We start from the raw sequence: 52,178 nt of genomic DNA on the forward strand, positions 1-52,178 counted from the left end.
GTTACAGGCCGTGGCTGAGAAGGGTTTTAGCCCGTCCGGCGTTTGAGGACGAGCGCGAAGCGCGATACGGGGGGCCTGGGGGGCGGAGCCCCCCAGATAGGGGACGGGTAGGGGCGGAAGGGGCGAAAACACCCCCGGCGGCACCCGTTACGCCGCGTTCCCCCCGGCCTCCGCCTGAGCGGCAAACCTGGCCTTGGCCTCGTCGATCTTCCGCCCATAGTGGACGGACGCCCACCACAGGGCGGCGAAGATCGCCCCCATGAAGAACATCGCGGGAAGCACGAACCCGCTCGCGATCAGCGCGATCTGAAACGCCCAGCCGAGCTGGACACCGCCCGGCCGGGTGATCACACCGCAGAGCAGGATGCTCAGGACCATGGCGATACCGCTGACCGTCCAGACCGTGGCCATCGACAGATCGGGATCCTTCATGGCCACGAGCCCGGCGAAGCCAATGACGAAGAACTCGCCGATCAGCGTCGAAGCACAGAGCGTACGCACGAGAGTCAGCGCCTCCCCAGCAGCAGTCGGGCTTCGCCGACGGTGATGACCGACCCGGTGACCAGCACGCCACCGCCCGCGTACTCGCCCTCCTCCTCGGCGAGCGTGATAGCGGCCTCCAGCGCGTCGTCGAGCCGCGGCTCGACCTGCACCCGGTCCTCGCCGAAGACCTCGACGGCGATCCCGGCCAGCTCGTCCGCGTCCATCGCGCGATGGCTGGAGTTCTGCGTGATGACGACCTCGGCGAAGATCGGCTCGAAGGCCTCGAGCACCCCCCGTACGTTCTTGTCACCACTCGCGCCGACCACGCCGATCAAGCGGCTGAAGTCGAACACCTCGCTCACGGCTTCCGCGGTGGCGCGGGCGCCCGCCGGGTTGTGCGCGGCGTCCAGGACGACGGTCGGCGAGCGGCGTACGACCTCCAGGCGGCCCGGCGAGGTGACCGAGGCGAACGCCTTGCGGACGGTGTCGATGTCGAGCCGCTGGGTCTGCGCGGAGCCGACGCCGAAGAACGCCTCGGCCGCGGCGAGCGCGACAGCCGCGTTGTGCGCCTGGTACGCGCCGTGCAGCGGCAGGAAGACCTCCTCGTACTCCCCGCCGAGCCCGCGCAGGGTGAGCAGCTGCCCGCCGACGGCGACCTGCCGCGCGACGATGCCGAACTCCAGCCCCTCCCGGGCCACCGTGGCATCCACCTCCACGGCCTTCTTCAGCAGCACTTGGGCCGCGTCCACCGGCTGCTGGGCCAGGATGACGGTGGCGTCCTGCTTGACGATGCCGGCCTTCTCCACGGCGATCTCACCGTGCGTCTCGCCGAGCCGGTCGGTGTGGTCGAGATCGATGGGCGTGACGACGGCGACGTCCCCGTCGATGACGTTGGTGGCGTCCCAGCTGCCACCCATGCCGACCTCGACGACTGCCACGTCGACGGGCGCGTCCGCGAAGGCGGCGTACGCCATGCCCGTCAGCACCTCGAAGAAGGAGAGCCGGTACTCCTGCTGGGCGTCGACCATCTCGACGTACGGCTTGATGTCCTGATACGTCTCGATGAACCGCTCGGCGGAGATCGGCGCGCCGTCCAGGCTGATCCGCTCGGTGATCGACTGCACATGGGGGCTGGTGTAGCGGCCGGTACGCAGGTCGAAGGCGCCGAGAAGGGCCTCGATCATGCGGGCGGTGGACGTCTTGCCGTTCGTGCCCGTGATGTGGATCGAGGGGTACGCGCGCTGGGGCTCCCCCAGGACGTCGACCAGCGCGGCGATGCGGCTGACGGACGGCTCCAGCTTGGTCTCGCCCCAGCGGGTCGCCAGCTCCGCCTCGACCTCGCGCAGCGCCTTGTCGACCTCGGGGTCGGCCGGGCGGGCGGGGACGTCGGCCTGCCGGTCCGTGCCGCCCTGTGTGCGCAGGGTGCGGCTGCCGGCCTCGATCACCGCGAGGTCGGGGTCGCGGTCGGTCTCGGCCGCGACGATCTCGTCGAAGAGGCCGAGCGGGTCGCGGGGTTCCGGCTCGTCTGACTCGCTGCTGTCGTGCGGGGGGAGGTCACTCACGGGGCCAGTCTACGGAGCCGCCGCGGTGTCTGGACGTGTGGGGCTTTCGCCCCCTCCGCCCCTACCCGTCCCGTACCTGGGGCTCCGCGTTTTTCGGCCCCTCCGGCGTTTGAGGAGCGGGGTTTGGGGGCTGAGCCCCCAAGGACGGGACGAGACGGGTAGGGACGGCGGGGGCGAGAAACGCCCCCGCCGCCGGGCTACGCCTGCGGCAACCGGTCCAGCTGCGCCTGGATACGGGCGATGTCCTCGTCCGCCTTGGCGAGCCGCGTGCGGATCTTCTCCACCACCTGGTCCGGGGCCTTGGCGAGGAACGCCTCGTTGCCGAGCTTGGCGTTCGCCTGCGCCTTCTCCTTCTCGGCGGCGGCGAGGTCCTTGGCCAGGCGCTTGCGCTCCGCGGCGACATCGATCGTCCCGGAGAGGTCGAGGGCGACCTGCGCGCCCGCCACCGGCAGGGTCGCCGTGGCCGCGAAGCCCTCGCCCTCCGGCTGGAGACGCAGCAGCTGGCGGATGGCCGCCTCGTGGGACGCCAGCGCCGTGCCGTCGAGGGTCAGCCGGGCCGGAACCCGCTGCCCCGGCTGCAAACCCTGGTCGGCGCGGAAGCGGCGGACCTCGGTGATGACCGACTGAAGGCTCCCGATCTCCTTCTCGGCGGCGGTGTCCCGGAAGCCACTGTCCGCCGGCCAGTCGGCGATGACGACGGACTCACCGCCGGTCAGCGTGGTCCACAGCGTCTCCGTGACGAAGGGGACGACCGGGTGCAGGAGCCTGAGGGTGACGTCGAGGACCTCGCCGAGGACCCGCTTGCTGACCTCGGCCGGCTCTCCGCCCGCCTGGAACGTCGTCTTGGACAGCTCGACGTACCAGTCGAAGACCTCGTCCCAGGCGAAGTGGAACAGGGCGTCGGACAGCTTCGCGAACTGGAAGTCCTCGTAGAACGCGTCGACTTCGGCGGCGACGGAGTTGAGGCGGGACAGGATCCAGCGGTCCGTCGCCGACATCGCCGACGCGTCCGGCAGCGGACCCTCGACCGTCGCGCCGTTCATCAGCGCGAAGCGCGTGGCGTTCCAGATCTTGTTGGCGAAGTTGCGGGAACCCTGGACCCAGTCCTCGCCGATGGGCACGTCGACGCCGGGGTTGGCGCCGCGGGCGAGGGTGAAGCGCAGGGCGTCGCTGCCGTACTTGTCCATCCAGTCCAGCGGGTTGACCGCGTTGCCGAAGGACTTCGACATCTTCTTGCCGAACTGGTCGCGGACCATGCCGTGCAGGGCGATGGTGTGGAACGGCGGGGTGCCGTCCATCGCGTACAGGCCGAACATCATCATCCGGGCGACCCAGAAGAAGAGGATGTCGTAGCCGGTGACCAGAACGGAGTTCGGGTAGAACTTCGCGAGGCTCTCGGTCTGTTCGGGCCAGCCGAGCGTGGAGAACGGCCAGAGGCCGGAGGAGAACCAGGTGTCGAGGACGTCGGTGTCCTGCTGCCAGCCCTCACCGGTCGGCGGCTCCTCGTCGGGCCCGACGCAGACGATCTCACCCTGCGGGCCGTACCAGACCGGAATCCGGTGTCCCCACCACAACTGCCGTGAAATACACCAGTCGTGGAGGTTGTCGACCCAGTCGAAGTACCGCTTCTCCATCTCCTGCGGGTGGATCTTGACCTTGCCCTCGCGGACGGCGTCTCCCGCCGCCTTCGCCAGCGGGCCGACCTTGACCCACCACTGCAGCGACAGCCGCGGTTCGATGGTGGTCTTGCACCGCGAGCAGTGGCCGACCGAGTGGACGTACGGCCGCTTCTCGGCGACGATCCGGCCCTCGGCACGCAGCGCGGCGACGATGGCGGAGCGTGCCTCCAGCCGGTCCAGGCCCTGGAAGGGGCCGTGGGCGGTGATGACCGCGTGCTCGTCCATGATCGTGATGGCGGGCAGGTCGTGCCGCTGCCCGATCTCGAAGTCGTTCGGGTCGTGGGCCGGGGTGACCTTGACGGCACCCGTGCCGAACTCCGGGTCGACGTGCTCGTCGGCGACGACCGGGATGGAACGGTCGGTGAGCGGCAGCTTGATGAGCTTGCCGACCAGGTGCCTGTACCGCTCGTCCTCGGGGTGAACGGCGACGGCCGTGTCACCGAGCATGGTCTCGGCGCGGGTGGTGGCGACGACGATGGTGTCGTCCCCGTCGCCGTACTTCATCGAGACGAGCTCGCCGTCGTCGTCCTGGTACTCGACCTCGATGTCCGAGATCGCGGTCAGACAGCGCGGACACCAGTTGATGATGCGCTCGGCGCGGTAGATCAGCTCGTCGTCGTAGAGCCGCTTGAAGATGGTCTGGACGGCCTGCGAGAGCCCCTCGTCCATGGTGAAGCGCTCGCGCGACCAGGCGACACCATCGCCGAGGCGGCGCATCTGCCCGGAGATCTGCCCGCCGGACTCGCCCTTCCACTGCCAGACACGCTCGACGAAGGCCTCACGGCCCAGATCATGCCGGGACTTGCCCTCCTTGCCCAGCTCCCGCTCGACGACGTTCTGCGTGGCGATGCCGGCGTGGTCCATGCCGGGCTGCCACAGCGTCTCGTAGCCCTGCATGCGCTTGCGGCGCGTGAGGGCGTCGATGAGGGTGTGCTCGAAGGCATGCCCGAGGTGCAGGCTGCCGGTGACGTTCGGCGGCGGGATGACGACGGTGTACGGCGGCTTGTCGCTCTTCGCGTCCGCCTCGAAGTAACCCCGCTCGACCCAGCGCTCGTACAGCGGCCCCTCTACCTCGGCCGGCGCGTACTGGGTCGGCAGTTCGGGAGTGGATGCTGGCGGCTGCTGCTGAGCGTTGTCGGTCACGGGGTCAGTTTAGAGGTGTCACGGCCCCGTCCCGAAACGGGAATCTTCAGTAACGGTGAGGCCCCCAGTGCCATCCGTCACCTGACCTTGCGCCAGGATGTTCGGAACACATAAGTATCTGGAGGGGAACCCAGTAATGAGCTACAACCAGCCGGGCCCGTATGGCGGGCAGCCCCAGCAGCCCGGACCCTACGGTCAGCCGGGCCCCCACGGCCAGCAGCCGCAGGCCCCCCAGCCCGGTTATGGCTACCCGCAGCAGGCTCCCCCCGCGCAGCCCGGCTACGGCTACCCGCAGCAGCCTCCCCAGGGCGTCCCGCCGCAGAATCCCCCCTACGGCCAGCAGCCTGCCTACGGTCAGCAGCCCCCGTACGGCCAACAGCCCTACGGCGCCGTCCCCCAGCCGCCCGCCCCCGGCGGCGGCAAGAAGAAGACGGGCCTCATCATCGGCGCGGTGGCGGTCGTGGCCGCGATCGCTGTCGCGGCGTACTTCGTCATCGGTAGTGGGAGCGGCGGCGGCAGTTCGGTGGCGGACGACGGTGCCCACAAGCTGACGGCACCGGCGACGGTGCTCGGCGGCGAGTACAAGAAGTCGGACAGCGCCGGATCCCCGGACGAGATGAGCAGCGACGACCTCGCGGACTTCCAGAAGTGGGGCGTGAAGAACCCCAAGGACGTCAGTGCGGGGTACTCGAAGGGCGCGGCCGCGGCCACGCAGACCCTCTCGTTCAGCGGCGTGTACGGCACCATCGACGACCCGGAAGCCGTCGTCGACGCCATGTTCGCCAAGCTGAAGACCGAGTCCGAGAAGGACCAGAGCGGCGACAGCTCCAAGGGCAAGATGGTCGGCAGCCCCAAGGCGGTCACACCGGCCGGCTTCGACGGCGGCATCATGAAGTGCCAGGAAGCCGAGATCACCAACACGTCGAGCACGGGTGGCAGCACGGCCAAGACCGTGACGATGCCCTTCTGCATCTGGGGTGACCACAGCACCGTCGTCGACGTCATCGCGATGAACTACGCCGGCTTCCTCACCGGCAAGGCCGGCACGATCGACGACACGGCGGCCCTGGCCGCCAAGCTCCGCAAGGACGTACGCGTCAAGGCCTGATGCCCCTGCGTTCGCCTCAACCACGAAGGGGCCCCGGTCACTTGACCGGGGCCCCTTCGACGTACACGTACCGGCGGCTACGCCGTCTTCTGCTCCCCCGGGCCCCGTCCCCGCGCATCCCGCGGGATCAGTGTCGGGTTCACGTTCGAGTGGACGACGTCCGCCGTGATGACGACGCGGGCCACGTCCTTGCGGGAGGGGACCTCGTACATCACGGACATGAGTACTTCCTCCATGATGGCGCGCAGGCCCCGGGCGCCGGTCTGGCGGAGGATGGCCTGGTCGGCAATGGCTTCCAGGGCTTCGCGCTCGAAGTCCAGCTCCACGCCGTCGAGTTCGAAGAGGCGCTGGTACTGCTTCACCAGGGCGTTGCGGGGCTCGACGAGGATCTGGAGGAGCGCTTCCCTGTCCAGGTTGTGGACCGAGGTGATCACCGGGAGGCGGCCGATGAACTCCGGGATCATGCCGAACTTGACCAGGTCCTCGGGCATGACGTCCTCGAACTGGTCCTTCGATTCGAGTTCGCGCTTCGAGCGGATCGTGGCGCCGAAGCCGATTCCCTTCGCGCCGGCGCGGGACTCGATGAGCTTCTCCAGGCCCGCGAAGGCGCCGCCCACGATGAACAGGACGTTCGTCGTGTCGATCTGGATGAACTCCTGGTGCGGATGCTTGCGGCCGCCCTGGGGCGGGACCGAGGCCGTCGTGCCTTCCAGGATCTTCAGGAGGGCCTGCTGGACGCCCTCACCCGAGACATCTCGCGTGATCGACGGGTTTTCGCTCTTCCGGGCCACCTTGTCGATCTCGTCGATGTAGATGATGCCCGTCTCGGCCTTCTTGACGTCGTAGTCAGCGGCCTGGATGAGCTTGAGGAGGATGTTCTCCACGTCCTCGCCGACATATCCCGCCTCCGTCAGCGCCGTCGCGTCGGCGATGGCGAACGGGACGTTCAGCATGCGGGCCAGGGTCTGGGCCAGAAGAGTCTTGCCCGAGCCCGTGGGGCCGAGCAGCAGGATGTTGGACTTCGCCAGCTCGATGGCGTCGTCGCGGTTCTGGCCCGCGCTGTTCTCGCCGGCCTGGACCCGCTTGTAGTGGTTGTACACCGCGACCGAGAGGGCCTTCTTGGCCGGCTCCTGGCCGACGACGTACCCCTCGAGGAACTCGTAGATCTCGCGGGGTTTCGGGAGTTCCTCCCAGCGGACCTCGCTCGTTTCCGCGAGCTCTTCCTCGATGATCTCGTTGCAGAGATCGATGCACTCGTCGCAGATGTACACACCAGGGCCTGCGATGAGCTTCTTGACCTGCTTCTGGCTCTTGCCACAGAACGAGCACTTGAGCAGATCGCCGCCGTCACCGATGCGTGCCACGGTGTGCTTCCCCTTCGCCTGGGAGACGCCTAGGTCCAGCGGCTCCTGGTGCTGCCTTATGTCCGACGGTACCTTGCCGAGCCCCCCGTTCGGGCCCCCCTTGGCGCGGTTCACTTTGTCGTGAACCACGCCAAGGAGCGGCAGACGATACAGCGCTACGTCACAGAACCGTCGAGTTGTTCATCTTCCGGGTGGAGATGATCTGGTCGATCAGGCCGTACGACAGCGCGTCCTCAGCGGTGAGGATCTTGTCGCGCTCGATGTCCTCGCGGATCTTCTCGATCGGCGTGGTCGAGTGCTTGGCCAGCATCTCTTCCAGCTGCGCACGCATCCGGAGGATCTCGTTCGCCGCGATTTCGAGGTCCGAGACCTGGCCGCGGCCGGTCTCGCTGTAGGGCTGGTGGATCAGCACACGGGCGTTCGGAAGCGCCATGCGCTTGCCCGGCGTGCCGGCGGCCAGCAGGATCGCGGCGGCCGAGGCGGCCTGGCCCATGCAGACCGTCTGGATGTCCGGCTTCACGAACTGCATCGTGTCGTAAATCGCCGTGAGGGCCGTAAACGAGCCACCGGGGCTATTGATGTAGACCGAGATGTCACGGTCGGGGTCCATCGACTCCAGGCACAGCAGCTGCGCCATGACGTCGTTGGCGGAGGCGTCGTCGATCTGCACGCCGAGGAAGATCACGCGCTCCTCGAACAGCTTCGCGTACGGGTCGTACTCACGCACGCCCTGTGAGGTGCGCTCGACGAAGCGCGGGATGACGTAGCGGGACTCCGCGCGAGGACCGGTGTACTCGGCCTGCGTGCGGGCGAAGAGGCCGCTGCCGGGGAAGTCGTTCACTGTGTCTCCTGAGAAACCTGAAAGGGCTGACGCGGTGGCTGGGGGCGCTGGAGAGGCCTCGCGCCGCCCCCGGGGGAGCGGTGTGTGCCCGCGCCGCCCTGGGGGCGCTGGAGGGGCTTACGCCGCCCCGGTGCCGCCGCCGCCCGGCATACCGGCAGCGGTGGGCATGATGTCGTCGATGAGGCCGTACTCCTTGGCCTCGATCGGGTCGAACCAGCGGTCGCGGTCCGAGTCCCGGGTGACCTGGTCGACCGTCTGGCCGGTGTGGAAGGCGGTCAGCTCCGCCATCCGCTTCTTGGTGTGCAGCAGCCGCTCGGCGTGGATCTTGATGTCCGACGCGGAGCCCGCGAGGCCCGCGGAGGGCTGGTGGATCAGGATCTCGGCGTTCGGCAGGGCGAAGCGCTTGCCGGGGGTACCGGCGCTGAGCAGGAACTGGCCCATCGAGGCCGCCATGCCCATGGCGATCGTCACCACGTCGTTCTTGATGTACTGCATGGTGTCGTAGATCGCCATGCCGGCCGTGATCGATCCGCCGGGGCTGTTGATGTACAGGTAAATGTCCTTGTCCGGGTCGGAGGCAAGGAGCAGCAACTGTGCAGTGATCTTGTTGGCGATGTCGTCGTCGACCGCCTGGCCGAGGAAGATGATCCGCTCGCCGAGCAGCCGGTTGTAGACCTGGTCACCGAGGCCACCACCGATGGAGGGGTCGCCGGCGGCGGAGGGCATCAGATTCGTCACGTATCCACCTGCTCGTCTTACGACGGCGCCGGGCCGTCTCACGTCTTCTGCAGGGGCCTGGGACCCCGGGTTCCGTGCCACCTCCCGGTGGCGTCCGGGGACTCCCCTGCCCTCGTATTCATGGACCCTAACGCGCGGGTCCCTCCGGGGAATCCCGCAGAGGGAACTGTTCGCTGTGAGCGCATGCGCTGCGCTGGCCTGGGCGGGGTTTGCCGGGACCCCGTCAGAGGTGTGGCTCCCGGCAAAACCGGGGGCGTGTCTGCCACGTACGGTGCGTCGGCGGGTGCGGCTTGTGGGGGTCGCTCGCGCAGTTCCCCGCGCCCCTCAAAGCCCGACGGCCCCCGGGGGACATACAAGTCCCCGGGGGCCGTCGCGGCGTACAAGCGGGGCGATCAGGCCTCGGTGGTCTCGCCGGACTCGGTGGTGGGCTCGACGGTCTCGGCCGTCTCGTCCTCCTCGTCGTCCAGGTCGACGATCTCGCCGTTCGTGTCCTTGACCGTGGCGGCCTCGACGACGACCGCGAGGGCCTTGCCGCGGGCGACCTCGCCGACGAGCATCGGGACCTGGCCACCCTCGACGACGGCCTGGGCGAACTGGTCGGGGGACATGCCGGAAGAGGCAGCGCGCCGCATGAGGTGCTCGGTGAGCTCCTCCTGGTTGACGTTCAGCTTCTCCTTGTTGACGAGCTCGTCAAGGACGAACTGCGTCTTGATGCCCTTGACCGCGGCTTCCTTGGTCTCGGCGTCGAACTCTTCCTCGGTCTTGCCCTGGATCTCCAGGTACTTCGCGAGGTCGAGGCCCATCTGGCCGAGCTGGTGGTGCGCGAGGTTGTGCTTACGGGTGTTGATCTCGTCCTCGAGCAGCTTCTCGGGGACGGGCACCTCGACCAGCTCGAGCAGCTTCTCCAGGACGCGCTCCTGGGCCTGCGTGGCCTGGTCGTACTGCTTCATGTTCTCGAGGCGCTTGCGGCTGTCCGCCTTGAGCTCGTCGAGGGTGTCGAACTCGGACGCGAGCTGCGCGAAGTCGTCGTCCAGCTCGGGCAGTTCGCGCGCGGCGACCTGGGTGACCTTGACGGTGACCTCGGCCTCCTTGCCGGTCGCCGAACCGCCCTTGAGCTCGGAGGTGAAGGTGGCCTCGCCACCGGCCTCCACGCCCGTCACGGCCTCGTCGATGCCGTCGAGCAGCTCGCCGGAGCCGATCGTGTAGGAAACGCCGCTGGCGATGCCGTCCTCGAGGACCTCGCCGTCGACCTTGGCCTCGAGGTCGATGGTGACGACGTCGCCGTCCTGGGCGGCGCGCTCGACCGGGGAGGTCGACGCGAAGCGCTCGCGCAGGTCGGTGACGGCCTTCTCGACGTCCTCGTCGCTGACCTCGACGGCGTCGACCTCGACCTCGATGCCGGAGTAGTCCGGGATCTCGATGGTCGGGCGGACGTCGACCTCGGCGGTGAAGTTCAGCGTCTCGCCGTCCTTCAGCTCGGTGATGTCGACCTCGGGCTGGCCGAGGACGTTCAGCTCAGCCTCGTTGACCGCTTCGGTGTAGAACTTCGGGAGCGCGTCATTGACGGCCTCTTCGAGCACGGCGCCGCGACCGAACCGCTGGTCGATGACGCGCGCCGGGATCTTGCCCTTCCGGAACCCCTTCACCGTGACCTGCTGGTTGATCTTCTTGTACGCCGCGTCGAGGCTGTCCTTGAGCTCCTCGAAGGGCACCTCGACAGTGAGCCGAACCCGAGTCGGGTTCAGGGTCTCCACGGCGCTCTTCACGGTTCGGTCTCCTTGTGGCTGACTTCTTTGGGGGTTCTGCTGTGTGCTTCTGCCGAGTCGGGCAGAGCCTTAAGCGGATTCGCGGCCCTTGAGAGACGTAACAGTGCAGACACACGGGCGCGCAGCTTGCATAGTAGCCGCAGGCGGTACACGCCCCAAAAGGCGATCTTGTGAGGCCGGGTCTCCCTGGCGGGTTTCCGGCTGCTGGTCGGGGTGGCGGGATTTGAACCCACGGCCTTCCGCTCCCAAAGCGGACGCGCTACCAAGCTGCGCCACACCCCGTCGGTGCGACACGTAGGGTACATGCCCGCAGGCGGAGCGGCTGCCGCATTTCCCCACCGTCCCCGCGGCGGGGATGCGGGGCGTGCGACGAGGCGGTGCGACCCGCTACGATGCCTTCTGTGCCGCGGTCACTGACCTGCGACGCATCCTGCTGCGGGCGTAGCTCAATGGTAGAGCCCTAGTCTTCCAAACTAGCTACGCGGGTTCGATTCCCGTCGCCCGCTCTCCACGGCTCAGGGCCAGGTCAGAGGTTCGATCCTCTGCCTGGCCCTGATGCGTTTCTGATCTTCGTTGCGGCCTACGTCCCCGCTGCGTGCCCGTTCGACTACGGAACCTGCTTCCGAGCCTGCTCGACGACGGCGCTCACGGCCTGGCCGATCAGCCTCTCTCGCTCAGCCGCACGTGCGGAACGCGGTGGTAGGTCAGGCCGGGCCGCCGGCGTGCTGCGTGGAGGCCGCGAACGCCTCGGGGCCCTGCTCCGCCGCCGCCGGGTCCATCCACATGACCTGCCAGCCGTGGCCGTCGAGGTCGAAGAAGCTGCGTGAGTACATGAAGCCGTAGTCCTCGGCGCCATCCGCCTCGGAGCCGCCCGCCGCGAGCGCAGCGGCGCTGACCGTATCGACCTCATCGCGGGATGACACGCTGAAGCAGTACAGCGCCAGCGTGTGCGTGGTGGGATCGGCCATCGGCAGTTTCGCGAACTCCGCGAACTTCTCACGGCTGAGCAGCATGACGAAGGCGTGCTCGCCGACCAGCATGCAGGCGGCGGTCTCGTCAGTGAACATCGGGTTGAAGCTGAACCCGATCTCAGCGAAGAACGCCTTGCTGCGCTCGAGGTCTGCTACGGGGATGTTCACGAACAGCATGCGGCCGGGGTGTGCGGGGTTGGTCATGGTGGGTCTCCAGTCGGTGGCTCGATGGCGTACGTCCTGGTAGACCGGCCCAGCCGGCGGAACTCATCGGTGGATCTCGGCTAAGTCGCAGTCGCAGCGTCGATCTATCACGGCCGCCGCTCAGAGACCCTGCCCTTCACTTCTTCGGCTACTGAGCGCACCCAGCGGCGCTTGACTCGCCCATTAAGACTCCGCGACCGCGTGGGTCTGTGATGCGGGGGCCGTCGTCGGCGAGCATCACGTTGGCCGGTTTCAGGTCGCGGTGGACCACGCCGGCGGAGGGGGCACCTCCCGCTCGAGCGAAGCCGAGAGTGGGGGCGGATGTCGCGCAGTGACCCGGCGAGTCCGGCGGCCGGCTCGCGCAGCCGCTCTGGCGGCAACGGGCCCCGCTCGCGCGCGTGGGTGCAGAGGTCCTCGCCCGGTATGTAAAGCGGGGTCATTCAGGGGCGCGGCGCGTCGGCGTCCGCGACCGGGGCGGTGAAGGCGCCGTTGGCCTGGCGGGTGGCTGCCACTTCCCGGGTGAAGCGGGCACGGAACCCGTCGTCGTCGGCGTACTGCCCGTGTACGACCTTGATCGCGAGGCGGCGGCCGGAGCGGGGCGGGGCGGGCGAGATAGCCCACGCCATGCCACCCGATCCGAGGCGGTCCTCGATGCCGTAACCGCCGACTTCAGGCGGGGCCGTTTCGCGCAGCGCCATCCCCGTAGGCTCCCCTGCCCCGTTTCGAATCCCCCCGACGCCCGCCGGTGTTCGACGGCGGACGTATCCGTCCCGTGCAAGAGCCTCGGTCAGAAGCTGATCGAGTTGATGGTCTCCGCTATCGAGTTGAGGAACCGGTTGATGGACGGAGCCATGCCGGTCGACGCGAGGAAGAAGCCGAAGAGCACCGCGACGATGGCAGGTCCCGCCTTGATCGATCCTCCTCGGATCAGCACCACGAGGATGATCGCCAACAGCAGCACCACTGACAGCGAAATGGCCACAACTGATCACACCCTACGGTCGGTCCGCTCTCCCGGCCCGGAGATGCAGCCCCGCGCACCCCCGCCAGAACCATCGTGCCACCAACCCGGCGTTCCTATGCGGCGGGTGACGCATCGTTGGCCAAGGACAGACCAAGGTGAGACCTGCGCCCGTGCCCCCGTGCCGCCTCGGGCGACCCAACTGCGGGGCCCCGCACTGCAATTCGATGAAGCACTCTCACGATAAATTCATGGAGACCGTTGCCATGTCCACACAACCTGTTCGCAGGTAATTCGAATTGTTGGCACAGGCACATCGAAGGTGCTGCAGACGGGTCACTAAAGACCAATGAACCGGACATATCACCGGAGTCGCCCGCGAACGTTATGCACCATTTAGTCAGGATGAATGAGGACAGAACCTCCGTATACGGTAAGCAAATCGGTATGCGGAACCCCTTGCGATCCGACAGGCACACATATCCAAATCCTGGGTACCCGCAGCCCATAAGCAGGAATGACGTCGAGAGTTTTACGAAGACGCATAGACAACGCTAGGGTGCCTCAGATGTTCCACGCCGCCACGTCCCCCGCATGTGCAGCGAGGTCCAGGATCGTCTCCCCGAGTTCTTGGTGGGAGGGCCTGTGACGAACTCGCTCCGACCGACCGGCCACCAAAGAGCGCCGCTCCCCCCGGTACGAGAACCGGCGGCCGGAGTGCCCAGTCCGCGCTCGTCCCAGACCCCGAAACAGACCCCGGACGCGGCCGGGAGTGCCGCCGCCCCGGGCGCCAAGCCCGCGAAGCAGCGTGATGCGTTCTTCGACAACGCCAAGTACCTGGCGATCGTGCTGGTGGCCATGGGCCACGCCTGGGAGCCACTGAAGGGCGAGAGCCGCTTCCTCGAAGCCCTCTACACGGTCGTGTACACCTTCCACATGCCGGCCTTCATCATCATCTCCGGCTATTTCTCCCGTAGTTTCGACATGCGCCCCGACCGGCTGAAGCGGCTGGTGACGGGCGTCGCCGTGCCGTACATCCTCTTCGAGACGGCGTACTCCCTCTTCGATCGCTGGGTCGGTGGCGATCCGAACCAGGCGATCAGCCTCCTCGACCCCTGGTACCTCACGTGGTTCCTGGTCGCGCTCTTCGTCTGGCGGCTGACGACTCCGCTGTGGAAGCTGGTGCGCTGGCCGATTCCGCTGGCGCTTCTGTGCGCCCTGCTCGCGTCCGTCTCACCGGAGATCGGCGACGATCTGGACCTCCAGCGGGTGCTGCAGTTCCTGCCGTTCTTCGTCATAGGGCTGTTCATGAAGCCCGCGCACTTCCAGCTGGTGCGCCGCCGTGAGGTGCGGATCCTGTCGGTGCCGATCTTCGTCACGGCGCTGATCGTGGGCTACTGGGCGGTGCCGCGGATGAACACCGCCTGGTTCTACCACCGCGACAGCGCACAGGAGCTGGGCGCGCCCTGGTGGGCCGGCATCGTCATGACGCTCGCGCTGTACGGCTGCTCGCTGGTCCTCACCGCGTGCTTCTTCGCCTGGGTGCCGCGCCGCACGTTCTGGTTCACGGCGCTCGGCGCGGGCACGCTGTACGGCTATCTGCTGCACGGCTTCGTGGTCAAGGGCTCCGAGTACGGGGGCTGGTTCGACCATTCCTGGCTGCACAAGCCGCTCGGCGAGATCGCCGTGACGGTCCTCGCGGGCGCGCTCGTCACCTTGCTGTGCACGCCTCCCGTCCAGCGGGTCTTCCGGTTCGCGATGGAGCCCAGGATGGAGTGGGCGTTCAAGCGGGACGCGGCGGAGCTGGCGCGGGAACGGGCAAGGGCCAACGCCTAGGTTGTCGCCGTCGACCGTCGCTGGTCGAGGTCGTTGTGCGGGTCCGGGATCTCCCGGGCCCGCACTTTCGTGCTCGGGGGATCAGGACGGCGGCAGGCCCAGCAGGGCGCGCATCGTCGCGTACTTCTTGGTCAGGCGGGCGCGGGTGTGTTCGTCGAGGACCGCGAGGCGGGACGGGTCGGCGTTGTGCGCCAGGTCCGACACCTTTACCAGGAGGGCGCCTGGGGTGGTGCGGATGCGGTGCGCGTACGACGAAGGGGGCTCGTCCTCGCGCTTGGTGAGCGCCAGGACGATGTTCTTCGTGCGGTGGGTCAGGGGGGCCGTGCGCAGCCAGTCCTCCGAGAGCACGTTGTCCTCTATGGCGTCGTGCAGCCAGGCCGCCGCCATCTGGTCGTCGTCGCCGCCGCGTTCGCGTACGCCGTCCGCCACCGCCGTGAGGTGTTCGGCGTACGGGCGGCCTGCCTTGTCGGTCTGGGCGGCGTGTGCCTCGCGGGCGAGGGCCTCTACTTCGGGGAGGGTGAGGGGTGTCTGCGTCACTTCTCCAGTGTCGCCCCGCGCGTCGCCTCGGGGGGCGTGAGCGTGGGGGTCCGTCGCGCACAGCGGGATTCGCCCCCTCCGCCCCTACCGTCCCGTATCTGGGGGCTCCGCCCCCAGACCCCCGTAATCGCGCTTCGCGCTCGTCCTCAAACGCCGGACGGGCTGAAGCTTTCCCGGCAGATCAGTAGGAGGGCCCTGTCGTCGTTGACGTCCCTGGCTACCGCCTCGATGAGGTGCCAGGCGGCGCCGTGGAAGCCGCCGGCGACGTAGCGGTCGGCTTCGCCGGTGAGGCGGTCTATGCCCTCGACGATGTCGCGATCGGCGGTTTCGACCAGGCCGTCCGTGAACAGCATCAACACGTCCCCGGGACGCAGTGAGCCCTTCACGGGGTCGAACTGGGCGCCGTCATACACACCCAGCAACGGGCCTTCCGCCGCCTTCTCCTCCCAGCGGCCGCTGCCCGCGCTGAGTTGCAGACCCGGCGGGTGTCCGGCCGAGAAGAGCTCGTAGTCCCCTGAGTCCAGGTCGAGGACCAGGTGGATCGAGGTCGCGAAGCCCTCGTCCCAGTCCTGGCGAAGGAGGTAGCCGTTCGCGGCGGGGAGGAAGGCATGCGGCGGGAGCGAGCCGAGGAGGCCGCCGAAGGCTCCGGAGAGCAGCAGCGCGCGCGAGCCCGCGTCCATGCCCTTGCCCGAGACGTCGGTGAGGACGACTTCCATGGTGCGGCCGCCGTTCGTACGGGCCGCCACCACGAAGTCGCCGGAGAAGGACTGCCCGCCCGCCGGGCGCAGGGCCATCTCGCGGTGCCAGCCCAGCGGCAGCTTCGGCAGCTTGCTCTGTACCCGGATGCGTTCGCGGAGGTCGAAGAGCATGGTGCCGCCGCGCCGCCAGGGCACGCCCACCCGGCTGCGGAACTGCGCGATCAGCAGGCCGAAGAACCCGCAGGCGGCGACCACCAGCACCACGCCCGGAGTCACCCGGGAGGGGCCCTCCGTGTACGGGCCCAGCTTCACGGACTCCACTATGAGCGCGGTGGCGGCGGCCGCGTACAGACCGAGCAGGCTGGCCGGGCGCAGCAGCAGGCCACCGGCCACGATCGGGAGGACCAGGGCGGCGGGTGAGCACCACACCGAGTTCACCAGTGTCGTGGCCGCGATCAAGGGAATCGTCAGGAGCAGCCCGGCCAGCGCGATCCAGTCCGAACCGTCCCCGCGGAAGTAGTCGACGGCGGATCTGCGCAGCCCTGTACGGGCCCGGTGCCACTGCTTCTTCACACGGGCCGTGAACGTATCGGCTTCCGCGCGCCGCCCTCGTCCTGCTGCCATTAGTTCGGGACCCTATCCATCGGAGCAGGTGCTTGGCACGGGAGGTCCCACTTGTCCCCCGTCCGAGCGCTCAACTTCACAGAGAACCGCACAGCCGGCGACCTCGGCGGCGGGGCGAAATTCCCTCGCTCGTACCGCATTGCCCTGGTAGGCATGGGCTATGACGACTGACGTGCGGGTGCTGCGGGAAGCCGACTGGAACACGTGGTACGACAATCTGGTCCGCGCGTTCGGAGGCGTGCCGGAGTCGTCGGAGGAGCGCGGGCTGTACAACGCGCTCACAGAGTACGACCGTTCCCTGGGCGTCTGGGACGGCGACCAGGTGGTGGGCACGGCGAGCGCCTTCAGCTTCCGGATCACGGTGCCGGGCGGCGCGTCCCTTCCCGCCGCGGGCATCACCATGGTGAGTGTCGCGGCCACCCACCGGCGGCGCGGGGTGCTGACCGCGATGATGCGGCGCCAGCTGGACGACATCCGCTCGGGGGGCGAGGCGCTGGCCGTGCTGACCGCGTCGGAGCCGGTGATCTACGGCCGGTTCGGCTACGGCATCGCCACACATCACCTCAACGTCGAGATCGACACCACCCGGGTACGCCTGTCCGTGCCGCCCGGCACCGACGACGTACGTCTGCGGTACGCCGCGCCCGCCGAGGTGCTCGACGCGTGCGAGACGGTGTACGCCCGGCTGGTGCCGGGGCGGCCGGGCATGCTGGCCCGGCAGCCCGGCTGGGAGCGGCAAGGGCTGCTCGATCCGGAGAGCGACCGCAATGGGGCCTCACCCCTGCAGTGCGTGGTCGCCGAGCGGGACGAGGAGGTCATCGGCTTCGCCCGGTACCGGATCAAACCGGACTGGGACAATGCGGGGCCTAGGAGCACGGTCGTGCTCGAGGACCTGCACGCGCTCGACCCGGCGGCGCACGCGGCGCTGTGGCGCTTCCTGTTCGACATCGACCTGACGTCGGCGCTCACCGCGGGCGGACGGCCCGTCGACGAGGCGTGGCAGTACATGGTGTCCGACGTCCGCCGCTGCAACCTGCGGATGAAGGACAGCCTGCATGTGCGGCTCGTCGACGTCGGCGCCGCGCTGGAGGCACGGACGTATCAGACGCCGGTGGACGTGGTGTTCGCAGTCGAGGACGCGTTCTGCCCCTGGAACGAGGGGCGTTGGCGGCTCACCGGGGACGCGAAGGGCGCGTCGTGCGTACGGACCGACGAGTCCGCCGATCTCGCCCTGTACGTACGGGAGTTGGGGGCCGCCTATCTCGGTGGCGTGTCCCTGGCCGCGCTCGCGGCGGCGGGGCGGGTGCGGGAGCTGCGCCAGGGCGCGCTGACGGAGGCATCCGTGGCCTTCTCGTCCGTGATCGCGCCCTGGCTGCCGCACGGGTTCTGACCGCTACCGGCGCTGGCAGGCCGGGCACCAGAAGAGGTTGCGGGCGGCGAGATCGGCGGTGCGGATCTCGCCGCCACAGATGTGGCAGGGCAGATGCGCCCGGCGGTACACGTATACCTCGCCGCCGTGGTCGTCCACGCGCGGGGCGCGGCCCATCGCCTCGGGGGTGTGGTCCGGGCGGACCGTGTCGATGCGGTTGTTGCGTACGCCCTCGCGCATCAGGTCCACGAGGTCGGTCCAGATCGCGTCCCACTCCGCGGGGCTGAGGTCCTTGCCCGTGCGGTACGGGTCGATGCCGTGCCGGAAGAGGACCTCCGCGCGGTAGACGTTGCCGACGCCCGCGATGATCTTCTGGTCCATGAGGAGGGCGGCGATCGTCGTGCGGCTGCGGGAGATGCGGCGGTACGCGGCTGACGGGTCGGCGTCCGGGCGGAGGGGGTCCGGGCCGAGGCGGTCGTGTATCGCCTGCTTCTCCGTGTCGGTGATCAGGGCGCAGGTGGTGGGGCCGCGGAGGTCCACGTATGCGGTGGGGCCCGCGAGGCGGAGGCGGACGGTGTCCGTGGGGGGCGGTGCCGGGGCCGCGCCGAAGGTGACCTTGCCGAAGAGGCCCAGGTGGATGTGGATCCAGTCCGCGGCGCGGAAGCCGAGGAAGAGGTGTTTGCCGTGGGCGTCGGCCGTCTCGAGGACGGCGCCGTCGAGGAGGGCGGCGGCGTCGGTGAACTTGCCCTGCGGGCTGGTCACGCGGGTGTTCTCGCCCTCGAACCTGGCCGCGTAGTCCTTGGCCAGCCGGTGAATGGTGTGCCCTTCGGGCACGGGGTCCTCCTGCGGGTGTGTCGGCGTGCGGGCCAGGCGGATTTCGCCCCCTCCGCCCCTACCCTCCCCCACTCTCGGCTTCGCTCGAGCGGGGGGACCCCCATCGTCCCTGGGGGCTGCGCCCCCAGACCCCCCTGTCGCGCTTCGCGCTCGTCCTCAAACGCCGGACGGGCTGGATGCCTGCGGCGTTTGAGGAGCGCGGGGGGGCGAGAAAAATCGGGCCGCCTCGGGGCTACGGCTGCTGTGGGTGGTGGGCCGGGATCGGCGGGAGGTCGCCCGTCGTCTCGTAGGCCGACAGCATGTCGATGCGGCGGATGTGGCGGGCGTCACCGGAGAAGGGGGTGCTGAGGAAGGTCTCGACGAACTTGGTCGCCTCTTCCTCGGAGTGCATACGGGCGCCGACCGCGACGACGTTGGCGTTGTTGTGCTGACGCCCCAGCGAGGCGGTCTCCTCGCTCCAGGCGAGGGCGGCACGCACCCCGGCCACCTTGTTCGCGGCGATCTGCTCCCCGTTCCCGGAGCCGCCGATCACGATCCCGAGGGAGTCGGGATCGGCCGCCGTACGCTCCGCCGCGCGGAGGCAGAACGGCGGGTAGTCGTCCTGGGCGTCATAGATGAGGGGCCCGCAGTCGACGGGCTCGTGGCCGGCGGCCTTGAGCCACTCGACGAGGTGGTTCTTGAGTTCGAGACCGGCATGATCGGAGCCGAGATACACGCGCATGGTCCGAGTGTGACACGGCCGTTTCAGGGCAGCAGCGCCGGGTGCCGCCCGCGAAAAGTGTGAGCAACACTATAGAACCTCAAGGAAACCTCAAGTAACAATCCGGATTCAAAGGTTCAGGAATCTCGTTGCCTCCGATTCACTGGACCGGCTCGTGCACCGCTCGTACGAGAAGCCCATGCGCGTCCGCACCACGGCCGCAGGGAAATCTGCTCACCCGGCGCAAAGGAATCCCCCTCATGACCTCGCAGCCGACCCCCACGAAGGCCGCAGACGGCCCCGGAGGCCCCGGAGAACCCGGTGGCGGTCTCCAGGCCGGACTCAAGAACCGTCATCTTTCAATGATCGCCATCGGCGGTGTCATCGGAGCGGGGCTGTTCGTCGGCTCCAGTTCCGGTATCGCCACCGCCGGCCCCGGCATCCTGCTCTCCTACGCCCTCGTCGGCACGCTCGTCGTGCTGGTGATGCGGATGCTGGGTGAGATGTCCGCGGCCAATCCGACGTCGGGTTCGTTCTCGGCGCACGCCGACCGGGCGCTCGGCCGCTGGGCCGGTTTCTCGATCGGCTGGCTGTACTGGTTCTTCTGGGTGGTGGTGCTGGCCGTGGAGGCCACCGCCGGCGCCAAGATCCTCGAAGGATGGATCCCGGCCGTGCCCCAGTGGGGGTGGGCGCTCATCGTGATGATCGTCCTCACCGCCACCAACCTGGTGTCCGTGGGCTCGTACGGCGAGTTCGAATTCTGGTTCGCCGGGATCAAGGTCGTGGCGATCGGCGCGTTCATCATCGTCGGCGGGCTGGCCATCTTCGGGGTACTGCCGGGCGTCGACGCCGAGAAGGCGGGCCTCGGGAATCTCTCCGATCACGGCGGCTTCCTGCCCCATGGACCCGGCGCGATCCTCACCGGCGTACTGCTGGTGGTCTTCTCCTTCATGGGCAGCGAGATCGCGACCCTCGCCGCCGGCGAGTCCGAGGACCCGCAGCGGGCCGTGACCAAGTCCACCAACAGCATCATCTGGCGGATCGGCGTCTTCTACCTCGGCTCGATCTTCGTCGTGGTGTGCCTGCTGCCGTGGAACGACCCCTCCATCAAGGACCAGGGCTCGTACGTCGCCGCCCTCGACTCCCTCGGCATCGCGCACGCCGGTCAGATCATGAACTTCATCGTGCTGACGTCCGTGCTGTCCTGTCTCAACTCCGGGCTCTACACCGCCTCCCGTATGGCCTTCTCGCTCGGTGAGCGCAGGGACGCGCCCAAGGCCTTCGCCCGGACCACCTCGCGCGGTGTGCCGATGACCGCGATCGTCGTCTCGGTGGTCTTCGGCTTCGTGGCCGTCTTCTTCAACTACAAGTTCCCGGACTCGGTCTTCCTCTTCCTGGTCAACTCCTCCGGTGCGGTCGCCCTGTTCGTCTGGCTCGCCATCTGCTTCTCGCAGCTGCGGATGCGGAAGATCATCGAGCGTGAGGCGCCGGAGAAGCTGGTCGTGCGGATGTGGCTGTACCCGTACCTGACCTGGGCGACGGCCGCGCTGATCGTCTTCGTCCTCGGCTACATGCTGACCGACACGGAACACGACGGCCGGGAGACCGTGCTGCTGTCGCTGCTGGTCGCGGCGGTCGTGCTCGTCATCGCGGTGATCCGGCAGAAGGTCGGAGCCGGTACGCCGTCCGTGCACGCCGTCTCGGACGCGCGTCGGGACGAGGCCGAGGCCGAGGTCAGCGCCTGAGCCTGGGTGCTGTGAGCCTCAGGAGGACTGAGGCTCACAGCACGGTGAAGCTGTTCTTGACCCGTTCGTAGACCGTGAGCGCCTGGGTTTCGATGTCCGGCTGATACCAGGTATTGATCTGGTACGACGTTCCGTCGGCGTCGAAGCCCAGCAGCCGCGCGTGCCAGTGCTCGCCCTTGAGCGTGAAGGTGTACTCCCACACGACCGCGGGCCGGCCCTGGAACGTCGTCTCCTCCAAGCGGACCTTCTGGTAGTCCTGCCCCTTGCGGGCGTTCTGCTCGGAGGTCCGCCACGTGTCCATCAGGTTCCCCTTGGCCAGGGAGGCCTTGGCCGCGAGTTCCTGTTTGGCGTCGGGCGAGGTGTAGTGCACCTCGGAGCCCGTCTTCAGGTCGCGCCGCCAGCCCTTGGGCGTCACCCACGCGTACCCGCCGGCCTCCCGGTGCGCGCCCGGGGGCAGGCCGGGAGGGCGCGAGGTGCCTTCGACGGTGGGCGACGGGGACGACGAGCCGCCGATGCCAGTTCCGTTGGTTCCGGTTGTTCCGGTTGTTCCGGTTGTTCCGGTTGTTCCGGTTGTTCCGGTTGTTCCGGTTGTTCCGGTTGTTCCGGTTGTTCCGGACGACGCGGTCGGTACCGATGATCCTGAAGAGGCCCCAGCGGTGTCGTCCGGCGATCCGGCCGTCGCGGCGATGACGATCCAAGCGACGGCTCCCGCGGCGACCACACCAGCGGCGGCGGCAACACCGCTACGGCGCCTGCCACGTCGCGGGCCGGGAGCCGGGCCGGACGGCACGGCGGGGCCCGGAAGTTCGGCCGGCGGCATCACCACGGGGCGGGGCACCGTCGGCAGTCCCGCCCCTTTCAGCACATGGGCCGCCGCTTCGGGGGCGCCGCCGGAAGGAGTCTGCGAGCCGACCTCCGCGCGCAGCTCGGAGGGGACTTCGGTGGAGGCGTTCGGGGCTTCGCGGGGTTCGTCCGCGGGTGGAGTGGCCTCAGGGAGGTCCGACGGGGGCTGCCGTAGCGCACGTATCAGCCGGGCGTCGAGGAGTGCGGGCGTGGGGGACTCCGACGAGGGCTTGGGCTCGGACTTGAGCTCGGGCTCGGGCTCGGGCTCGGGCTCGGGCTCGGGCTCGGGCTCGGGCTCGGGCTCGCGGTCTGGGTCCGGTTCCAGCGGCGGCTCCGCCTCCGGCTCGTACTCAAACTCGGACTCGAAGTCGTACTCGGGCCCCTCATCCGTCGGTTCGGGAGAGGACACAACCGGGGCCGCCTCCGACCCTGCCTCCGCCTCCGCCTCCGCGTAAACGATCTCCCCGAGCGCCGCCTCAAGCTCCTCCAGTCCGGGCCGAGTCGACGGTTCCTTCCGCAGAAGGGCGGCCAGGATGTCCCCCAAGTCGCCTGCTGCCGCGGGTAGTTCTGGCTCCTCGTACAGGACGGCGTGCAGGGTCGCCAGGGTGGTCGAGCGGGAGAACGGGGAGCGGCCGCCGAGGGCCGCGCAGAGGGTCGCGCCCAGGGACCACACGTCGGAGGGCGGGCCCTGCGGGCGGCCGGAGATGCGCTCGGGTGCCATGTAGTCGGGGGAGCCGACCAGCATCCCGACCATGGTGAGCGCCTCCGCGTCCTGGAGCGCGGCGATTCCGAAGTCGGTGAGGACGACGCGCTGTCCGCGCCGCTCCACCAGGACGTTGCCCGGCTTGATGTCGCGGTGCAGGACTCCCCCAGCGTGCACCTGGCGCAGGGCCGCCACCAGTTCGAGCCCGATCCGGGCCGCCTCGCGCGGGGCCAGCGGTCCGTCCTCGGCCACGATCCGTTCGAGGGAGCGCCCTGCGACGAGTTCCATGACGATCCACACCCGCTCGCCCTCGTCGACCACGTCGTAGATGCGTACGACGTTGGGGTGGTCGATCCGGGCCGTGGCCCGGGCTTCGCGCAGGGTGCGTTCGCGGCGCGTGCGGGTGTCTTCGGGGTCGAGCCCGTCGATCCGCATTTCCTTGACCGCGACCTGCCGGTCGAGCATTTCGTCGGCGGCTCGCCACACCCGCCCCATTCCCCCCTGTCCAATACTCTCGACCAGCCGATAACGCCCCGTCACCAGTAATCCCGGAACGCCGCCCTGTACGTTCGCCGACAATCCCCGCACCCCCTCAACACCAGCCACAAGCGCCCGTCACAACAGAAACACAATGGTCACACTTCAGGCCGTACCAGCATAGTGCGGAGAAATCTTGTGGTACCTCTTCAAGTACTGCGAATTCAGGCGCAGCCAAGGGGGACGAACATGAGTTCTCGTCACACGACGACCATCGCGGGATCGCTGCTCACGGCATCTTTCTCGGCCGTGATGATCCTTTCCTTCACCGCCGTCGCGGACGACCAGGGACCGGGGAGCAGCAAGGGGGGAAAGGTAATTGACGAGGCACCGGCGGGTGTAAAGCTGACCACTCTGCTGCCGGGCAAGATCTCGGTCGACAACAGCACGCGGAAGACGGCGATTACCGCCACGGTAAAGAACGAAGGGACCAAGGGAAGCGGCGACATCAGGCTTTTGGTGGTCGGTTTCGACGGCCTGCAGGTCAAAGGCGTCAAGGGCTGCTCCGCCATCGCGGAAAAGGATCTGCCCAAGGGTTCGAACAGTGGCTTCAGTTGCGCCGTCGGAAATCTCGCGGCCGGCAAGTCGAAGTCGTACGCCGTCGATGCCACGTTCGATCTGAGCAAGACCGGCAAGATCTGCCTGCCGGTGCAGACGAGCGACGGGAAGAAGACGTACTGGCAGCAGGGCCCGGTGCCGTTCGGTACGACGAACCCGTCGCCGAACGCCCCGGCCACCCCTCTGCTGCTCGGCACCGACAACAAGCCGGTGGCACCCGGCGGTGACCAGCTGCCGAAGACCGGCCTGGGCAGCGAGGCGCTGCCGCTCGGCGCGGCGGGCGCGGCGCTGATCTCGGCGGGAGCGGCGGGGCTGTGGTGGGCCCAGCGGCGCCCGCGGGGGCGGCAGCAGGCCTGAGGACGACGAATGGGGCCGGGATGACGCGTGCGGCGTCCCGGCCCATTTCCCGGGGGCGGCGGCCACGAATCCGCTGAAAACCTGACGGCACTTGTCAGGTAATGCGGGCAGCATGCGTCGCATGAACGCCGTCGACAACATCGCAGACCAGGGCCGGCTCGTCCTCCGCCCCGGTGACGCCGGGTACGACGAGGAACTCGCCGGGTTCCAGACTGGTTTCACCCAGCGGCCCGCCGTGATCCACGCGGCCACCTCGGCGGACGACGTGGCCGCCGCGGTGACGTACGCGGCCTCCCGGGGTCTGCCGGTCGGCGTGCAGGCCACCGGGCACGGGCTGCCGGGCGCGGCGGAGGGCGGCGTCCTGATCACGACGAAACGGATGGACAAGGTGAGCGTCGACCCCGGGGCGGGCACGGTCCGCGTCCAGGCGGGCGTCCGCTGGGGCCAGGTCGTCGAGGCCGCCGAGCCGTACGGGCTGGCTCCGCTGAACGGCTCGGCGCCGAGCGTGGGCGCCGTCTCGTACACGCTGAGCGGCGGACTCGGCATCCTTGCACGGCAGTTCGGGTACGCGGCCGACCATGTGCGCACGCTGGACGTGGTCACGGCGGACGGCCGTCAGCGCCGGGTGACGCGGGAGTCGGACCCCGACCTGTACTGGGCGCTCCTCGGCGGCGGCCACAACTTCGGCGTCATCACCGAGCTGGAGATCGGCCTCGTACCGGTCGCGCGGCTGTACGGCGGCTCGCTCGCCTTCGACGGGGAACAGGTCGACCCGGCGGCCGTGGTGCGGGCGTACGAGCGCTGGACCCGGACCGTGCCGGACTCGCTGACCTCGTCGTTCGCGGCCGTGCCGTACCCGGACATCCCCGCGATGCCGCCGCAGCTGCGCGGGCGGTACGTCATCTCCGTACGCGTCGCGTACACGGGTGCGGCCGCCGAGGGGCAGCGGCTCGTCGCGCCGCTTTGGCAGATCGGCCCGGTGCTCGCCGACTCGCTGCGCGAGATGCCGTACGCCGAGAGCCACACCATCCACAGCGACCCGGACTTCCCGCACGCCTACTACGGGGACAGCGCGGTGCTGCGCGAGCTCGACCTCGACGCGGCGGCCGGGCTCCTCGCCCGCACCGGACCGGGCGCGTCCGCCATGTGCGTCGTGCAGATCAACCATCTGGGCGGGGCGCTCGCGCAGGATGCGCCGAACTCGGTGCCGCACCGCGAAGGGCAGTTCCTCGTACGGCTGTTGACCATGGCGGACCGGGACAAGGCCCGCGAGGTGCTCGACCCGGCCTTCGAGGGGCTCGCGCCGTGGACGATCGGGCGCGCGCTCAACTTCGCGTTCGGGGCGGGCGATCGCATGGAGGGGCTGTACGACGCCGCGACGCGCAAGAAGCTCGCCGGGCTGAAGTCGCAGTACGACCCGGCGAACCTCTTTCGCAGGAACTACAACATCACCGGCTGAACCGGCCTCGCGTCAGCGGTTGATGAACTTCCAGGCGGTGGGCAGCGCGCCCATCGCCAGGGCGGCCTTGAGGGCGTCACCGATCAGGAACGGCGTGAGGCCCGCCGCGATGGCGGCGCTCGCCGACATGCCGGTGGCCAGGGCCAGGTACGGGACGCCGATCGCGTAGATGATCGCCTCGCCCAGCAGCATCGTGCCCGCCATCCGCAGCACCGAGCGGTCGGCGCCGCGGCGGGCGAGGGCGCCCACGACGGTGGAGGCCAGCAGCATGCCGAGGATGTAGCCGAAGGACACGGTGGCACCGGAGGCACCGCCGGCGAACCACGGGACGCCGGCCAGGCCCAGCAGCGCGTACAGGGCGAGGGAGAACAGGCCCCGGCCGGCGCCGAGCGCCGTGCCGACGAGGAGCGCGGCGAAGGTCTGGCCGGTCACCGGCACCGGGGAGCCCGGCACGGGCAGCGAGATCTGGGCGGCCAGGCCGGTGAGGGCGGCGCCGCCGAGGACCAGGGCGGCGTCCCTGACGCGGGAGGCGGGGAGCAGGTCGGCGAGGACCTCTGCGGGGCGGGTGGTGGCAGCGGTGCTCATGGGGACTCCGGCGGGTGGGGCAGGCTGGGACACGGTGACGCTATCCCAGGGGCGCACGGGTGATCACCGTCAGTGGTCGACAAGGGGGGAACGGGTGGTTGGTGGGCTCCTTACAAAGAGTGCGGGGTACTCCTGGACGGGGGTGATGCTGGTCACTGAGGTGGGGGTGGGTGCGGCTGCCGGGCGGGGTTGCGTGGACTGTGGGGTCCCGCCAAAGGGTTCTCGCCCCCTCCGCCCCTACCCGTCCCGTCACTTGGGGGCTCCGCCCCCAAACCCCCGCTCCTCAAACGCCGGAGGGGCTGAATTGGCGTGAGGACGATTAGCGTTTGAGGACGAGCGTGGAGCGCGATACGGGGGTCTGGGGCGGAGCCCCAGGTAGTGGAGGAAAGAGGCCCTGGCAGGAACCCCCCGCGGCGCCTACCCTCGACGCATGGTTCCCCAGGCCCTGAACTTCGTGTCGCGTCGCTATGTCGACCTGCGACGCCAGGGCACGGCCACCTGTCGCCCGCCCATGTGAGGCGGGGCGGAGCGGATCCGGCTCGCCGAGACGAGACCACGGCGCAGTGTCGGACCAGCTCCCGAGGAAGATCCCCATGGCCAGTACCGCGGCACCACCACCCCTGACCACCCGACGCCGGGCCAGCGCCAGCGTCATCCTGCGGTCCGTGCTGGAGCACGGCCCGGTCGCGCGCAGCACCATCGCCCGGCTGACCGGCCTCTCCCCGGCATCGGTGACCGACTACTGCGCCCGGTTCGCCGAACTGGGTCTGATCCAGGAGGCCACCGCGCCCCGCCGCTCGAACGGCGTCGGGCGTCCACACGTACCGGTCGACCTCGACGACGCCCGGTTCCTGGTCGGCGGCGTGCACATCGCGGTGCCGTACACGACGGTCGCGCTGCTGGACCTGCGGGGCCGCGTCGTGGCGGAGAACCGTCTCAAGCACGAGCGCACCGAGCCGGGTCTCGTGCTGGCGAACGCCGCCGCCGGGCTCGGCGCGCTGCTGGCCGGCGCCCCCGGCCGTACGCCCCTGGGCGTGGGCGTGGCGACCGGCGGCTGGGTCGACGGTGACTCCGGCACGATCGTGGAGCACGCGCTGCTGGGCTGGCGTGATGTGGCCGTACGGGAGGTGATCGGGGCGCGCACGGGACTGCCGGTGCATGTGGACGGGCACGCCCGGGCGTTGGTCAACGGGGAGTGGCTGTTCGGGCGGGCCCGGGGCAGCCGGAGCGTGCTGCATCTGTTCGTCGGCAATGTGGTGGACGCCGCCTTCGCCACCCACGACCAGGTGCACTACGGCCCCCGCTCGCAGGCCGGCGCCATCGCCCATCTGCCGTTGGAGGGCGGCACGGAGCGGTGCGGCTGCGGCCGGACGGGGTGCCTGCAGGTCGAGCTGAGCGAGCGGACGCTGTGCCGGCGGGCGCGCGAGGAGGGTGTCATCGGTGGCGTGAACCCGATGCACGTGGTCGCCGCCGCGGCCGACGGTGACCCCGTCGCCGTACGGCTGTTGAAGGAGCGGTCCCGGATGGTCGGGCGGGCGGCTCGGCTGCTGCTCGACGTGCTCAACCCGGAGACCGTGGTCGTCACCGAGGTCGGCGCGATGTACCGGGAGGACTGCCTCGGCGCGCTGCGGCAGGCCGTGGGGCCCGAGCGGGCTTCGGCGGTCGTACCGACGAGTTTCCCGGATTCGGTGCTGGCCGTGGCGGGGGGATCGGTGGCCCTGGACGTGTTGTACCGGGATCCGCTGGGCTTCTCGGGTTCCTCGGCTTCCCCGCGCTCTTCGGCCACTTCGGGCTCCTCACCGGGGTGGAATTAATTCAGAAAGTCGGAATATTGACAGGGGTGGTATCCGGCCAGGAGCATCCTCTGCATGAGCAGCGCGCAGGACTTTTCGCCGGTGATCCGGTCGCGGCAGGACCGCGACCGGGCCGCTGGTGTCGCGCTGTCGCCGTCGCGGCAGGTTCCGCTCACCAAGTGCCGTGTCGTCGACCTGATGCGGGTCGCCCGCACGCTTTGTTGCTGACGGTCGCCGAGTACCGCTGAGTGCCGCCGACCGTGACCGGCTGACGCCGACTGCGGCTGATTGCCGCCGGCCGTTAGGGCGTTGACGCCACCGACCTTCTCGCCGCCGACTTCCCTGACGGTCACTCTGCCGTGGGCCGTCAACCGGCGATCAGTCATCCGGTGACGTACCGACGCTCACTCGCACCCTTTTGCCGCGCCCTGGGCGTGTGCCTCCTTACTGCGCGCGCATTTCCTTCCCGGTTTTCGCCCTGCCCGGAATTCCGCGCATTTCCGCCACTTGGAACCCCGGAGTCCTCCCATGCCTTCACCGTCCCCTTTCGCGTCCGGCGTCGACCGGCGACTGTTCCTGTCCTCCCTGCTCGGTGTGGCCGCCGCTGCCGGGCTGAGCGGCTGCGCCGGTGCCAGCAGCGCCGCGGACACCAAGTCCAAGGGAGCGGCGTCCGCCCCGCTGGCCGACAAGGTCCCCTCCGGTACGAAGCTCAAGATCGCCTCGTACCAGAACGTCCAGCAGCTCCAGTTCAAGCTCGCCGGACTGACTGATCTGCCCTTCACCGTCTCCAGCTGGGTGAACATCGGCGCCGGCCCCGATGTCATCAACGCGTTCCGGGCCAAGTCCCTGGACCTGGCCAACAACGCGGGCATTCCGCCGATCCAGGCGCACTACCAGGGCTTCGACGCCAAGATCGTCGCGATCAACATCACCCGCAAGCCCAACTACGTCTTCGCCACCAAGCCCGGCAGCGACATCAAGGACATCCAGGGCTTCAAGGGCAAGAAGCTCGCCTTCTCGCAGGGACAGGCGCAGGGCGTCGTCCTGCTGCGCGCCCTGAAGGCGGCCGGGATCAAGTACGGCGACGTCGACCTGGTACCGCTGACCAGCAACCAGTTCCTCACCGCGCTCCAGGCGGGCCAGGTGGACATCGCCCCGCTCGGCAACAGCCAGTCCCCGGCCTACCTGAAGCAGTACGGCCCCAAGGGCGCCCGCACCATCACCACCGACGTCGTGGACCTCCTCAACCTGCTCTGGGCGCCCACCTCCGTGCTGGCCGACTCGGCGAAGGCCGCCGCGGTCGCCGCGTACATCCCGCGCTGGGCGAAGGGCCAGGTGTGGACGTACGAGCACCCCGACACCTGGAACGAGGAGTTCTACGTGAAGACGCAGAACCTCACGCTCGGGCAGGCCCAGTCGATCACCAAGCTGGCCAACAAGCCGTTGTTCCCGCCGAGTTGGGGCGAGGCGATCAAGTGGGAGCAGGAGACCGCCGATCTGCTGGCGGAGGGCGGCTTCGTGAAGGCCTTCAAGGTCGACTCGCTCTTCGACCGGCGCTTCGAGGGCATCGCGGCCAAGGCCGTAGCGGCCGAGTATCGGAGGTGACGGCCATGACCACCACCGCAACGGCACCCGCCGTCTCCGGAGCCACCGAGGACGTGCCCTCGGTACTACGCCGGACCAGGCGCCGCGGTCTGGCCCCCGGCAAGCGCCTGCCCGCATCCCGCCTCATCGGCCCGGCGCTCTTCTTCGCCCTGTGGGCCGTCGCGTCCGCCGCCGGGCAACTGGATCCCGGCGCGATTCCCGCTCCCTGGACGGTCCTGAAGACCGCCGGTCATCTGTGGAGCGACGGCACGCTCTCCAAGGATGTGCTGACGTCCCTGGAGCGGGCCGGATACGGGTTCGCCCTCGGGCTCACCGCCGGAGTGACACTGGCGCTCGCCGCCGGGCTCAGCCGGATCGGTGAGGCGCTGATCGACGGGACGGTGAACCTCAACCGGGCGATCCCGACCCTCGGTCTGATCCCGCTGTTCATCCTCTGGCTGGGCATCGGCGAGACCTTCAAGATCGCGATCATCGCCATCGTCGTCTACATCCCGATCTATCTGAACCTGCACGCCGCCCTGTCCGGAATCGACCACCGCTACGTCGAACTCGCCGAGGTCCAGGGTCTTTCGAGGCTCCGGTTCATCCGGGAGATCGTCATCCCCGGCGCGCTGCCCGGCTTCTTCGTCGGGCTGCGGCTCGGGGTGACCGGCTCCTGGCTGTCCCTGGTCGTGCTGGAGCAGATCAACGCCACCAGCGGACTCGGCTACATGATGTTCCAGGCCCAGAACTACGGCCAGAGCGATGTCATCCTCGTCGGCCTGCTGATCTACGGCGTCTTCGGACTCGTCTCCGACAGCGCGGTCCGTCTCATCGAACGGAGGGTGCTGTCGTGGCGACGCACACTCAGCAACTGACCCGGCCGACGGTTCAACTCCGCGGCCTGACCCGCTCCTTCGACGGCCGTAGGGTCCTCGACGGCATCGATCTCGACCTCCCGGCGGGCCAGTTCACGGCCCTGCTCGGCCACAGCGGCTCCGGCAAGAGCACCCTGCTGCGCGCCATCGCCGGCCTCGACCACAACGTCACCGGCAGCGGCCAGCTCACCGCCCCGCAGCGGGTCTCCGTCGTCTTCCAGGACTCCCGGCTGCTGCCCTGGCGCCGCGTCCTCGACAACGTACTGCTCGGCACGGACGGCAAGGAGGCGGCCGGGAAGGGCCGTTCCGCCCTCGCCGAGGTGGGCCTCGCGGGACGCGAGCGGGCCTGGCCCAACGAGCTGTCCGGCGGTGAGGCGCAGCGTGCCGCGCTCGCCCGTTCCCTCGTCCGTGAGCCCGAACTCCTGCTGGCCGACGAGCCGTTCGGCGCTCTGGACGCGCTCACCCGGATCCGGATGCATGTCCTGCTGCGCCAGCTCTGGGAGCGGCACCGACCCTCCGTCCTGCTCGTCACGCACGACGTGGACGAGGCGATCGTGCTCGCCGACCGGGTGCTCGTGCTCGACCAGGGCCGTATCGGCCTCGACCTGACCATCGACCGCCCGCATCCCCGCTCGTACCGCGATCCGCTGCTCGGCGAGTACCGCGAGCGCCTGCTCACCGCCCTCGGTGTCACGGCGGACGTGGAAGACGGCGTCACGCAGAACGTCGCCGAGGGCGTCGCAGAGAAGAACGTCACGGAGGACCACCAGTGACCACCCCGCGCCAACTCCACCTCAACGCCTTCCTGATGAACACCGGCCATCACGAGGCCTCGTGGCGGCTGCCGGAGAGCGACCCGCACGCTCACGTCGAGCTGGCCCACTACGTCCACCTCGCCCGCATAGCCGAACGCGGCACCTTCGACTCGCTCTTCCTCGCCGACGGCCCGGTCCTCTTCAACAGCGTCGGCCAGCGCCCGTCCGGCACCCTGGAGCCCATCACCCTACTGACGGCGCTGGCCACCGCCACCGAGCACATCGGCCTGATCGCCACCGCCTCCACCTCCTACAACTCCCCCTACAACCTGGCCCGCAGATTCGCCTCCCTGGACCACATCAGCGCCGGACGGGCCGGCTGGAACATCGTCACCACCGCCGGTGCGGAGGCCGCCCGCAACTTCGGTCTCGAGGACGAGCCCGCCCACGCCACCCGGTACGAGCGCGCCGCCGAGTTCCTCGACGTGGCGCTCAAGCTCTGGGACAGCTGGGAGGACGACCTCGTCGTCGCCGACAAGGCGGCCGGTGTCTGGGGCGACGAGGACAAGATCCATCCGGCGCGTCACAAGGGGACGTACTTCAGTGTCGAAGGCGCCCTCAACGTGCCGCGCACACCGCAGGGTTACCCGCTCCTCGTCCAGGCGGGCTCGTCGCAGGACGGCAAGCGGTTCGCGGCGCGGTACGCGGAGGCGGTCTTCACCGCCCAGCAGACCCTCAAGGACGCGCAGGACTTCTACGCCGACCTCAAGGCCCGTACGGTCGCGGCGGGCCGGGACGCCGACCACATCAAGATCCTGCCCGGCATCGTCCCGGTCATCGGTTCGACCGAGGCGGAGGCACGCGCACACGAACGTGTCCTCGAGGACCACATCGTGTACAAGCACGGCCTCGACCGTCTCGAACACCTCCTCCACCTGGAGCCGGGCACCCTCGACCTCGACGCGGAGCTGCCCGCACAACTCCCTCCGGAGAGCGCCATCGAGGGCGCCAAGAGCCGCTACACCCTCGTCGTGGAGCTCGCCCGGCGCGAGCGGCTCACCGTCCGCGCGCTCATCGGCCGGCTCGGCGGCGGGCGCGGGCATCTGACCTTCGCCGGCACGCCCGAGCAGGTCGCCGACGCGATCGAGGAGTGGTTCCGGCTGGGCGCGGCCGACGGCTTCAACATCATGCCCGCTGTGCTCCCGTCCGGTCTTGACCTCTTCGTCGACCACGTCGTACCGATCCTGCGCGCCCGGGGCCTGCTGCGTCAGGAGTACGGCCCCCGGCAGACCCTGCGGGAGAGATACGGCCTCCCGCGCCCCGCCAACCAGTACGCCACCCCGGCACTCGCCACCCGCTGAAAGGACTCGCCATGCCCGACATCGAGATCCAGAAGGTCACCGCGCACATAGGCGCCCGGATATCCGGCGTCGACATCGCCAAGCCCCTCGACGACGAGACCGTCGCCGCCCTGCGCGCCGCACTCAGCGAGCACAAGGCCCTGGTCTTCGACGCGGTCGACCTGGACGACGAGGGCCAGCAGGCCTTCGCCCGGCAGTTCGGCGACCTCACCACCGCCCACCCCACGGTGCCCGCCGTGGACGGCGCCCCGAACGTGCTCCCCGTCGACAGCGAGCGCGGCCGGGCCAACCACTGGCACACCGACGTCACCTTCGTCCTCAACCCGCCGCAGGCCAGCACCCTGCGCAGCATCACCATCCCGCCGTACGGCGGCGAGACGCTCATCGCCAACTCGGCGGCCGCCTACCGCGACCTGCCCGAACCCCTCCGCGCGCTCGCCGACACCCTGTGGGCCGAGCACACCAACGACTACGACTACGCGGTGCCGGACGAGGCGATCGGCGAGGAACAGGCCGCGCAGCGCGCCCAGTTCACCTCCATCAAGTACCGCACCGCCCACCCGGTCGTCCGGGTCCATCCGCTGACCGGCGAGCGCGGGCTGTTCATCGGCGGGTTCGCGCAGCGGATCCTGGGCCTGTCGGTGGGCGAGTCCCGCAAGATCCTCGACCTGCTCCAGGCGTATGTCACCCGGCCGGAGAACATCCTGCGCTGGCGCTGGTCCCCCAACCAGCTGGTCCTGTTCGACAACCGCATCACCCAGCACTACGCCATCGACAACTACGACGGGCTGCCGCGCCGGCTGCACCGCGTGACCGTCGCCGGTGACGTGCCGGTCGGCATCGAGGGCAAGGAGAGCTACTCGATCGCCGGGGACGCCTCGCACTACACGTCGGTCGCGTAACCGCCTCCTTACGCTCCGCACCCTGCGTGTCCGCATACTGGGCAGCTTCTCCTCCTGAACGGAGAGGCTGCCCAGACTGTGGGCGTTTTTGCCCACTCGCACGTAAGGGACCACCCGCTCTCATGTCCCGCACCACCTCCGACACCCCACCCGCCACGGACTCCCTCCCCCAGCTCTCCCACGGCCTCAAGCAGCGCCACCTCTCGATGATCGCCCTCGGCGGTGTGATCGGCGCGGGCCTGTTCGTCGGATCCGGCGCGGGGATCGCCGCCGCCGGTCCTTCGATCGTCATCGCGTACGCCGTCTCCGGTCTGCTCGTCATGCTGGTGATGCGGATGCTCGGCGAGATGTCGGCCGCGTATCCGTCATCCGGTTCCTTCTCCGCCCATGCCGAGCGGGCGATCGGGCCGTGGGCGGGCTTCACCGCCGGCTGGGCCTTCTGGGTCCTGCTCTGCACGGCCGTCGGCCTGGAGGGCATCGGCGCCGCGAAGATCGTCACCGGCTGGCTGCCCGGCACGCCCGAGTGGGCGTGGGTGGCTCTCTTCATGCTGGTGTTCTGCATCGCGAACCTCGCCGCCGTGAAGAACTTCGGCGAGTTCGAGTTCTGGTTCGCGGCGCTGAAGGTGGGTGCGATCAGCCTGTTCCTGGTGCTGGGCGTGCTGGCCATCGCCGGCGTGCTGCCGGGCACGGACTCCCCGGGCACCTCGAACCTCACCGGCGAAGGAGGCTTCCTGCCGAACGGCAGCGAGGGGCTGGTCATCGGCCTGCTCGCGTCGGTGTTCGCGTACGGCGGTCTGGAGACGGTGACGATCGCGGCGGCCGAGTCGGACAACCCGGTGCAGGGCGTCGCCCGGGCCGTACGCACCGCCATGTGGCGCATCGCGCTGTTCTACATCGGCTCGATGGCGGTCATCGTCACGCTCGTCCCGTGGAACTCCGCGGAGGTCGTCGAGAAGGGCCCGTACGTCGCCGCCCTCGACCATCTCGGCATCCCCGGCGCCGCGCAGCTGATGAACGTGGTGGTGCTGGTGGCCCTGCTGTCGGCCATGAACGCCAACGTCTACGGCGCCTCGCGCATCGCGTACTCCCTGGTGGAACGCGGACAGGGCCCGAAGACGCTGGGCAGGGTCTCGTCCGGTGTGCCCCGGGTCGCGGTTCTCGCCTCCTGCGTCTTCGGTTTCGTGTGCGTCGTCCTCAGCTACTGGCGCCCGACCGACGTCTTCCCGTGGCTGCTGAACATGATCGGCGCGGTGATCCTGGTCGTCTGGATCTTCATCGCGGTCTCACAGCTGCGGCTGCGGCGCCGGCTGGACCGCGAGGCGCCGCAGAAGCTGGTCGTCCGGATGTGGGCGTTCCCGGTGCTCACCTGGGTCGCGCTGGCGGGCATGGTGGCGATCTTCGTCCTGATGGCCCGGGAGCCGGACACGCGGGTGCAGCTGTACTCGACGGGCGGGATGACGCTGTTCCTGGCGGCGGTCGGCTACGCCCGGCAGCGGGCGAGCGCCCGCGCCTGACCCGGTCGCCGAAGGGCCCTGGCGCGAAGGACGGTTTCGCGCGAGGGCCCTTTCGCGTGCCCGGGCACGCACACTCCACTCTCTTGCTGCTAGCGTGCACTTGCAAGTTGTTTGCAATAAAGAGGTCGGAGGGGACCTGCCATGCCCGTCTACACACTCCCTGAACTGCCGTACGACTACTCCGCGCTCGCCCCCGTGATCAGCCCCGAGATCATCGAGCTGCACCACGGCAAGCACCACGCGGCCTATGTGAAGGGCGCCAACGACACCCTGGAGCAGCTCGCCGAGGCGCGGGACAAGCAGTCGTGGGGCGCGGTCAACGGCCTGGAGAAGAACCTGGCCTTCCATCTCTCCGGCCACGTCCTGCACAGCATTTACTGGACGAACATGACCGGGAACGGGGGCGGTGAGCCGCTGGCCGCGGACGGGCTGGGCGACCTCGCGGACGCCATCACGGAGTCGTTCGGCTCCTTCGCCGGGTTCAAGGCCCAGCTGACCAAGGCTTCCGCGACCACGCAGGGCTCCGGGTGGGGCGTACTCGCGTACGAGCCGCTGAGCGACCGCCTCGTCGTCGAGCAGATCTACGACCACCAGGGCAACGTGGGCCAGGGCTCGGTACCCATCCTCGTCTTCGACGCCTGGGAGCACGCCTTCTACCTCCAGTACAAGAACCAGAAGGTCGACTTCGTCGAAGCGATGTGGCAGGTCGTCAACTGGCAGGACGTGGCGCGGCGTTACGAAGCGGCCAAGTCCCGTGCGAATGTGTTGCTGACGACCCCCTGAGGCAGGTATGAAACGTCCTGCTCGTGATCGTCTTCTCACCCTTCACGTGGCAGGCGGATGAAAGGAAAGCCCCCGCGAGGACGTGACTCGCGGGGGCTTTCCCCTTTACCGTTACGCACACGGCACGTTGAGGGACAGCAGGGCGACGGAGCCATCCTGTATCCGCAGTTCGGTGACGGCCGCGTTGCGCAGCTGGGGGAAGACGCGGCGGTACTCACTCAAAGGGATGGACAGGAGCGAGCAGAGGACCAGGCGGAGCAGGGTGTTGTGGGCGACGACCAGGACGCGTTCGCCGCGGTGGGCGGCGGCGATGCGGCGCAGGGCGCCCGAGCCGCGGGCCGCGGCGGTGCGGGGGTCCTCCGCCTCGGGGAAGGGGTACGACACCGGATCCGCCCGGAACGCCTTCGCGCGCTCGGGGTTCTCGGCCTCGAACTCGGCGAGGGTACGGCCCTCCACGACCCCGAAGTCGCATTCCCGCAGGGCGGGTTCGCGGTGCGGGGAGAGGCCGAGGGCGCGGCAGGCGGGGTCGGCGGTGGCGACGGCGCGGGAGACGGTCGAGGTCCAGATCGCGTCGACCGGGTGCGCGGCGGCCCAGCGGCCCAGGGCCTGCGCCTGAGCGCGGCCCTCGTCGGTGAGCGGGACGTCGCTCACGCCGGCGTAACGGTTCTCGGCGTGCCAGACGGTCTGCCCGTGCCGGGCCAGCAACAGGGTCGTGCTCGTCGTCCTCATGAGGCCGCAGTATCCAGGTCGAGGCGGGCCCGCGCGTGCGCGGCGACGGGTTCCGGGAGCCAGCCGCGCCGCTCGAGTTCGCCGACCAGGCGGGCGTACGGGTCGGCGAAGAGTGCCGTACGGGCGGGGCGGGGTTCGAGGACCGTACGGACGCGGACCATGCGTGCGGCGGCGTCCTCGAGGGTCGGGGCTGCGCCCGTGCCGTAGGCGGCCAACGCGGCCATTCCCAGGGCGGGTTCGGTCTGTACGGGGACGCGGGCCGGGCGGCCGAGGATGTCGGCGCGGAGCTGGTTCCAGTACGGGCTGCGGGCGGCGCCGCCGGTGAAGGTGAGCGGGCCGTCCATGGGTGCGCCGAGGAAGTGCAGGGTGTCCAGGCAGAGGCGCTCCGTGTAGCCGACGCCCTGCAGCAGGGCGGCCCACAGGTCGGCGTCCGACGCGGGTTTGCCGACGACGAAGGCGGCGGCGTCGGGGGCGAGGAAGGGAAAGCGTTCGCCGGGTGAGGCCAGCGGGTAGGCGATGACGGACGCGGGTTCGTGAGCCTGCGCCGCCTGGTCCAGGGCGGCGGGCGAGGCGTCCGGGAAGTACCCGGCGAGCGCGCCCGCACCGACACTCGACGCCCCGCCCGGCAGCCAACTCCCCTCCGGGGCACGGTGGTTGTAGACCACGCCGGTCGCGTCCCGCACCGGCCGCGACGCGGCGCCCTTGAGGACGAGCGTCGTCCCGAGCACCGAGTTCCAGGAGCCCTCGCGCAGGGCGCCGGAAGCGATCTGTGCCGCGCAGCCGTCGGTCATCCCGGCGACGACCGGCGTACCGACGGGGATACCGGTCCGCTCGGCGGCGTCCGCGCAGACCTCACCGATACGGCTTCCGGGACGCACGACGTCGGGCAAGAGGCCACGGGGCAACCCGAGTTCGGCGAACACGGTGTACGGCCAGGCCTCGCGCTCCAGGTCGTAGGCGGTCTTGAGGGCGTGACTGGAGTCGGTGGGCACGGGATGCCCGGCAAGCCGGGTGGTGATCATGTCGGCCTGGTGGGCCAGGCGAGCGCCGGGCCGGGGGCGCACCCGGCCGCCGGACCCGGCTCCCGCGAGCGAGCCGCCGCCCGCGCTTTCGAGCGCACCATCACCCGCACGCACCATCGCACCATCACCCGCACGCCCGAGCGCACCATCCCCCGCGCGCCCCAGCACACCGTTCCCTCCGCTCCCCAGCACACCATCCCCCACGCTCCCCAGCGCACCGTCCCCCACGGTCCCCAGCGCACCGCCTCCCACGCTCCCGAGCGCACCGCCGCCCGCCCGGTACTCGCGGACCAGCCACAGCGCCTTCGGCAGGCCCCAGCTGTTCTGCACCAGCAGCCCGGCCTCGCGGGCCCGTGCCGCGTCCTGCGCCGCGCGCCCGTCGTCGTACATCAGGCCCGGTGTCAGCGGGCGCCCCGAGCCGTCCATGAGCAGCACCGTGCCGGACGTGGCGCACACCGCGAGGCCCCCGACGCGCACCCGCGATCGCCCGGCGAGGGCCGCCCGGGACGCCGTGCACACCGCGTCCCACCAGTCCCCCGGATCTTGTTCGTGCCGCACCCCGGTCCGCCGCCCCCGCAGCGGAGCGACCCCGGACCCAAGGACCGTGCCGTCGCCCGTGGCGAGCAGGACGCGGACGCTCTGCGTGCCCAGGTCGATCCCCAGCCAAGCGTCGCCGTCGCCCCCGGTCCGGCCCTTCCCCGCGGCCCCTTCGTGCGCCATCCGGACCTCCCACGCATCGCACCACAGACTGTGAACTTCTCACTCTGCCCCGAGATTTTCACTTGCGCGAGGGATTGACGGTCAACCCCGGCCGTTACACCCTCTGTTAACGAGTCGACCCAACGTGTTAACCGGACCGGACCGAACCGACGTGGAGGTCACGGATGGACATGCACGTGCACGACCGCCGACACTTCCTCGCGCTGGCCGCCGCCGCGGCCTCCGGCCCGCTGCTGACCGCCTGCGGCGCCGGGTTCGGCGGGGACGACAAGAAGAACGACGGGTCGGCCGCCGCCGACGTCACCGGATCCTTCGACTGGAAGCGGGAGAAGGGCAGGAAGATCAAGGCGCTGCTGAACAAGCACCCGTACACGGACGCCCTGATCGCCGACCTCAAGGCGTTCACCGCGAAGACCGGCATCGAGGTCGAGTACGACGTCTTCCCCGAGGACAACTACTTCGACAAGCTCACCGTGGACCTGTCCAGCGGGCGCGCCTCGTACGACGTCTTCATGCTCGGCGCCTACATGGTGTGGCAGTACGGGCCGCCGGGCTGGCTGGAGGACCTCGGCCCGTGGATGCACAACTCCTCGGCCACCGGCGACGAATGGGACCAGGCCGACTTCTTCCCCAACCTCCTCCAGGCCGACCAGTGGTCGCTGAAGGCGGGCGCGCCGCTCGGACAGGGCGGCCAGTACGCGCTGCCGTGGGGCTGGGAGACGAACGTCGTCGCGTACAACACGGATGTCTTCAAGAAACTCGGTCTCAAACCGGCGGAGAGCTTCGAGGAGTTACGGGAGCTGGCGTCCGTCATCAAGAGGAAGGCGCCCGGCGCCGGATTCGACGGCATGTACGGCATCGCGGTGCGCGGATCGAGGAGCTGGGCGACCATCCACCCCGGCTTCATGACGATGTACGCGCGCAACGGGCTGAAGGACTTCGCGGTCACCGACGGCAAGCTCAAGCCCGCCATGAACACCCCGGAGGCCATCGCCTTCACCCAGGACTGGGCGGACATGGTCAAGCGGGGCGGCCCGCCGTCGTGGACGTCGTACACCTGGTACCAGTGCTCCAGCGACCTCGGCGCGAAGAAGGCCGGGATGCTCTTCGACGCGGACACGGCCGCCTATTTCCAGGCGGTGGCGGGCGCCAGTCCGGCGTCCGGGAAGATCGCCTTCCACCCGGGTCCGAAGGGGCCCGACGGATCGCTGGCCACCAACATGTGGATCTGGTCCCTCGGCATGAACGCCAGGAGCGAGAAGAAGTCCGCCGCCTGGCTGTTCCTGCAGTGGGCCACGGGCAAGGAGCATCTGCGCAAGGGCGCGCTCCAGTACAACCACATCGACCCGGTCAGGAAGTCGATCAGCCAGGACGGCGCGTACAAGGACAAGATGAAGCATCTCGAGGGCTTCATCGACACCTTCGAGACCGTGGTCGACCAGACGAAGATCCAGTTCACGCCGCAGGCACAGTTCTTCGACGCGACGACGAGCTGGGCCGCCTCCCTCCAGGAGATCTACGGGGGCAAGAACGCGAAGTCCGTACTCAACGGGCTGGCAAGCGACCTGGCCTCCAAGGTGGGTTGAGGCCGATGACCTCGTTGACAGAGACCGGCCACGGGGCGGCCTCACGCGAGGAGGGCACGCGGCGGGTACGGGCCGTCCCGCGCTGGCGGCGCGGGCTGCGCCCGTACCTGCTGATCGTGCCCGCGCTGCTGCTGACCGGCGGAATCCTGTACCCCTTCGGACTCGGCCTCTACTACACGCTGTTCGACTTCTCGGCGAGCAAACCGCGGCCGGACATGGTGGGCTTCGACAACTACCGGACGGTCTTCACCCAGGAGGCCTTCTGGAACTCGGCGTGGGTGACGGTCCTGTACGCGGTCGGCGCGGCGGCGGTCGAGACCGTACTCGGCGTGGCGGTCGCCCTGCTGCTGCACCGCTCGTCCCTCGTCGGCCGGATTCTGGAGAAGATCCTCATCCTGCCGCTGATGATCGCGCCGGTGATCGCCGCGATCATGTGGAAGCTGATGCTCCAGCCGTCGGTGGGCGTCATCAACCACCTGCTCAAGCCGTTCGGGCTGGGCGGTGTGCAGTGGACGGACACCCCGACCGGCGCCCTGCTGTCGTCGATCGCCGTGGACGTGTGGGTCTACACGCCGTTCGTGGCGATCCTGGCCCTGGCCGGGCTGCGCTCGCTGCCCACCTCGCCCTTCGAGGCGGCGGCGGTGGACGGGGCGCGCTGGTGGTACACCTTCCGGCGGCTCACACTGCCGATGCTGTGGCCGTATGTGCTGGTCGCGGTGATCTTCCGGTTCATGGACTCGCTGAAGGTGTTCGACATCATCTACGCCCTCACCGAGGGCGGCCCCGGCGACTCCACGGTGGTGCTGCAGATCCGCGCCTATCTGGAGGCGATCCGCTTCCAGCGGTACTCGTTCGGGATCAGCTACACGATCGTGCTGTGGGCCGTGGTCTATCTGGCGGCGATGGTGCTGGTGCGGCATCTGGGCAAGATCCAGCGGCGGGCCGCGGAGGTGACCAAATGAGCGGGCGTTCAAGGCTGTGGGGGTGGCTCGCGGATGCCGCCCTCATCCTCTACTTCGTCTTCGCGCTGTTCCCGATCGCCTGGATGGTGATCCTCTCCCTCAAACCCGCCGACCAGCTCTTCAGCACCTATTTCTCCTTCACCCCGACCCTCGACTCGTACAGGACGGTGCTCGGCGACAGCGAGGGGATCCCCTTCGTGCGGTTCTTCGTCAACAGTCTCGTGGTGTCGGTGGGCGCGGTGGCGCTGTCGCTCGTGGTGGGCCTCCCGGCGGCGTACGCGTCGGCGCGCTGGCGGTTCAAGGGCTCCGAGAACCTGATGTTCACGCTGCTGTCGTTCCGCTTCGCACCCGAACTCACCGTGATCATCCCGCTGTTCGTGCTGTACCAGAAGCTGGGACTCTTCGACACGTACGTCGGCATGGTGTGGGTGCTGCAACTCGTCACCCTGCCGCTGATCGTGTGGATCATGCGGTCGTACTTCGCCGATCTGACACCGGAGCTGGAGCAGGCGGCGCTGCTTGACGGCTACACCCGCAAGCAGGCCTTCTTCAAGGTCGCCCTCCCCCTGGTCAAGCCCGGGATCGCGGCCGTGTCGCTGCTCGCCTTCATCTTCGCCTGGAACAACTTCGTCTTCCCTCTCATCCTCACCTCCTCCCAGGCACAGACCGTGACCGTGGGCGCGCTGTCCTTCCTCGGCGGGGACCGGCCCAAGTACAACCTCACGGCCGCCGCCGCGCTCGTCTCCGTCGTTCCGCCGCTGCTGCTCGCGCTGACGATCCAGCGGTATCTGGTGCGAGGGCTGTCGTTCGGGGCGGTGAAGTCATGAGCACGGCCATCGCGCTGCGCGGGATCCACAAGACGTACGGGAAGAACACGGCCCTCGACGGGCTCGAACTGGAGGTGTCGGAGGGCGAGTTCTTCTGTCTGCTCGGCCCGTCGGGGGCGGGCAAGACGACCACGCTGAAGACGGTGGCGGGACTCGAAGAGCCGGACTCCGGGAGGGTCGAGCTCGACGGCACGGACATGACCGGCGTCGAGCCGTACGACCGGGGCGTGGCCATGTGCTTCGAGAGCTACGCCCTCTATCCGCACCGCTCCGCCTACGACAACCTCGCCTCCCCGCTGCGCTCGCCCCGGTACAGGCTGCCGGCGGCCGAGGCCCGCGACCGGATCGGCGCCATCGCGGAGCTCCTCGGCATCAGCGGCCTGTTGGACCGCCCGGTCGGCCAGCTGTCCAACGGGCAGCGGCAGCGGATCGCGCTCGGCCGGGTGCTCGTGCGGCCCGCCCGAGCCTTCCTCCTCGACGAACCGCTCTCCCACCTCGACGCCAAGCTCCGCCAGTCGATGCGCGCCGAACTCAAGGCGATCGGCGCCGTGCAACACACCACCACGCTGTACGTCACCCACGACTCCGTGGAGGCGCTGGCGCTCGGCGACCGGATCGGGGTCATCCGGGACGGCCGGATCGTTCAGACCGGGACGCGCGAGGAGATCTGGTACCAGCCCTGCGACACCGAGGTCGCGCGGGCCTTCGGGCGGCCCCGGATCAATCTGCTGCCGGGCACGGTGACGGACGGCGGAGCCTTCCGGTCGAGGGACGGGGCGGTCGAGCTGCCGGTCGGCGCACAGGCCTCGCCCGGCACGGACGTGCTGGTCGGCGTACGTCCGCGTGATCTCGTCCTCGAGGGCGAGGGCCACGAGCTGGCCGGCAGCGTCTATGTCACCGAGGTGCTCGGGCGGGCCGTCGAGGTCACGGTCCGGCTCGGCGAGCAGCACGTCTCGCTCGTCGCGCCCCGGGCCGACGCGACACACCTGCGCCCCGACGATCCGGTACGGCTGACGGTCCGGCCTGAGAACCTGCTGCTGTTCGAGGCCGACCGGCCAGAGCGTCCAGGACGAAGGATCGGGCGATGAGCAGCAGCAACACCGGTGGCACAGCACAGGGACCCGCGGTTCGGCAGGCCGCCATGGCCGAGCAGGTGCTGGCCGACGGATCGGCGACCGCGGCCGAGCTGGCCGAACGCTTCGGGGTGAGCCTGATGACGATACACAGGGACCTCGACGAGCTCGAACGGCAGGGAATCGTACGGAAGTTCAGGGGTGGGGTGACCGCGCAGCCGTCCGGGGTCTTCGAGTCGAACGTCCAGTACCGGCTGAAGACGATGCGCCCGCAGAAGGCGGCCGTCGCCGAGCGGGCGCTGAAGCTGATCGAGCCCGGCATGGCGGTCCTGCTCGACGACTCGACGTCCGCGCTGGAGATGGCGCGCGGGCTCAGGGCCGGCGAGATCACCCCGCTCACGGTGGTCACCAACTTTCTGGAGGCGATCAATCTGCTCGCCGACCGGCGCGGCATCCATCTGATGGCCCTGGGCGGCGACTACGACCCGCTGCACTCCTCCTTCCTCGGGGTGTCCTGCGTGGAGGCGGTGCAGTCGCTGCGCGTCGACGTGTGCTTCGCCTCCACGTCGGCGGTCTTCGGCGGGTACGCCTACCACCAGGAGCAGCACATCGTGTCCGTGAAGCGCGCCATGCTCGACTCGGCCGCCCGCAACGTCCTGCTGCTCGATCACACGAAGCTCGGCCGGGTCGCGCTGCACCGCGTCGTCCCGCTGTCCCGCTTCGACCTCGTCCTCGTAGACGACGGGGCACCGGCCGAGGCGCTGCGCGACCTCGATGAGCACAAGGTCCCGTACGAGGTGTGCGCCACCTGACGTACCACCAGAAGGAGTGCTGGATGGCCGAGTTGGAGCTGCGCGAGCTGCGCAAGACGTACCGGTCCCGGGGCCGCCCGGCGGTGGACGCGGTGCGTGGCATCGACCTGGGGCTGCGCTCCGGCGAACTGCTGGGCCTGCTGGGCCCCTCCGGATGCGGCAAGTCCACCACACTGCGCATGATCGCGGGCCTGGAGACGGTGACGGGCGGCGACATCCTGGTGAGCGGCGCCTCCGTCGTCGACCGGCCCGCCCAGTCCCGCAACATCGGGGTCGCCTTCGAGAACTACGCGCTGTATCCGCCGCTGAGCGTCGCCGAGAACCTGGCGTTCGGGCTGAAGGCGCGCGGCCGGGGGAAACGCGGGGATGTCGCCCGCAAGGTCGCCGAGATCGCCGAGCGCGTCGATCTCACGGAGATCCTCCAGGCCCGGCCCGCCGGACTGTCCAGCGGCCAGAAGCAGCGTGTCGCCCTCGCCCGGGCCCTCGTCCGCGAGCCCGACGTCCTCCTCCTCGACGAACCGCTCTCCCACCTCGACGCGGCCCAGCGTGACACGACCCGCCGGGAACTCAAGCGCATCCAGCGGGACTTGGGCCACACCACGATCCTGGTCACACACGACCAGGAGGAGGCGCTCTCCCTCGCCGACCGAATCGCCGTGATGAAGGACGGCGTCATCCAGCAGCTCGGTACGCCGTACGAGGTCTACGACAGCCCGGCCAACGTCTTCGTCGCCGATTTCGTCGGGGAGCCCGCGATCAATCTGCTGCCGGGGATCTCGGCGGGCGACGGTCACGCACGGCTCTCCGAGACGGTGAGTTTCGCGCTGCCGGTGAAGGTGGCGGAAGGGCGCGAGATCGTGGTCGGCATCCGGCCGGAGGATCTGCGACTGACCGGCGAGGGCGGGATCCCGGCCCGGGTCAGTGCCCACGAGCCGCTTCTGGAGTCGGGCATCGCGACCCTGGCCCTGGCAGGAGTCGTACGACCGCTCGTCGTCCTCACCGATCCCGAGGTGCGCCTCGCGCGGGACGAGCGGGTCCGGGTGGCCGCCGATCCCGGCCTCACCCATGTCTTCGACGCCGAGACGGGAGACTCCCTTCGATGACCGTTCCCGTGAGTGTGGTGGCCGCCGGCGACCACTTCGTCCTGCCGTCGCTGATCTCGGCGGCGCTCCGCACCGAACTGGGCGAACGTCCTTTCACCGTCCACGAGTTGACGCTCGGCTGGCCGCTGGAACCCTTCGGCCGGGTCGCCGAGGTGGAGGAGGCCAGCGACGCCGAGGACGAGCTGATCGAGGCGCTCGCCGACGCGGACGTCCTGGTCACCCAGATGGGCCCGGTGACCGAGCGTGTGCTCGCCGCCGCACCCCGGCTGCGTCTGGTGGTCGTCTGCCGGGGCGGCCCGGTGAACGTCAATCAGGAAGCGGCCCGCGCGCACGGCGTACGGGTGTGTTTCGCGCCGGGCCGCAACGCCGCCGCCACCGCCGAGTTCACCGTCGGCCTGCTCCTCGCCGCGCTGCGCCGCATCCCGCAGGCCCACGATCTCCTGGCCCGGCAAGGCAATTGGGGCGGCGGCGCGACGTACTACACCTACCAGCACAGCGGTCTCGAACTCGAGGACCTGCCGGTCGGGCTGGTCGGCTACGGGGCCGTCGGCAGCCGGGTCGCGCGTGCGCTCGGCGCGTTCGGGGCGCGGGTCATGGTGTACGACCCGTATGTGCGTGGCGAGGTGCATGGGCTGCGGGTCGGCTCCCTCGACGAACTCCTCGGCCTGTCCCGGGTGGTCAGCCTGCACGCCCGGCTCACCCCCGAGACACGCGGGCTGATCGGCGCCCGCGAACTGGGACTGCTGCCACCCGGCGCCGTCCTGGTGAACGTGGCGCGCGGCCCGCTCGTCGACGAGGCCGCGCTGTGCGAGGCGCTGAAGAGCGGGCAGCTCTCGGCGGCGGCACTCGACACCTACGAGCGGGAGCCGGTGCCGCCGGACTCCCCCCTCTTCGACCTCGTCGAGACCGGACGACTGGTGATGACACCGCACTTGGGCGGTGCCAGCCGTGCCGTGGCCGAAAAGGCCGCCCGGATCGCGGCGGCCGAGGTGGGCCGCTGGACACGCGGCGAACCGCTGGCACACTGCCTCGACTGAGGGCGGCGGGATGGGACGAAATTGAGCCGAGCTGAGGGAGCCGGGCATGTACGTCGGTATCGATGTGGGCACGTCCATGGTGAAGGCCGCCGCCTTCGACGACGCGGGCCGCGAACTGGCCGTACGGGCACGGCCCGTTGACCTCACCATCCGCGGCGGCCTGGTCGAGCAGGACATGGAGGAGGTGTACGCGGCGGTGGTCGCCGTACTCTCCGAGCTGACCGCCGCCGTACCGGGCCCCGTCGAGCTCGCCGGGCTCACCGGGCAGGGCGACGGGGTGTGGCTTGTCGACGAGGCGGGCCGGCCGGTGCGTCCCGCCGCGTCCTGGATGGACGGCCGGGCGCACGAGCTGGTGGACCAGTGGCTCGCGGACGGCACCTTCGAGACGGTCTTCCGGCGCACCGGCAGCGCCATGTTCCCCGGCTGCCCGGGGCCGCTGCTCGCCTGGCTCGACCGCTACGAGCCCACCTCGCTGGACGCCGCGACGACCGCCCTGTACTGCAAGGACATGGTCTTCCAGCGGCTGACCGGCGTCCTGGCCACGGATGTCTCCGACGCGTCGATGCCGTTCCTCGATCCGCGCACCCGCGCCTACGACAACCGGGTCGTCGAACTCCTCGGACTGGCCCACCGGCGCGGGCTCCTCGCCCCCGTCAGCGACCCCTGCGCCACCGGGCGGACCCTCGGCGAGGGTCTGCCGCCCGGCACCGCCCTCGCCAACGGTCCCTACGATCTACCGGCCTGCGCGCTCGGCGCGGGCGTCACCGCCCCCGGCGACGGTCTGCTGATCGTCGGGACCTGCCTGGCCGGCCTCGTCGCAACGACGGACCTCGACCTGACCGGCGAACCCGCCGGGCTGTACATCTCGACCGACCGGGCCGGGTACTGGCTGCGCGCCATGCCCGCGATGGTCGGCACCGCCGCGCTGGACTGGGTCCTGTCGACGACCGGCGTCCACCACGACGAGGTCGACGAGCTGCTCGCCGCGACCCCGCCCGGCGCGAACGGTGTCCGCGTACTCCCCTACTTCGCCCCCTCCGGCGAGCGCGCCCCCTTCGTCGAGCCCCGCCTGCGCGCCGAACTGACCGGCGTCTGCCTCGAGTCGACCCGCGGCGACCTGATCCGCGCCACCTGCGAGGGCATCGGCTACGCCGCCCGCCACTGCCTGGAGGCCGCCGGCCTCACCGGTTCCCTGGCGGTCTGCGGCGGCGGCACGCGCAGTCCCGCCTGGATGCGACTGCTCGCCGACGTCCTCGGGCGGCCGCTGCGGGTCATCGAGGGCGAGGTCGGGGCGCGCGGCGCGGTACTCGCGGCGGCCGCGCGTCATGGGGTGGCCCTCAACGCCGCCGCGTGGACGCGGCCGACGGCGGTCGTGGCCCCCGACCCCTCTCGGGCCGCGCATTACGCCAAGGCGTACGAGGACCACCTGGCCCGCCTCACCGAGGCCCGGAGCCGGGCGCGAGCGTAAGCTCTTCTCCCGCCCTTCTCCTACGGAGGTGTTCGCCGTGGACGTGCGCTGCCCGAACTGCGGAGGACCACTGCAGAAGTTCCGTCGGCTCACCAAGGACGAGGAGGAGGCCGTCCGCAAGATCAAGAACGTGGACGACCCCTCCGCCTACCAACGCTGCACCCGCCCGGGCTGCCGACGGTTCCAACGGTGGAGCAACTGGCGTGACGGCGACACCTTCCCCGAGTAGCGCCTAAAGGTTGCTGAAGTCCGGCCCCGCCGTACGCGTCCGCTTGATCTCGTAGAAGCCCGGCACCGAGGCGACGAGGAGCGTGCCGTCCCAGAGCTTGGCGGCCTCCTCACCCTTGGGAGCCGGGGTGACGACCGGGCCGAAGAAGGCGATCTGCTCGCCGTCGGCGCCGGGGACGGCGATGACCGGGGTGCCGACGTCCTGGCCGACCTTCTCAATGCCCTCCTTGTGGGAGGCGCGCAGCTCGGCGTCGAACTCGAAGTCCTCCTGATCGGCGTAGTCGATCAGGTCGGCGGGCAGGCCGACGTCCGCCAGGGCGCCGGCGATCGCCTCGACGGTCGGGCCCTCGCCCTGGTTGTGGATGCGGGTGCCGAGCGCGGTGTAGAGCGGGCCGAGGACGTCCGCGCCGTGCTTCTGCCAGGCCGCGGTGACCACGCGCACCGGCTTCCAGGCCTTGGTCTCGAGCAGTTCCCGGTACTGCTCGGGAAGCTCGTCCAGCTTCGGCTCGTTCAGCACGGCGAGGCTCATGATGTGCCAGCGGACCTCGATGTCCCGGACCTTCTCCACTTCCAGGACCCAGCGCGAGGTCATCCAGGCCCAGGGGCACAGCGGATCGAACCAGAAGTCGACGGGGGTCTTGCCGGAACTGGTCTGAGCGGTCTGCTCGGGCATGGCTCTCCTCGGAAGGTGGTCTTACCGGGCCAACACCAACGGGCACCCCACCCATTCCCCGTGCCCGGCGTCAGGGGCGCATGGCAGGATCGGTCCTGTTCACACGCATCCATGACGCCATGAGGGAGTGCAGCCGTGCCCGGTGAGAATCTGTCCCGCGACGAGGCTCAGGAGCGGGCGGCACTGCTGTCCGTCGACAGCTACGAGGTCTCCCTCGACCTGCGCTCAGCCGTCGGGGAGACGGAGACCGAGCCCGCGCCGCGCACGTTCCGTTCGGTCACCACACTCCGTTTCCGCTGCGCCGAGCCCGGCGCGGCGAGCTTCGCGGACCTGATCGCGCCGAGTGTGACCGCCGTCACCCTCAACGGCAAGGATCTCGACCCGGGCGAGGTCTTCGACGGCTCCCGGATCCGGCTGGAGGATCTCGCCGCCGACAACGAACTCGTCGTGGACGCCCAGTGCGCCTACTCCCGCACCGGCGAGGGCATGCACCGCTTCGTCGACCCCGAGGACGGCGAGGTGTACCTGTACACGCAGTACGAGCCCGCCGACTCCCGGCGCGTCTTCGCGAACTTCGAGCAGCCCGACCTCAAGGCGCCCTTCCGCTTCGAGGTGCTGGCACCCGAGGGCTGGGTCGTGTGGAGCAACGGCGTGGGTGAACTCGCCGACGGAGTATGGAAGTTCGCCGAGACCAAGCCGATCTCGACGTACATCACGGCGTTCGCGGCGGGCCCGTACCACTATGTGACGGACAGCTACTCGCGCACCTTCGACGACGGCAGGACGCTGGAGATCCCGCTCGGCGCGATGTGCCGCAAGGGTCTGGCCCCCTACTTCGACGCCGACGACGTGTTCCTGGTGACGAAGCAGGGCCTGGACTTCTTCCACGACCACTTCGACTACCCGTACCCCTTCGGGAAGTACGACCAGGCGTTCGTGCCCGAGTACAACCTCGGCGCGATGGAGAACCCGGGGCTGGTCACCTTCCGGGAGGAGTACATCTTCCGCGGCAAGGTGACCCAGGCCTCGTACGAGGGCCGGGCGAACGTCATCCTGCACGAGATGGCGCACATGTGGTTCGGCGACCTGGTCACCATGGAGTGGTGGGACGACCTGTGGCTCAAGGAGTCCTTCGCCGACTTCATGGGCGCGTTCTCGCTGGTCGGCGCGACCCGCTTCAAGGACGGCTGGATCACCTTCGCCAACCGCCGCAAGGCGTGGGCCTACCGCGCCGACCAGCTGCCGTCCACCCATCCGATCACCGCCGACATCCGCGACCTCCAGGACGCCAAGCTCAACTTCGACGGCATCACCTACGCCAAGGGCGCCTCGGTTCTGAAGCAGTTGGTGGCGTACGTCGGCCAGGACGCGTTCCTCGAGGGCGCCCGCCGCTACTTCAAGCGGCACGCGTACGGCAACACGCGCCTCGGCGACCTGCTGACGGTCCTGGAGGAGACGAGCGGCCGGGACATGGCGGCCTGGTCGCGGTCCTGGCTGCAGACGGCCGGCGTCAACTCCCTGACCCCACAGGTGCTGCTGAGCGCCGAGGGACGCGTCGACGAGCTGGCCATCATTCAGGAGGCCGCCGAGTCCCACCCCGAACTGCGCCCGCACCGCGTGGCGGTGGGACTCTACCGGCGCTCGCCCGAGGGCGCCGTCGAGCGGTACGCGCGCGCCGAGATCGATGTCGACGGCCCGCGCACGATCGTCGGCGAACTGGCCGGCGCCGACGCCCCCGACCTCGTACTCGTCAACGACGACGATCTGACGTACTGCAAGATCCGCTTCGACGAGGGCTCGCTCGCCACCCTGCGCGAGCGGCTCGGCGAGATCACCGACCCGCTGGCGCGCGCCCTGTGCTGGTCGGCGCTGTGGAACCTCACCCGAGACGCCCTCATGCCCGCCCGGGACTTCATCGACCTGGTGCTCCGCTTCGCCGGACGCGAGTCCGACATCGGCGTGCTCCAGATGCTGCACGCCTGGGCCAACTCGGCGCTCACGCACTACGCGGCACCCGACTGGCGCGCGGAGGGCGGGCGCCTGCTCGCCGAGGGCGCGCTGAGGGAACTGCGGCTGGCCGAGCCGGGCAGTCAGCACCAGCTCACCTGGGCCCGCTTCTTCGCGAACGTCACGTCGAGCGAGGCCGATCTCCAGCTGCTGCGGGACCTGTGGGAGGGGACGGCGACGGTCGACGGGCTCGAGGTCGACCAGGAGCTGCGCTGGGCCTTCCTGGAACCGCTGGCCGCGCACGCCGTCGCGGACGAGTCCGCGCTCGCGGCCGAACTGGCCCGCGACGACACCGCGTCCGGCAAACGCCACCAGGTCCGCTGCCTCGCCGCCCGCCCCTCGGAGGCGGTCAAGGCGCAGGCCTGGGCGGCCGTCGTCCAGTCCGACTCCCTCTCGAACGCGCTCGTCGAGGCGACGATCGCCGGGTTCGGCCAGCCGTCCCAGCGGGAGCTGCTCGCGCCCTACACCGCGAAGTACTTCGACGCGATCGAGCGCCTGTGGGCGGAGCGGTCCATCCAGATCGCCATGGACGTGGTGAAGGGGCTGTTCCCGTCCCTTCAGGACTCCCAGGAGACGCTGGACGCGACGGACGCGTGGCTGGCCGCGCACGAGACGGCGGCACCCGCGCTGCGGCGGCTGGTGCTGGAGGCGCGGGACGATCTGGCGCGGGGGTTGCGGGGGCAGGCGTGTGACGTCGCCGCGGCGGGCTGAGCCCGCGGCCCGACCCGACGCACCCGAGGGCACCGGTTTTGCCGGTGCCCTCGGCGCTGTCCACTCCTCCGCTCATCCGATGCACTGCACCGGGTGGTTACGAAATACAGGTATTCAGAGCCGTAACCCCTATTACTCCCCGTCCGGACCAGCGTCTTTCGGCAGTCGAACACCCGTACTTTAGGGCGGGCTTGTCCGGATTTGTCGACGGGCGTGTAACAGCGGTTAGAGGGCGGACCCGGGGCGGGAAACCCCGGGTCATGAACCACAACACCCCGCTCTCCCCCCGCCCCCTCCGCCACCTGTCCGACGTACAGCTGCGCGTCCTGACCACCGCCCAGCTGCGCACCCACGGCGTGACCACCGCCGACACCAACCAGCAGTGCCGCCCCGGCGGCCCCTGGCAGCAGATCCTTCCGGGCGTCTTCCTCCTCCACCCCGGCCCGCCCACCTCCGAGGAACGCCTCCACGCGGTCCTGCTGTACGCCGCCCGCTCCCCCGTCCCGGGCACGGCGACCGCCATCCCCGCCCAGCCGGGCGCCGAGGAACCGCACGCCCCGCAGCCCTACGCGGACGCGCTGATCACCGGCCTGGCGGCGCTGGCCCTGCACGGCTTCGCCTCGGCCCCGCCGCTCCTCTCCCTCGACAAGATCGACGTCCTGGTCCCCCGCCTGCGCCGCCTGCGCTCGTCCGGCTTCGCCCACGTCGTCCGTGCCGCCTCCCTCCCGACCGCCTCGTACGTGACCGGCGTCCCGGTCGTCTCCGTCCCCCGCGCCCTCGCCGACGCGGTCGCGGACCTGGTCGACGCGGGCGCCGTACGCCGGCTGCTGACGGAGGCGGTACGGGGCGGCCACTGCGAACCGGCGGCGGTGGTACGGGAGTTGACGCAGGCGCGGCTGCTCAGCCGCCCGCACGTGGTGGACGCGGTGGACTCGCTGCTCGCGGAGGGCAGGGCCATCGCCGAGGACCGCCTCTACCGCATGGTCCGCGAGCACGGCCTGCCCGACCCCGTCTGGAACGTGGACCTCCGCCTCCCCGGCGGCCCTCACCTGGGCGGCCTGGACGCGTACTGGCCCGAGCAGGCGGTGGCGGTCGAGCTGGACACCCGCGCTCCCCGCCAGGACGAGGACGCCCTCTGGTCGGAGTACGCCCGCAAGCGCGAACACCTGGAGCGCCTGGGCATCACCGTCGTCTACATCACCCCGAAGAAGCTCCGCGACGCCATGGAGCAGCAGGCCACGGTCGTCCGCACCGCGCTGATGGCCTCGAACGACCGCGATCCGGCGGCGTATGTCGTGGTGCTGCCCCGGTAGTGACGGACCGGGGCGGTGTCAGGAGGGGAGAGGAGGGGCCCGCGGGGCCGGGGGGGGGGGGCCGCCCCACTTGGGCCAAGCCCCCAGGGGGGGGGGGTGGGGGGGCCCCCCCAAGGTGGGGGGGGGCCCCGA

At 69.8% G+C, this 52,178-nt stretch carries 45 protein-coding genes and 2 tRNA genes; 27 read left to right on the forward strand and 20 right to left on the reverse strand.

The genetic code is table 11. The features are described from left to right. Positions 1-147 precede the first annotated feature (147 nt). From AB0D27_RS30120 to AB0D27_RS30130, 3 genes are all read right to left on the reverse strand, one after another. The gene (locus tag AB0D27_RS30120; RefSeq protein ID WP_362515162.1) at positions 148-501 is read right to left on the reverse strand and encodes a DUF4233 domain-containing protein; all 354 of its coding nucleotides are present in this window, start codon (positions 499-501) and stop codon (positions 148-150) included. 5 nt (positions 502-506) lie between these two features. Then, the gene (locus AB0D27_RS30125) at positions 507-2,045 is read right to left on the reverse strand and encodes a folylpolyglutamate synthase/dihydrofolate synthase family protein (protein WP_362515164.1); all 1,539 of its coding nucleotides are present in this window, start codon (positions 2,043-2,045) and stop codon (positions 507-509) included. A gap of 197 nt (positions 2,046-2,242) precedes the next feature. Then, positions 2,243-4,867: a valine--tRNA ligase gene (locus AB0D27_RS30130; protein WP_362515166.1), complete on the reverse strand. Its 2,625-nt coding sequence runs from the start codon at positions 4,865-4,867 to the stop codon at positions 2,243-2,245. Positions 4,868-5,003: 136 nt separating this feature from the next. Between AB0D27_RS30130 and AB0D27_RS30135 the strand changes: the two genes are divergently transcribed. After that, positions 5,004-5,975: a hypothetical protein gene (locus AB0D27_RS30135; RefSeq protein WP_362515168.1), complete on the forward strand. Its 972-nt coding sequence runs from the start codon at positions 5,004-5,006 to the stop codon at positions 5,973-5,975. A 77-nt stretch (positions 5,976-6,052) separates the two neighbouring features. Here the strand turns inward: AB0D27_RS30135 and clpX are convergent, their stop codons facing one another. From clpX to AB0D27_RS30160, 5 genes are all read right to left on the reverse strand, one after another. Continuing rightward, entirely contained in the window at positions 6,053-7,339 is a 1,287-nt protein-coding gene (gene clpX, locus AB0D27_RS30140) for an ATP-dependent Clp protease ATP-binding subunit ClpX (protein ID WP_362515170.1), read from the reverse strand. 160 nt (positions 7,340-7,499) lie between these two features. After that, complete coding sequence (locus tag AB0D27_RS30145) at positions 7,500-8,180, reverse strand: ATP-dependent Clp protease proteolytic subunit (RefSeq protein WP_362515171.1); 681 nt, start codon at positions 8,178-8,180, stop codon at positions 7,500-7,502. A 117-nt stretch (positions 8,181-8,297) separates the two neighbouring features. Continuing rightward, a complete protein-coding gene (locus tag AB0D27_RS30150) occupies positions 8,298-8,906 on the reverse strand; it encodes an ATP-dependent Clp protease proteolytic subunit (protein WP_362515228.1) in 609 nt (202 codons plus the stop codon). Between the two features lie 404 nt (positions 8,907-9,310). After that, a complete protein-coding gene (tig, locus tag AB0D27_RS30155) occupies positions 9,311-10,684 on the reverse strand; it encodes a trigger factor (RefSeq protein ID WP_362515172.1) in 1,374 nt (457 codons plus the stop codon). A gap of 205 nt (positions 10,685-10,889) precedes the next feature. Then, positions 10,890-10,966: transfer RNA gene (locus AB0D27_RS30160), tRNA-Pro, on the reverse strand. 153 nt (positions 10,967-11,119) lie between these two features. On the opposite strand from AB0D27_RS30160, the gene AB0D27_RS30165 reads away from it, so the two are divergent. Beyond that, a tRNA-Gly gene (locus AB0D27_RS30165) sits at positions 11,120-11,190 on the forward strand. Between the two features lie 198 nt (positions 11,191-11,388). Here the strand turns inward: AB0D27_RS30165 and AB0D27_RS30170 are convergent. The 3 genes from AB0D27_RS30170 to AB0D27_RS30180 form a co-directional block, all read right to left on the reverse strand. Next, positions 11,389-11,859 carry a VOC family protein gene (locus tag AB0D27_RS30170; RefSeq protein ID WP_362515174.1) on the reverse strand — a complete coding sequence of 157 codons (471 nt, stop codon included), beginning with the start codon at positions 11,857-11,859 and terminating at the stop codon, positions 11,389-11,391. A 440-nt stretch (positions 11,860-12,299) separates the two neighbouring features. Further along, positions 12,300-12,557: a hypothetical protein gene (locus tag AB0D27_RS30175; protein ID WP_362515175.1), complete on the reverse strand. Its 258-nt coding sequence runs from the start codon at positions 12,555-12,557 to the stop codon at positions 12,300-12,302. An 89-nt stretch (positions 12,558-12,646) separates the two neighbouring features. Then, a complete protein-coding gene (locus tag AB0D27_RS30180) occupies positions 12,647-12,841 on the reverse strand; it encodes a hypothetical protein (protein ID WP_016435177.1) in 195 nt (64 codons plus the stop codon). A gap of 624 nt (positions 12,842-13,465) precedes the next feature. Here AB0D27_RS30180 and AB0D27_RS30185 point away from each other — a divergent pair. Then, positions 13,466-14,656: an acyltransferase family protein gene (locus AB0D27_RS30185; protein ID WP_362515177.1), complete on the forward strand. Its 1,191-nt coding sequence runs from the start codon at positions 13,466-13,468 to the stop codon at positions 14,654-14,656. Positions 14,657-14,737: 81 nt separating this feature from the next. Here the strand turns inward: AB0D27_RS30185 and AB0D27_RS30190 are convergent, their stop codons facing one another. Then, on the reverse strand, positions 14,738-15,193 hold the full coding sequence (locus AB0D27_RS30190; RefSeq protein WP_362515178.1) for an HD domain-containing protein: 456 nt from the start codon (positions 15,191-15,193) through the stop codon (positions 14,738-14,740). Between the two features lie 146 nt (positions 15,194-15,339). Further along, positions 15,340-16,515: a PP2C family protein-serine/threonine phosphatase gene (locus tag AB0D27_RS30195; RefSeq protein ID WP_362515180.1), complete on the reverse strand. Its 1,176-nt coding sequence runs from the start codon at positions 16,513-16,515 to the stop codon at positions 15,340-15,342. A gap of 160 nt (positions 16,516-16,675) precedes the next feature. On the opposite strand from AB0D27_RS30195, the gene AB0D27_RS30200 reads away from it, so the two are divergent. Continuing rightward, positions 16,676-17,905, forward strand: a complete 1,230-nt coding sequence (locus AB0D27_RS30200) for a GNAT family N-acetyltransferase (protein ID WP_362515182.1) — start codon at positions 16,676-16,678, stop codon at positions 17,903-17,905. Positions 17,906-17,908: 3 nt separating this feature from the next. On the opposite strand, the gene AB0D27_RS30205 is transcribed toward AB0D27_RS30200, so the two are convergent. Together AB0D27_RS30205 and AB0D27_RS30210 are read right to left on the reverse strand one after the other, a co-directional pair. Beyond that, positions 17,909-18,718, reverse strand: a complete 810-nt coding sequence (locus AB0D27_RS30205) for a DNA-formamidopyrimidine glycosylase family protein (protein WP_362515183.1) — start codon at positions 18,716-18,718, stop codon at positions 17,909-17,911. 232 nt (positions 18,719-18,950) lie between these two features. Then, the gene (locus tag AB0D27_RS30210) at positions 18,951-19,439 is read right to left on the reverse strand and encodes a ribose-5-phosphate isomerase (protein WP_362515185.1); all 489 of its coding nucleotides are present in this window, start codon (positions 19,437-19,439) and stop codon (positions 18,951-18,953) included. Positions 19,440-19,678: 239 nt separating this feature from the next. Between AB0D27_RS30210 and AB0D27_RS30215 the strand changes: the two genes are divergently transcribed. Then, entirely contained in the window at positions 19,679-21,163 is a 1,485-nt protein-coding gene (locus AB0D27_RS30215) for an amino acid permease (RefSeq protein WP_362515186.1), read from the forward strand. Positions 21,164-21,197: 34 nt separating this feature from the next. On the opposite strand, the gene AB0D27_RS30220 is transcribed toward AB0D27_RS30215, so the two are convergent. After that, positions 21,198-23,252, reverse strand: a complete 2,055-nt coding sequence (locus tag AB0D27_RS30220) for a serine/threonine-protein kinase (protein WP_362515229.1) — start codon at positions 23,250-23,252, stop codon at positions 21,198-21,200. A gap of 183 nt (positions 23,253-23,435) precedes the next feature. Here AB0D27_RS30220 and AB0D27_RS30225 point away from each other — a divergent pair, with 183 nt between their 5' ends. Continuing rightward, positions 23,436-24,161 carry an LPXTG cell wall anchor domain-containing protein gene (locus tag AB0D27_RS30225; RefSeq protein ID WP_362515188.1) on the forward strand — a complete coding sequence of 242 codons (726 nt, stop codon included), beginning with the start codon at positions 23,436-23,438 and terminating at the stop codon, positions 24,159-24,161. A 121-nt stretch (positions 24,162-24,282) separates the two neighbouring features. After that, the gene (locus AB0D27_RS30230; protein WP_362515189.1) at positions 24,283-25,620 is read left to right on the forward strand and encodes an FAD-binding oxidoreductase; all 1,338 of its coding nucleotides are present in this window, start codon (positions 24,283-24,285) and stop codon (positions 25,618-25,620) included. Positions 25,621-25,632: 12 nt separating this feature from the next. Here the strand turns inward: AB0D27_RS30230 and AB0D27_RS30235 are convergent, their stop codons facing one another. Continuing rightward, the gene (locus tag AB0D27_RS30235) at positions 25,633-26,205 is read right to left on the reverse strand and encodes a biotin transporter BioY (RefSeq protein WP_362515190.1); all 573 of its coding nucleotides are present in this window, start codon (positions 26,203-26,205) and stop codon (positions 25,633-25,635) included. Positions 26,206-26,798: 593 nt separating this feature from the next. Here AB0D27_RS30235 and AB0D27_RS30240 point away from each other — a divergent pair. From AB0D27_RS30240 to AB0D27_RS30280, 9 genes are all read left to right on the forward strand, one after another. Beyond that, positions 26,799-28,019 carry an ROK family protein gene (locus AB0D27_RS30240; RefSeq protein ID WP_362515192.1) on the forward strand — a complete coding sequence of 407 codons (1,221 nt, stop codon included), beginning with the start codon at positions 26,799-26,801 and terminating at the stop codon, positions 28,017-28,019. 54 nt (positions 28,020-28,073) lie between these two features. After that, positions 28,074-28,226, forward strand: coding sequence for a hypothetical protein (locus tag AB0D27_RS30245; RefSeq protein ID WP_362515193.1), 153 nt, complete (start codon positions 28,074-28,076; stop codon positions 28,224-28,226). Between the two features lie 300 nt (positions 28,227-28,526). Continuing rightward, on the forward strand, positions 28,527-29,603 hold the full coding sequence (locus tag AB0D27_RS30250; protein ID WP_362515194.1) for an ABC transporter substrate-binding protein: 1,077 nt from the start codon (positions 28,527-28,529) through the stop codon (positions 29,601-29,603). A gap of 5 nt (positions 29,604-29,608) precedes the next feature. Beyond that, on the forward strand, positions 29,609-30,460 hold the full coding sequence (locus tag AB0D27_RS30255) for an ABC transporter permease (protein WP_362515196.1): 852 nt from the start codon (positions 29,609-29,611) through the stop codon (positions 30,458-30,460). Continuing rightward, positions 30,436-31,233: an ABC transporter ATP-binding protein gene (locus tag AB0D27_RS30260; RefSeq protein ID WP_362515197.1), complete on the forward strand. Its 798-nt coding sequence runs from the start codon at positions 30,436-30,438 to the stop codon at positions 31,231-31,233. Before AB0D27_RS30255 ends, AB0D27_RS30260 begins: the two co-directional genes overlap by 25 nt. Beyond that, complete coding sequence (locus AB0D27_RS30265) at positions 31,230-32,576, forward strand: LLM class flavin-dependent oxidoreductase (RefSeq protein WP_362515199.1); 1,347 nt, start codon at positions 31,230-31,232, stop codon at positions 32,574-32,576. The genes AB0D27_RS30260 and AB0D27_RS30265 overlap by 4 nt, the downstream gene beginning before the upstream one ends. A gap of 11 nt (positions 32,577-32,587) precedes the next feature. Beyond that, positions 32,588-33,478 carry a TauD/TfdA family dioxygenase gene (locus AB0D27_RS30270; protein WP_362515200.1) on the forward strand — a complete coding sequence of 297 codons (891 nt, stop codon included), beginning with the start codon at positions 32,588-32,590 and terminating at the stop codon, positions 33,476-33,478. A 122-nt stretch (positions 33,479-33,600) separates the two neighbouring features. Continuing rightward, the gene (locus tag AB0D27_RS30275; protein WP_362515202.1) at positions 33,601-34,992 is read left to right on the forward strand and encodes an amino acid permease; all 1,392 of its coding nucleotides are present in this window, start codon (positions 33,601-33,603) and stop codon (positions 34,990-34,992) included. Positions 34,993-35,133: 141 nt separating this feature from the next. Continuing rightward, positions 35,134-35,775, forward strand: a complete 642-nt coding sequence (locus AB0D27_RS30280) for a superoxide dismutase (RefSeq protein WP_362515203.1) — start codon at positions 35,134-35,136, stop codon at positions 35,773-35,775. Positions 35,776-35,886: 111 nt separating this feature from the next. Here the strand turns inward: AB0D27_RS30280 and AB0D27_RS30285 are convergent, their stop codons facing one another. Next, positions 35,887-36,504, reverse strand: a complete 618-nt coding sequence (locus tag AB0D27_RS30285; protein WP_362515204.1) for a histidine phosphatase family protein — start codon at positions 36,502-36,504, stop codon at positions 35,887-35,889. Further along, positions 36,501-38,246 carry an FGGY family carbohydrate kinase gene (locus AB0D27_RS30290; protein WP_362515206.1) on the reverse strand — a complete coding sequence of 582 codons (1,746 nt, stop codon included), beginning with the start codon at positions 38,244-38,246 and terminating at the stop codon, positions 36,501-36,503. Before AB0D27_RS30290 ends, AB0D27_RS30285 begins: the two co-directional genes overlap by 4 nt. Positions 38,247-38,410: 164 nt before the next feature. On the opposite strand from AB0D27_RS30290, the gene AB0D27_RS30295 reads away from it, so the two are divergent. From AB0D27_RS30295 to AB0D27_RS30335, 9 genes are read left to right on the forward strand one after another with little or no spacing between them, the layout of a single operon-like run. After that, entirely contained in the window at positions 38,411-39,832 is a 1,422-nt protein-coding gene (locus AB0D27_RS30295; RefSeq protein ID WP_362515207.1) for a sugar ABC transporter substrate-binding protein, read from the forward strand. Positions 39,833-39,837: 5 nt separating this feature from the next. Beyond that, positions 39,838-40,794, forward strand: a complete 957-nt coding sequence (locus AB0D27_RS30300) for a sugar ABC transporter permease (protein WP_362515209.1) — start codon at positions 39,838-39,840, stop codon at positions 40,792-40,794. Beyond that, a complete protein-coding gene (locus AB0D27_RS30305; RefSeq protein ID WP_362515210.1) occupies positions 40,791-41,621 on the forward strand; it encodes a carbohydrate ABC transporter permease in 831 nt (276 codons plus the stop codon). Before AB0D27_RS30300 ends, AB0D27_RS30305 begins: the two co-directional genes overlap by 4 nt. Further along, a complete protein-coding gene (locus AB0D27_RS30310; RefSeq protein ID WP_362515211.1) occupies positions 41,618-42,709 on the forward strand; it encodes an ABC transporter ATP-binding protein in 1,092 nt (363 codons plus the stop codon). The genes AB0D27_RS30305 and AB0D27_RS30310 overlap by 4 nt, the downstream gene beginning before the upstream one ends. Beyond that, positions 42,706-43,506 (forward strand): DeoR/GlpR family DNA-binding transcription regulator, encoded by an 801-nt coding sequence (locus tag AB0D27_RS30315; RefSeq protein WP_362515213.1) that lies wholly within the window; start codon positions 42,706-42,708, stop codon positions 43,504-43,506. Before AB0D27_RS30310 ends, AB0D27_RS30315 begins: the two co-directional genes overlap by 4 nt. Before the next feature lie 23 nt (positions 43,507-43,529). Next, on the forward strand, positions 43,530-44,609 hold the full coding sequence (locus tag AB0D27_RS30320; RefSeq protein WP_362515214.1) for an ABC transporter ATP-binding protein: 1,080 nt from the start codon (positions 43,530-43,532) through the stop codon (positions 44,607-44,609). Then, a complete protein-coding gene (locus AB0D27_RS30325) occupies positions 44,606-45,646 on the forward strand; it encodes a 2-hydroxyacid dehydrogenase (protein WP_362515216.1) in 1,041 nt (346 codons plus the stop codon). Before AB0D27_RS30320 ends, AB0D27_RS30325 begins: the two co-directional genes overlap by 4 nt. Positions 45,647-45,692: 46 nt before the next feature. Further along, the gene (locus tag AB0D27_RS30330; protein WP_362515218.1) at positions 45,693-47,114 is read left to right on the forward strand and encodes an FGGY-family carbohydrate kinase; all 1,422 of its coding nucleotides are present in this window, start codon (positions 45,693-45,695) and stop codon (positions 47,112-47,114) included. A 37-nt stretch (positions 47,115-47,151) separates the two neighbouring features. Continuing rightward, positions 47,152-47,343, forward strand: a complete 192-nt coding sequence (locus AB0D27_RS30335) for a hypothetical protein (RefSeq protein ID WP_362515220.1) — start codon at positions 47,152-47,154, stop codon at positions 47,341-47,343. A gap of 3 nt (positions 47,344-47,346) precedes the next feature. Here the strand turns inward: AB0D27_RS30335 and AB0D27_RS30340 are convergent, their stop codons facing one another. Next, entirely contained in the window at positions 47,347-48,015 is a 669-nt protein-coding gene (locus AB0D27_RS30340; RefSeq protein WP_362515222.1) for a DsbA family protein, read from the reverse strand. Between the two features lie 135 nt (positions 48,016-48,150). Here AB0D27_RS30340 and pepN point away from each other — a divergent pair, with 135 nt between their 5' ends. Both pepN and AB0D27_RS30350 read left to right on the forward strand, forming a co-directional pair. Continuing rightward, positions 48,151-50,733 carry an aminopeptidase N gene (gene pepN, locus AB0D27_RS30345; protein WP_362515224.1) on the forward strand — a complete coding sequence of 861 codons (2,583 nt, stop codon included), beginning with the start codon at positions 48,151-48,153 and terminating at the stop codon, positions 50,731-50,733. Positions 50,734-50,993: 260 nt separating this feature from the next. Further along, complete coding sequence (locus AB0D27_RS30350; RefSeq protein ID WP_362515226.1) at positions 50,994-52,046, forward strand: hypothetical protein; 1,053 nt, start codon at positions 50,994-50,996, stop codon at positions 52,044-52,046. Positions 52,047-52,178 lie beyond the last annotated feature (132 nt).

The organism is Streptomyces sp. NPDC048415 (assembly GCF_040651675.1).
Taxonomy (GTDB): Bacteria; Actinomycetota; Actinomycetes; order Streptomycetales; family Streptomycetaceae; genus Streptomyces.

What these genes read in the sequence shown, in the direction of transcription:
- AB0D27_RS30305 (WP_362515210.1), top strand. Translation starts at nt 40,791, where the DNA reads ATGAGCGGGCGTTCAAGGCTGTGGGGGTGGCTCGCGGATGCCGCCCTC.
- AB0D27_RS30255 (WP_362515196.1), top strand. Translation starts at nt 29,609, where the DNA reads ATGACCACCACCGCAACGGCACCCGCCGTCTCCGGAGCCACCGAGGAC.
- AB0D27_RS30200 (WP_362515182.1), top strand. Translation starts at nt 16,676, where the DNA reads ATGACGACTGACGTGCGGGTGCTGCGGGAAGCCGACTGGAACACGTGG.
- AB0D27_RS30315 (WP_362515213.1), top strand. Translation starts at nt 42,706, where the DNA reads ATGAGCAGCAGCAACACCGGTGGCACAGCACAGGGACCCGCGGTTCGG.
- AB0D27_RS30310 (WP_362515211.1), top strand. Translation starts at nt 41,618, where the DNA reads ATGAGCACGGCCATCGCGCTGCGCGGGATCCACAAGACGTACGGGAAG.
- AB0D27_RS30150 (WP_362515228.1), bottom strand. Translation starts at nt 8,906, where the DNA reads ATGCCCTCCGCCGCCGGCGACCCCTCCATCGGTGGTGGCCTCGGTGAC.
- AB0D27_RS30135 (WP_362515168.1), top strand. Translation starts at nt 5,004, where the DNA reads ATGAGCTACAACCAGCCGGGCCCGTATGGCGGGCAGCCCCAGCAGCCC.
- AB0D27_RS30230 (WP_362515189.1), top strand. Translation starts at nt 24,283, where the DNA reads ATGAACGCCGTCGACAACATCGCAGACCAGGGCCGGCTCGTCCTCCGC.
- AB0D27_RS30215 (WP_362515186.1), top strand. Translation starts at nt 19,679, where the DNA reads ATGACCTCGCAGCCGACCCCCACGAAGGCCGCAGACGGCCCCGGAGGC.
- AB0D27_RS30340 (WP_362515222.1), bottom strand. Translation starts at nt 48,015, where the DNA reads ATGCCCGAGCAGACCGCTCAGACCAGTTCCGGCAAGACCCCCGTCGAC.
- AB0D27_RS30295 (WP_362515207.1), top strand. Translation starts at nt 38,411, where the DNA reads ATGGACATGCACGTGCACGACCGCCGACACTTCCTCGCGCTGGCCGCC.
- AB0D27_RS30250 (WP_362515194.1), top strand. Translation starts at nt 28,527, where the DNA reads ATGCCTTCACCGTCCCCTTTCGCGTCCGGCGTCGACCGGCGACTGTTC.
- AB0D27_RS30210 (WP_362515185.1), bottom strand. Translation starts at nt 19,439, where the DNA reads ATGCGCGTGTATCTCGGCTCCGATCATGCCGGTCTCGAACTCAAGAAC.
- AB0D27_RS30325 (WP_362515216.1), top strand. Translation starts at nt 44,606, where the DNA reads ATGACCGTTCCCGTGAGTGTGGTGGCCGCCGGCGACCACTTCGTCCTG.
- AB0D27_RS30175 (WP_362515175.1), bottom strand. Translation starts at nt 12,557, where the DNA reads ATGGCGCTGCGCGAAACGGCCCCGCCTGAAGTCGGCGGTTACGGCATC.
- AB0D27_RS30195 (WP_362515180.1), bottom strand. Translation starts at nt 16,515, where the DNA reads ATGGCAGCAGGACGAGGGCGGCGCGCGGAAGCCGATACGTTCACGGCC.
- AB0D27_RS30290 (WP_362515206.1), bottom strand. Translation starts at nt 38,246, where the DNA reads ATGGCGCACGAAGGGGCCGCGGGGAAGGGCCGGACCGGGGGCGACGGC.
- AB0D27_RS30320 (WP_362515214.1), top strand. Translation starts at nt 43,530, where the DNA reads ATGGCCGAGTTGGAGCTGCGCGAGCTGCGCAAGACGTACCGGTCCCGG.
- AB0D27_RS30235 (WP_362515190.1), bottom strand. Translation starts at nt 26,205, where the DNA reads ATGAGCACCGCTGCCACCACCCGCCCCGCAGAGGTCCTCGCCGACCTG.
- AB0D27_RS30350 (WP_362515226.1), top strand. Translation starts at nt 50,994, where the DNA reads ATGAACCACAACACCCCGCTCTCCCCCCGCCCCCTCCGCCACCTGTCC.
- AB0D27_RS30245 (WP_362515193.1), top strand. Translation starts at nt 28,074, where the DNA reads ATGAGCAGCGCGCAGGACTTTTCGCCGGTGATCCGGTCGCGGCAGGAC.
- AB0D27_RS30240 (WP_362515192.1), top strand. Translation starts at nt 26,799, where the DNA reads ATGGCCAGTACCGCGGCACCACCACCCCTGACCACCCGACGCCGGGCC.
- AB0D27_RS30170 (WP_362515174.1), bottom strand. Translation starts at nt 11,859, where the DNA reads ATGACCAACCCCGCACACCCCGGCCGCATGCTGTTCGTGAACATCCCC.
- AB0D27_RS30300 (WP_362515209.1), top strand. Translation starts at nt 39,838, where the DNA reads ATGACCTCGTTGACAGAGACCGGCCACGGGGCGGCCTCACGCGAGGAG.
- AB0D27_RS30285 (WP_362515204.1), bottom strand. Translation starts at nt 36,504, where the DNA reads ATGAGGACGACGAGCACGACCCTGTTGCTGGCCCGGCACGGGCAGACC.
- AB0D27_RS30275 (WP_362515202.1), top strand. Translation starts at nt 33,601, where the DNA reads ATGTCCCGCACCACCTCCGACACCCCACCCGCCACGGACTCCCTCCCC.
- AB0D27_RS30270 (WP_362515200.1), top strand. Translation starts at nt 32,588, where the DNA reads ATGCCCGACATCGAGATCCAGAAGGTCACCGCGCACATAGGCGCCCGG.
- AB0D27_RS30225 (WP_362515188.1), top strand. Translation starts at nt 23,436, where the DNA reads ATGAGTTCTCGTCACACGACGACCATCGCGGGATCGCTGCTCACGGCA.
- AB0D27_RS30280 (WP_362515203.1), top strand. Translation starts at nt 35,134, where the DNA reads ATGCCCGTCTACACACTCCCTGAACTGCCGTACGACTACTCCGCGCTC.
- AB0D27_RS30330 (WP_362515218.1), top strand. Translation starts at nt 45,693, where the DNA reads ATGTACGTCGGTATCGATGTGGGCACGTCCATGGTGAAGGCCGCCGCC.